The 57412-nt window shown below is 41.4% G+C and carries 60 protein-coding genes (2 of these 60 running past the window's edge); 26 read left to right on the top strand and 34 right to left on the bottom strand.

Going from position 1 to position 57412, the window contains the following annotated elements:
- From B9A91_RS16610 to B9A91_RS16600, 3 genes are all read right to left on the bottom strand, one after another.
- A protein-coding gene (locus B9A91_RS16610) for an ABC transporter ATP-binding protein (RefSeq protein WP_084240130.1) crosses the window boundary here: on the bottom strand, positions 1–759 show its 5' portion. It extends 189 nt beyond the left edge of the window; only the first 759 of its 948 coding nucleotides appear in the window; its start codon is at positions 757–759; its stop codon lies off the left edge, out of view.
- A 5-nt stretch (positions 760–764) separates the two neighbouring features.
- Positions 765–1595 carry a COG1470 family protein gene (locus tag B9A91_RS16605; RefSeq protein ID WP_084240129.1) on the bottom strand — a complete coding sequence of 277 codons (831 nt, stop codon included), beginning with the start codon at positions 1593–1595 and terminating at the stop codon, positions 765–767.
- A 136-nt stretch (positions 1596–1731) separates the two neighbouring features.
- On the bottom strand, positions 1732–3159 hold the full coding sequence (locus B9A91_RS16600) for a hypothetical protein (protein WP_084240128.1): 1428 nt from the start codon (positions 3157–3159) through the stop codon (positions 1732–1734).
- Positions 3160–3249: 90 nt separating this feature from the next.
- Between B9A91_RS16600 and B9A91_RS16595 the strand changes: the two genes are divergently transcribed.
- Positions 3250–3714, top strand: coding sequence for a hypothetical protein (locus tag B9A91_RS16595; RefSeq protein WP_084240127.1), 465 nt, complete (start codon positions 3250–3252; stop codon positions 3712–3714).
- A gap of 19 nt (positions 3715–3733) precedes the next feature.
- Here the strand turns inward: B9A91_RS16595 and B9A91_RS16590 are convergent, their stop codons facing one another.
- Positions 3734–4816: a DNA alkylation repair protein gene (locus tag B9A91_RS16590; protein ID WP_084240126.1), complete on the bottom strand. Its 1083-nt coding sequence runs from the start codon at positions 4814–4816 to the stop codon at positions 3734–3736.
- Between the two features lie 66 nt (positions 4817–4882).
- On the opposite strand from B9A91_RS16590, the gene B9A91_RS16585 reads away from it, so the two are divergent.
- The 3 genes from B9A91_RS16585 to B9A91_RS16575 all read left to right on the top strand — a co-directional run bounded on the left by B9A91_RS16585 (position 4883) and on the right by B9A91_RS16575 (position 6461).
- Positions 4883–5674: a class I SAM-dependent methyltransferase gene (locus B9A91_RS16585; protein ID WP_159451730.1), complete on the top strand. Its 792-nt coding sequence runs from the start codon at positions 4883–4885 to the stop codon at positions 5672–5674.
- Between the two features lie 80 nt (positions 5675–5754).
- The gene (locus B9A91_RS16580; RefSeq protein ID WP_084240124.1) at positions 5755–6129 is read left to right on the top strand and encodes a nuclear transport factor 2 family protein; all 375 of its coding nucleotides are present in this window, start codon (positions 5755–5757) and stop codon (positions 6127–6129) included.
- A 5-nt stretch (positions 6130–6134) separates the two neighbouring features.
- Positions 6135–6461, top strand: coding sequence for a nuclear transport factor 2 family protein (locus B9A91_RS16575; protein WP_084240123.1), 327 nt, complete (start codon positions 6135–6137; stop codon positions 6459–6461).
- 19 nt (positions 6462–6480) lie between these two features.
- Here B9A91_RS16575 and B9A91_RS16570 read toward each other — a convergent pair whose 3' ends face one another.
- From B9A91_RS16570 to B9A91_RS16555, 4 genes are all read right to left on the bottom strand, one after another.
- Positions 6481–6843, bottom strand: coding sequence for a response regulator (locus B9A91_RS16570; protein WP_084240122.1), 363 nt, complete (start codon positions 6841–6843; stop codon positions 6481–6483).
- 135 nt (positions 6844–6978) lie between these two features.
- The gene (locus B9A91_RS16565) at positions 6979–8961 is read right to left on the bottom strand and encodes an ATP-binding protein (RefSeq protein WP_084240121.1); all 1983 of its coding nucleotides are present in this window, start codon (positions 8959–8961) and stop codon (positions 6979–6981) included.
- A 115-nt stretch (positions 8962–9076) separates the two neighbouring features.
- The gene (locus B9A91_RS16560) at positions 9077–9778 is read right to left on the bottom strand and encodes a DUF421 domain-containing protein (RefSeq protein ID WP_084240120.1); all 702 of its coding nucleotides are present in this window, start codon (positions 9776–9778) and stop codon (positions 9077–9079) included.
- Between the two features lie 30 nt (positions 9779–9808).
- Complete coding sequence (locus tag B9A91_RS16555; protein WP_084240119.1) at positions 9809–10039, bottom strand: hypothetical protein; 231 nt, start codon at positions 10037–10039, stop codon at positions 9809–9811.
- Positions 10040–10273: 234 nt separating this feature from the next.
- Here B9A91_RS16555 and B9A91_RS16550 point away from each other — a divergent pair, with 234 nt between their 5' ends.
- The gene (locus B9A91_RS16550) at positions 10274–10681 is read left to right on the top strand and encodes a VOC family protein (RefSeq protein ID WP_084240118.1); all 408 of its coding nucleotides are present in this window, start codon (positions 10274–10276) and stop codon (positions 10679–10681) included.
- Between the two features lie 35 nt (positions 10682–10716).
- Here the strand turns inward: B9A91_RS16550 and B9A91_RS16545 are convergent, their stop codons facing one another.
- From B9A91_RS16545 to B9A91_RS16530, 4 genes are all read right to left on the bottom strand, one after another.
- Entirely contained in the window at positions 10717–10896 is a 180-nt protein-coding gene (locus tag B9A91_RS16545) for a hypothetical protein (RefSeq protein ID WP_084240117.1), read from the bottom strand.
- A gap of 98 nt (positions 10897–10994) precedes the next feature.
- Positions 10995–11639 (bottom strand): hypothetical protein, encoded by a 645-nt coding sequence (locus B9A91_RS16540; protein WP_084240116.1) that lies wholly within the window; start codon positions 11637–11639, stop codon positions 10995–10997.
- Between the two features lie 130 nt (positions 11640–11769).
- On the bottom strand, positions 11770–12195 hold the full coding sequence (locus B9A91_RS16535) for a hypothetical protein (RefSeq protein ID WP_144008971.1): 426 nt from the start codon (positions 12193–12195) through the stop codon (positions 11770–11772).
- 195 nt (positions 12196–12390) lie between these two features.
- Entirely contained in the window at positions 12391–12957 is a 567-nt protein-coding gene (locus B9A91_RS16530) for a DUF1572 family protein (protein WP_084240114.1), read from the bottom strand.
- Between the two features lie 335 nt (positions 12958–13292).
- Between B9A91_RS16530 and rsgA the strand changes: the two genes are divergently transcribed.
- The 3 genes from rsgA (at position 13293) to B9A91_RS16515 (ending at position 15351) form a co-directional block, all read left to right on the top strand.
- Complete coding sequence (rsgA, locus tag B9A91_RS16525) at positions 13293–14345, top strand: ribosome small subunit-dependent GTPase A (RefSeq protein WP_084240113.1); 1053 nt, start codon at positions 13293–13295, stop codon at positions 14343–14345.
- 319 nt (positions 14346–14664) lie between these two features.
- The gene (locus B9A91_RS16520; RefSeq protein ID WP_084240112.1) at positions 14665–15099 is read left to right on the top strand and encodes a cold-shock protein; all 435 of its coding nucleotides are present in this window, start codon (positions 14665–14667) and stop codon (positions 15097–15099) included.
- A gap of 9 nt (positions 15100–15108) precedes the next feature.
- Complete coding sequence (locus B9A91_RS16515) at positions 15109–15351, top strand: hypothetical protein (RefSeq protein ID WP_084240111.1); 243 nt, start codon at positions 15109–15111, stop codon at positions 15349–15351.
- A gap of 148 nt (positions 15352–15499) precedes the next feature.
- Here B9A91_RS16515 and B9A91_RS16510 read toward each other — a convergent pair whose 3' ends face one another.
- Positions 15500–17767, bottom strand: coding sequence for an ATP-binding cassette domain-containing protein (locus B9A91_RS16510; protein ID WP_084240110.1), 2268 nt, complete (start codon positions 17765–17767; stop codon positions 15500–15502).
- A gap of 47 nt (positions 17768–17814) precedes the next feature.
- On the opposite strand from B9A91_RS16510, the gene B9A91_RS16505 reads away from it, so the two are divergent.
- The 3 genes from B9A91_RS16505 (at position 17815) to B9A91_RS16495 (ending at position 19690) form a co-directional block, all read left to right on the top strand.
- Complete coding sequence (locus B9A91_RS16505; protein ID WP_084240109.1) at positions 17815–18231, top strand: MarR family winged helix-turn-helix transcriptional regulator; 417 nt, start codon at positions 17815–17817, stop codon at positions 18229–18231.
- A 276-nt stretch (positions 18232–18507) separates the two neighbouring features.
- On the top strand, positions 18508–19023 hold the full coding sequence (locus B9A91_RS16500) for a CinA family protein (RefSeq protein WP_084240108.1): 516 nt from the start codon (positions 18508–18510) through the stop codon (positions 19021–19023).
- A gap of 316 nt (positions 19024–19339) precedes the next feature.
- A complete protein-coding gene (locus B9A91_RS16495) occupies positions 19340–19690 on the top strand; it encodes a hypothetical protein (protein ID WP_084240107.1) in 351 nt (116 codons plus the stop codon).
- Between the two features lie 55 nt (positions 19691–19745).
- On the opposite strand, the gene B9A91_RS16490 is transcribed toward B9A91_RS16495, so the two are convergent.
- Positions 19746–22685: a DNA polymerase III subunit alpha gene (locus tag B9A91_RS16490; protein ID WP_084240106.1), complete on the bottom strand. Its 2940-nt coding sequence runs from the start codon at positions 22683–22685 to the stop codon at positions 19746–19748.
- A 3-nt stretch (positions 22686–22688) separates the two neighbouring features.
- Positions 22689–23846, bottom strand: a complete 1158-nt coding sequence (dinB, locus tag B9A91_RS16485; RefSeq protein WP_084240105.1) for a DNA polymerase IV — start codon at positions 23844–23846, stop codon at positions 22689–22691.
- Positions 23847–24019: 173 nt separating this feature from the next.
- Between dinB and B9A91_RS16480 the strand changes: the two genes are divergently transcribed.
- The 4 genes from B9A91_RS16480 (at position 24020) to B9A91_RS16470 (ending at position 28069) form a co-directional block, all read left to right on the top strand.
- A complete protein-coding gene (locus tag B9A91_RS16480; protein WP_084240104.1) occupies positions 24020–25093 on the top strand; it encodes a sensor histidine kinase in 1074 nt (357 codons plus the stop codon).
- Positions 25094–25161: 68 nt separating this feature from the next.
- Entirely contained in the window at positions 25162–27039 is a 1878-nt protein-coding gene (locus B9A91_RS16475) for a PAS domain S-box protein (RefSeq protein ID WP_084240103.1), read from the top strand.
- A 143-nt stretch (positions 27040–27182) separates the two neighbouring features.
- Entirely contained in the window at positions 27183–27356 is a 174-nt protein-coding gene (locus tag B9A91_RS24270; protein WP_200815680.1) for a hypothetical protein, read from the top strand.
- Between the two features lie 161 nt (positions 27357–27517).
- Positions 27518–28069 (top strand): dihydrofolate reductase family protein, encoded by a 552-nt coding sequence (locus B9A91_RS16470; protein WP_084240102.1) that lies wholly within the window; start codon positions 27518–27520, stop codon positions 28067–28069.
- Between the two features lie 65 nt (positions 28070–28134).
- Here B9A91_RS16470 and B9A91_RS16465 read toward each other — a convergent pair whose 3' ends face one another.
- Complete coding sequence (locus tag B9A91_RS16465) at positions 28135–28764, bottom strand: DUF4142 domain-containing protein (RefSeq protein WP_084240101.1); 630 nt, start codon at positions 28762–28764, stop codon at positions 28135–28137.
- A gap of 295 nt (positions 28765–29059) precedes the next feature.
- Between B9A91_RS16465 and B9A91_RS16460 the strand changes: the two genes are divergently transcribed.
- Positions 29060–29515: a MarR family winged helix-turn-helix transcriptional regulator gene (locus B9A91_RS16460; protein WP_084240100.1), complete on the top strand. Its 456-nt coding sequence runs from the start codon at positions 29060–29062 to the stop codon at positions 29513–29515.
- A 6-nt stretch (positions 29516–29521) separates the two neighbouring features.
- The gene (ppsA, locus tag B9A91_RS16455) at positions 29522–32152 is read left to right on the top strand and encodes a phosphoenolpyruvate synthase (RefSeq protein ID WP_084240099.1); all 2631 of its coding nucleotides are present in this window, start codon (positions 29522–29524) and stop codon (positions 32150–32152) included.
- A gap of 50 nt (positions 32153–32202) precedes the next feature.
- Here the strand turns inward: ppsA and B9A91_RS16450 are convergent, their stop codons facing one another.
- Complete coding sequence (locus tag B9A91_RS16450; protein ID WP_084240098.1) at positions 32203–33480, bottom strand: OmpA family protein; 1278 nt, start codon at positions 33478–33480, stop codon at positions 32203–32205.
- 312 nt (positions 33481–33792) lie between these two features.
- On the opposite strand from B9A91_RS16450, the gene B9A91_RS16445 reads away from it, so the two are divergent.
- Both B9A91_RS16445 and B9A91_RS16440 read left to right on the top strand, forming a co-directional pair.
- Positions 33793–34929, top strand: a complete 1137-nt coding sequence (locus B9A91_RS16445) for a sensor histidine kinase (RefSeq protein WP_084240097.1) — start codon at positions 33793–33795, stop codon at positions 34927–34929.
- Positions 34926–35645, top strand: a complete 720-nt coding sequence (locus B9A91_RS16440) for a LytR/AlgR family response regulator transcription factor (RefSeq protein WP_084240096.1) — start codon at positions 34926–34928, stop codon at positions 35643–35645. The genes B9A91_RS16445 and B9A91_RS16440 overlap by 4 nt, the downstream gene beginning before the upstream one ends.
- A gap of 90 nt (positions 35646–35735) precedes the next feature.
- Here B9A91_RS16440 and B9A91_RS16435 read toward each other — a convergent pair whose 3' ends face one another.
- Entirely contained in the window at positions 35736–36710 is a 975-nt protein-coding gene (locus B9A91_RS16435) for a c-type cytochrome (RefSeq protein ID WP_200815679.1), read from the bottom strand.
- A 249-nt stretch (positions 36711–36959) separates the two neighbouring features.
- Here B9A91_RS16435 and B9A91_RS16430 point away from each other — a divergent pair, with 249 nt between their 5' ends.
- Together B9A91_RS16430 and B9A91_RS16425 are read left to right on the top strand one after the other, a co-directional pair.
- Positions 36960–37400, top strand: coding sequence for a hypothetical protein (locus tag B9A91_RS16430; RefSeq protein ID WP_084240094.1), 441 nt, complete (start codon positions 36960–36962; stop codon positions 37398–37400).
- Positions 37363–38235 (top strand): hypothetical protein, encoded by an 873-nt coding sequence (locus B9A91_RS16425; protein ID WP_084240093.1) that lies wholly within the window; start codon positions 37363–37365, stop codon positions 38233–38235. The genes B9A91_RS16430 and B9A91_RS16425 overlap by 38 nt, the downstream gene beginning before the upstream one ends.
- Positions 38236–38313: 78 nt before the next feature.
- On the opposite strand, the gene B9A91_RS16420 is transcribed toward B9A91_RS16425, so the two are convergent.
- The 3 genes from B9A91_RS16420 to B9A91_RS16410 form a co-directional block, all read right to left on the bottom strand.
- Entirely contained in the window at positions 38314–38790 is a 477-nt protein-coding gene (locus tag B9A91_RS16420; RefSeq protein WP_084240092.1) for a hypothetical protein, read from the bottom strand.
- Between the two features lie 43 nt (positions 38791–38833).
- Positions 38834–39430, bottom strand: a complete 597-nt coding sequence (locus B9A91_RS16415; RefSeq protein ID WP_144008970.1) for a YceI family protein — start codon at positions 39428–39430, stop codon at positions 38834–38836.
- 82 nt (positions 39431–39512) lie between these two features.
- Positions 39513–41678 carry a tetratricopeptide repeat protein gene (locus B9A91_RS16410; RefSeq protein WP_144008969.1) on the bottom strand — a complete coding sequence of 722 codons (2166 nt, stop codon included), beginning with the start codon at positions 41676–41678 and terminating at the stop codon, positions 39513–39515.
- Between the two features lie 209 nt (positions 41679–41887).
- Between B9A91_RS16410 and B9A91_RS16405 the strand changes: the two genes are divergently transcribed.
- Positions 41888–42628, top strand: coding sequence for a carboxypeptidase-like regulatory domain-containing protein (locus B9A91_RS16405; RefSeq protein ID WP_084240089.1), 741 nt, complete (start codon positions 41888–41890; stop codon positions 42626–42628).
- Between the two features lie 88 nt (positions 42629–42716).
- Here the strand turns inward: B9A91_RS16405 and B9A91_RS16400 are convergent, their stop codons facing one another.
- Positions 42717–42845, bottom strand: coding sequence for an ester cyclase (locus tag B9A91_RS16400; protein ID WP_235012593.1), 129 nt, complete (start codon positions 42843–42845; stop codon positions 42717–42719).
- 411 nt (positions 42846–43256) lie between these two features.
- Here B9A91_RS16400 and B9A91_RS16395 point away from each other — a divergent pair, with 411 nt between their 5' ends.
- Positions 43257–44375, top strand: a complete 1119-nt coding sequence (locus B9A91_RS16395) for an alpha/beta hydrolase family protein (protein ID WP_084240088.1) — start codon at positions 43257–43259, stop codon at positions 44373–44375.
- Positions 44376–44416: 41 nt separating this feature from the next.
- Here the strand turns inward: B9A91_RS16395 and B9A91_RS16390 are convergent, their stop codons facing one another.
- Positions 44417–44947, bottom strand: a complete 531-nt coding sequence (locus B9A91_RS16390; RefSeq protein WP_084240087.1) for a dihydrofolate reductase family protein — start codon at positions 44945–44947, stop codon at positions 44417–44419.
- A 108-nt stretch (positions 44948–45055) separates the two neighbouring features.
- Here B9A91_RS16390 and B9A91_RS16385 point away from each other — a divergent pair, with 108 nt between their 5' ends.
- On the top strand, positions 45056–45424 hold the full coding sequence (locus B9A91_RS16385; RefSeq protein ID WP_084240086.1) for a winged helix-turn-helix transcriptional regulator: 369 nt from the start codon (positions 45056–45058) through the stop codon (positions 45422–45424).
- Positions 45425–45477: 53 nt separating this feature from the next.
- Here B9A91_RS16385 and B9A91_RS24015 read toward each other — a convergent pair whose 3' ends face one another.
- Entirely contained in the window at positions 45478–45639 is a 162-nt protein-coding gene (locus B9A91_RS24015; protein ID WP_144008968.1) for a bacteriocin, read from the bottom strand.
- The gene (locus tag B9A91_RS24610) at positions 45617–45928 is read right to left on the bottom strand and encodes a TlpA family protein disulfide reductase (protein WP_084240085.1); all 312 of its coding nucleotides are present in this window, start codon (positions 45926–45928) and stop codon (positions 45617–45619) included. The genes B9A91_RS24015 and B9A91_RS24610 overlap by 23 nt, the downstream gene beginning before the upstream one ends.
- Before the next feature lie 146 nt (positions 45929–46074).
- Here B9A91_RS24610 and B9A91_RS16375 point away from each other — a divergent pair, with 146 nt between their 5' ends.
- On the top strand, positions 46075–46533 hold the full coding sequence (locus B9A91_RS16375) for a MaoC family dehydratase (RefSeq protein ID WP_084240084.1): 459 nt from the start codon (positions 46075–46077) through the stop codon (positions 46531–46533).
- 133 nt (positions 46534–46666) lie between these two features.
- Here the strand turns inward: B9A91_RS16375 and B9A91_RS16370 are convergent, their stop codons facing one another.
- The 6 genes from B9A91_RS16370 to B9A91_RS16345 form a co-directional block, all read right to left on the bottom strand.
- Positions 46667–47785 (bottom strand): TlpA family protein disulfide reductase, encoded by a 1119-nt coding sequence (locus B9A91_RS16370; protein ID WP_159451729.1) that lies wholly within the window; start codon positions 47783–47785, stop codon positions 46667–46669.
- Between the two features lie 13 nt (positions 47786–47798).
- Positions 47799–49205 (bottom strand): RagB/SusD family nutrient uptake outer membrane protein, encoded by a 1407-nt coding sequence (locus tag B9A91_RS16365; protein ID WP_159451728.1) that lies wholly within the window; start codon positions 49203–49205, stop codon positions 47799–47801.
- Positions 49206–49217: 12 nt separating this feature from the next.
- Positions 49218–52823 carry a SusC/RagA family TonB-linked outer membrane protein gene (locus tag B9A91_RS16360; protein ID WP_159451727.1) on the bottom strand — a complete coding sequence of 1202 codons (3606 nt, stop codon included), beginning with the start codon at positions 52821–52823 and terminating at the stop codon, positions 49218–49220.
- A gap of 281 nt (positions 52824–53104) precedes the next feature.
- Positions 53105–54217: a FecR family protein gene (locus B9A91_RS16355; RefSeq protein ID WP_084240080.1), complete on the bottom strand. Its 1113-nt coding sequence runs from the start codon at positions 54215–54217 to the stop codon at positions 53105–53107.
- Positions 54218–54351: 134 nt separating this feature from the next.
- The gene (locus B9A91_RS16350; RefSeq protein ID WP_084240079.1) at positions 54352–54930 is read right to left on the bottom strand and encodes an RNA polymerase sigma factor; all 579 of its coding nucleotides are present in this window, start codon (positions 54928–54930) and stop codon (positions 54352–54354) included.
- 151 nt (positions 54931–55081) lie between these two features.
- A complete protein-coding gene (locus B9A91_RS16345; RefSeq protein WP_084240078.1) occupies positions 55082–55783 on the bottom strand; it encodes an energy transducer TonB in 702 nt (233 codons plus the stop codon).
- A gap of 257 nt (positions 55784–56040) precedes the next feature.
- On the opposite strand from B9A91_RS16345, the gene B9A91_RS16340 reads away from it, so the two are divergent.
- Positions 56041–56283 carry a DUF6364 family protein gene (locus tag B9A91_RS16340; RefSeq protein ID WP_084240077.1) on the top strand — a complete coding sequence of 81 codons (243 nt, stop codon included), beginning with the start codon at positions 56041–56043 and terminating at the stop codon, positions 56281–56283.
- A gap of 26 nt (positions 56284–56309) precedes the next feature.
- Here the strand turns inward: B9A91_RS16340 and B9A91_RS16335 are convergent, their stop codons facing one another.
- The 3 genes in view from B9A91_RS16335 to B9A91_RS16325 are tightly spaced (at most 43 nt apart) and all read right to left on the bottom strand, a layout consistent with a single transcriptional unit that may run on beyond the window.
- Entirely contained in the window at positions 56310–56909 is a 600-nt protein-coding gene (locus B9A91_RS16335) for a DNA alkylation repair protein (protein WP_084240076.1), read from the bottom strand.
- A 43-nt stretch (positions 56910–56952) separates the two neighbouring features.
- Positions 56953–57246, bottom strand: coding sequence for a hypothetical protein (locus B9A91_RS16330; protein WP_084240075.1), 294 nt, complete (start codon positions 57244–57246; stop codon positions 56953–56955).
- A gap of 12 nt (positions 57247–57258) precedes the next feature.
- A protein-coding gene (locus B9A91_RS16325) for a hypothetical protein (protein WP_084240074.1) crosses the window boundary here: on the bottom strand, positions 57259–57412 show its end. The gene runs 4442 nt beyond the window's last position; only the last 154 of its 4596 coding nucleotides appear in the window; its start codon lies off the right edge, out of view — the gene reads right to left on this strand; its stop codon occupies positions 57259–57261.

The following is a 57412-nucleotide window of genomic DNA, read 5'->3' as shown; positions in this document are numbered from 1 at the left end:
CTCCTGTTTAAACGGCCATATCTGGGGTATGTCAGCTGCCAATTGTATGGATACGATAAGCCCCTCACTATTAAAAAGACTACCCGATAGCGCATCGATATTGCCATGCGCCAATAGCTTGCCCCCCACAAAGATCCCTACTCTGTCACAGACCTGCTGTACATGGTGCAGGTGGTGCGAAGAAAGCAGAACGGTCAGTTCCTGTTCTTTGCTCAAGCGTTTGATAAGTGTCAGGAATTCTTTTACGCCGCTGGGATCAATACCAAGGGTTGGCTCATCCAGGATAATTACATCCGGTTGTTTAATCAGGACATCAGCCAAGCCTAAGCGTTGTTTCATGCCCCTGGAAAAGGTTGATGTTTTCTTATTCGATACCGAAGAAAGGCCCACAATTTCCATCAGTTCTGCAGTGCGTTTCCCGATCTCTTTTTCAGGAATCCCGTTTAGCCTGGCAATGTAGCTCAGGTTTTCCTGAGCCGTCATGTTATCATAAAAACCCAGGCTATCGGGCATATAACCTACTTTTCTCTTCACCGAAATTGGGTTGCTTGTGGCATTATACCCACACACAAAGGCAGAACCACTGGTTGGATCAGTGAGACCCAGCATCATCAGTATAGTGGTTGTTTTACCCGCTCCGTTTGGCCCAAGCAAACCAAAGATCTCTCCCTTATAGATGTCGAGGCTAAGCTGATCAACAGCTTTCTTAGAACCATAGCATTTGCTCAGGTCCTGGAGTTGTATGATAGGATCCATCATTTTTGCTATCTTCTGCCGTATTTTCGGATGAGATAATATACCAGCGAAACAGCAACAAGGATAACCAGTATGCCAATCCATCCAGAGAGCAGAGAGGTTGTTACCACCATCCTGAAAGCTGCCTGGGAATTCCCATTGCTATTTGTTGCAGTAAAAGTGGCTGCATAATCGCCTGCTATTGTCTTATCGGGCACTTTCAGTTTTGCGGTTACGGCCTGCACTTTACCGGGATCCAACTGCTTGACTTTTGAGGGTTCAAAAGTGGCTTCCCAATTGGTAGGCAATTGAGCAGAAAATTCAACGTCATTCAACGGCAGTGTACCTGAATTCTTCAACTCCAGGTGGATTTCCTTGTGACTCCCAGAGGTAAGTTCTTCGCTCAACTTTCCTGTTGGCGTGGTTAATGTGATGCCATAAGCCCCCTTTACAACGGCTTCCAGGTTCAGGGACAGGGTGTCGGCATTAAATATTGCTTTTACCGGCAATTTGTATTTGCCGGGTGCGGCAGTTGCCGAAGCATTAACCTCAATAGATAGGTCCCGGGTGGTTCCCGGATCCATATTAAGTGAAGTTACCTGGCTCCCATCAACTTTGTAGCTGATCATCCAGCCCACTGGCAGATTGGTTTTAAATTCGAAAACAGCCACTTTGCCAGCTCCATTATGCAGCGTCGCATTGTAACGAAAGGTTTCGTTGGTTGCAGCTTCAATGTTGACCAGCTTTGCAGTAAAAGCAGATCGGCCATCAACACCTGGAGCCAGACTTTGAGCATGCAGCACAAGGGCCGGTGTAAAAATAAATAAGAAGAGCGCGCTGAGTGAAAATTTACCTAACATGATCTATACACTAGAATTTATAATAATAGTCTAAAAAATGCCTGTTCAATAGGTTAGAATGATGAATACAAATCAAAAAAACAAATTAAAATTCTCAAATGGATTTAACATTTTTTAACAAATCATGGTTACATATCTAGTGTTTTGACTTTGCAGGCTTTACAGATGATACCCCTTTTGAGCTGATGCTTTTCCCCGAAGTTTCAGGTGCAGTAATTTGCAATTGGTATGCTCCCGGCTCATTAACCGTAAAAGTCACCTCTCCGTTGTCGTTACTAATTAAATTAAAAGCACCTCCACCGGGATTTTTTCCGCCTTTAACTATAATACCACCGATGGGGTTCCCCAGCCCGGCCATTATACCGGCATTGGGAGTTTCGTTCTTTCTGCCGGCAGTGTATGTCCTGCCTTTTCTCTGGCTCTTTGTTGAGTTCTCATCGCTTCCGGCTGTATCCGGACTTGTAATGCGAAGTGTATAGGTACCTACTTCGGTAACAGTAAAATTTATTTTACCATTTTGGTCGGTAATTAAACTGATCGCATTACCCCCGGGATTTTTCCCGCCTTTAACAATAATACCACCAATAGGATTGCCAGGTCTGGCAAGAGGATTAGTTCCTTCCAGTCCTTTATCATCGTAAAGCGGATTGGTTGGCCCGTCGGCCGTAATTGCGCTTGCTTTTTTTCCGAAGCTTGTATTTGGTGTTTGTCTGGCACTGGTTGGCGTCATGGATAAACGACCTGCGGCATAAGAGGATGAAGCTGCTCCTGGGCCTTTTGTTGCTTTTCGTTTACCTAATCCCAGCATTATACCCGCGTTAAAATTAACGGAGCGATACCTGCTTTCAGTAGTCTGGCTTTCCCAGGTCCCTTTGGACAGCTGACTGGTTTCATAGGTATTTTTGTCGTTAAACCCTCCCTGCGGAACCAGGTGTTCTGAAGTATGCTGTAATGCCGGGCCCGCGGTATAGGCAGAAGCTATAAACAGTGTGAAATTAGTCGTCAGCGCATACCCAAGTTTTAATTGTGGTTTCAATACCAGCCCTTCATTTTTTTGTTTTTCCGTTTTTACCAGTACCATCTCCCCGCTTTGTCCATTGTTCATCATAGCGGAGCCGGTTTGTGTATACCCTTGTTGATCAAAACGCAAATAACCAGCACTAACAGCGGGTAAGATGCTAAAATTTCCAGCTTTCAAAATCGCCTGTGCACCCAATAAGCCAGAAAAGCTGCCTGATGCTTTTCCAGCAGTTTCATTATTTACAGCTACAGAGCCGCCATATACCTGATACTTGCTGGCTACTGTGGCATTATCTGGCGAAAGATTGCGGATGCTGGTATAGCTTCCGTTCAAAACGCCCCCCAGCGAAAAACCCTTCTTATTATAAAAAGGAACAAAAGCTTCAGCTTCTATGTTATACCCGTTCCCCATCAGATTGTCCTTTCCGGTTTTGGAGGTATTAACGGCACCGGCTCCGAGCAATAACCATAGCCTGTTTTCTTGTGCAAAGCTTATGTTCACTGAGATCAGCAGGAGAGCAGTTATTGTAATTTTAGTTTTCATGGTTTTACATTGTTTAGTTTAGCTATATATCAATACTAGCCCTACAATGTTACCCCCTGTTGAGGATATTTATTTTATATTCGCGTAATTATGTACCAGATATTGCTTCCTTTACATTCTTTGGTCCGTTGGCTGGTAGTTGTTTCACTTCTTTTTGCCATCTTCAGGGCATACAGGGGCAAGTTCAGGAAACAGGATTTCTCTGCATTCGACAACACCCTTATGCTTATTGCTGTAAAAATTTTACAGGTTCAATTTTGCATTGGTGTTATTCTATATTTCATTAGTCCAATTGTCAGGTATTTTCTGAATAACTTTAAAACGGGGGTACACCTGAGGGAAATCAGGTTTTTCGGAATGGAGCACATTACCATGATGACGATTGCAGTTTTTATAATCAGCATCGCGTCTGAAAAAGTCAGTAAAACACAGGATGCCCGGCAAAAGTACCGCATCATGGCATTGTGGTTTACCATTGGCCTTATTGTTATACTTTCCTCAATTCCCTGGTCTTTTTCTCCCTTAACAAGCCGGCCAGCTTTCAGGCCTTTTTAAGCGCGGCAACTGACCTGTATTAGCAATGAAGCTCGAATTCCTTAGCCCCGAATACCTGGCCATTTACTATAATTTCAAGGATATGCGTTCCAGAGTAATGTTTACGGGTGGTCAGGTCTTTAAACAATTGCTTTTTGGTAATCTGCAGCACCTGATGCGGCTGTAGTGTAAGTTCCTTTAGCTTAAAAACCTTTTTCGATTGTTCTCCTGAAGCTTTTATGTAATGAACGGCATAATCTATAACCAGCTTTTGCGGCTGATCTTTTATACTCTTCAGTTCGAACCCGAACTGCAAATCTTGTCCCAGGTGAAGTTGATTGGAGCTCAGTTTAAAATTATCAATCTGTAATTTTACATCTTTCTCAAAGGCAAACAGCGATAGTGATTCCTGGTTACCCTTTTTGATGAGTGTCCGGCTTGCATGTTTAATGATCCAGCTGGTATGGAGATTACCGCTGTCCCAGCTTTTTACCAGCTGCAACATATAACTGGTGTTATCCTTAGAAATGTCATTTAGATGATTTGCCACCGACTTTCTTACGTAAGCTGACTCGTCAGCTTTCAATCGCTCAAGGATACTGGCAGTAAGTGCCGGATCTTTAATCAGCTGCTCCAGTTTAAACGACCATGGCAATCGTGGTCTGCTGCCTTCCGAAGCAAGTCGTCTCACATGTTCATCTTTATCTTCAGCCCACTGTTGCATTACTTTAAGGGTCCTGTCCAGATCCACCCTTAGAAATTCCCGGATCGCGAACTCTGAAGAGCCCAGCGAGGTGAAATCTTTGAGTGCTTCCATAGAACGCTGAAAATGTTCTTTACCATAAAGCCCCACAAAATCAGGCAATACCAATGCGGTATATCCTCTTTTTAAGGCCGGTGCTGCTTTGTACAGGATATCAACAGCCGCTTCAAAGCTTTTAGGCAAATGCTTTTGTAGAACCACAGCTGTATTTCTGAGCCGTCCATTTAGTTCAAGTTCGTCCAGATTAGCGGTAACATCTTTTAAGAATGCAGGAGCATTAAAATTTCTGTCCACATCAGAAAATACAGTCGCATAATGCTGGTAGAATTCAAGGTTAAACATCTCTTTTAGCGGTTCCATAGTGGCTTTTATCAAAATGCAATGATACCGTTATTTTCAGTATTTTTGAATATTACACAATCACCTATGGAAAAAGAAAGTGCCATTCATTACGATGAATTTCTGGGCCCTATGTTTTTTGAGCCTTATGCCATTGAAGTAGCAAAACGTGTTCAGCCTTCCTCAGTTTCCCTTGCGCTCGAAATTGCTGCCGGAACAGGCCGTGTTACACAACACCTGCGCAAACGAATTCCAGCTTCTGCCAGACTGATCGCTTCAGATATCAACGGGGATATGCTTGCCGTTGCCAAAGAAAAACCAGGCGAACTCGAAATTGAATGGCGAATTATAGATGCGCAGGAGCTTCCTTTTGACAACAATAGCATCGACCTGGTCGTATGTTGTTTTGGTTACATGTTTGTACCTGACAGGCAAAAAGCGTTTAACGAGGCTTATCGTGTATTGAAACCAGGAGGTATGATTTTGTTTAGCACCTGGGATAAATTAGAAAACAATGGGCCATCCTATATTTCCCGCCTGGTGGCAGAGCAATATATTGAAGGTGCACTACCCGACTCGTACAATCTGGCAACTTCCATGAATGATGAGGCCATCATCAGGCCATTATTAGAACAAGCGGGGTTTTCAAAAATAGCAGTAGAAAAGGTACAAAAGAGTTCCTTTTGCGTTACTGCCAGGGCAGCTGCAATTGGTCTTGTGTATAGTGGAGCTGTTTTTCAGGAAATAAAAAAACATAATCCCGCTTGGATAGATGAAATCATCATTAAGGTGGAAACGGAATTATCGGAAAAATTTGGAGCAGCTCCCATGATCGCCCCGATAAGCGCGGTAATCAGTCAGGCATGGAAAATTGAATAGTATAATAACAAACCATATGTGAGCTGGTTTGTTATTACACTGTTCAAAAATTAAGATTACAGAAAACAAATCCTATACCTATGAAAAACCAAATTCTTGATCTGGAAAAAAAGTATTGGAAAGCGATGGAAAACCATGATTTTGATACTGTAAGAAGCCTTACCCGCTTCCCTTGCATTGTGGCAGGCAAAAACGGGGTAAGAAGTGTGGATGAACCTTCTTTTAAAAAAATGTTTGATTCGGCTGAAGGGAATCAGCTGAAGGTACTGAGTATTTCCGAAACCGAAAGTGAAATTATCGGGGAAGACATTGCTGTTGTAGCCTATCTTGTTGAACTCGCATATTCCGCTAAGGGCCAGGGATCTACCGAAAAATGTGTCTGCACATCAACCTGGGTTAAACAGCAAGATAGTTGGGTTTGCGCCATGCATACCGAGTCAGAATTAAAAAAGTAGTACAGATGAAAAGCAAGGATATAGTACTCACGTTTATTCATGCATTAAATCGGGAAGATTTTGCTACTGCTAAAAAGTACCTGGATGATGACATGAGTTTTGAAGGTGTATTGGGATCTAGAAAAGGTGCCGGTGTTTACATCGAAGACATGAAGAAAATGAAGTTCAAATATGAGGTACAAAAAGCCGTTGCCGATGAAAATGATGTAGCCATGCTCTACAGCATAGACATGGGTGGCACAAGCATATTAACAGCAGGATGGTACGGCGTAAGCAACGGAAAAATCATGACCATCAAGGTCATATTTGACCCAAGGCCCGTGCTGAAATAAGCTTTAACCTTATCTTAAATCAACTGGCAACGTGATATTCGATGCGGTGGGCAAAATCGTTTAAGTCAAAAGGCTTATTGATAAACTCATCTGCAGCACAATGCGACTTGACTTTGCTCAGGTAGTTGTTGGCTGACATTACCATTACAGGAATGGTATAGGTTTTAATATTGCTTTTAAGTTCCCTGCAAATTTCAAGGCCGTTCCCGTCCGGCAATTTAATGTCCAACACAATCATATCAGGGATGCGAAGCCGCATATGCTCCCAAAAATCATGAACTGTTGAAGAAATTACCACATCGTAATCATCCTCTGTAAGCATAAATTCAATAACATCTCTGACTGCAGCGTTGTCTTCTACAACATAAATACACTTTTTCATACCTCAGCATTTTAGAATTATAACTATACAATTATATAGTTAACTGAATTGAAACGCAGAAGTTTAGGATATTTATCAACCTTTGATGGGTTTTCCACAACTACCATATCGGGGCACCCGGCCCGGCTATAGATTTCAATAGGTTGCGCTCGTTAAAGGGAGTATAAAATGAAAATCAGCACCTTTCCCTGGTTCGCTGGTTACGCCAATCGTTCCACCGTGCCGTTCAATGATTTCAGCACAGAGATAAAGTCCTATCCCAAATCCGGGAATAACTTTGGAACCGGAATCCTCCACCCTGTAAAACCGCTCAAAAAGTCTTTCGGTATCTGAAGGTCTGATGCCTGGTCCTTCATCGGTTACAATTACTTTGACAGTATTCCCTTTCATTTCGCAACGGACCTCAATGTTGCTGCCAGTTGGGGAATATTTAACCGCATTACTTAACAAGTTATTGATAACCGAAGCGATCTTATCTGCGTCCACATTTACAAGGACAGGCTTACACGAGATCATTGTGATTGGATGCGTGCTGGAAGTCGCAGTAAGGTCTTCAATCACATTTGCTATAAGTATGCTCAGATCAACCGGCCGTCTTTCCAGATTGATTTTTCCTGCCTCCAGCCTGGATACGTCCAGAAAACCGTTGATCAGGGTTGCCATTTTAGTGATTTGTGAATCAGCTCTGCCAAGAATATCTGAGCTTAACTTATCACCGTTTTTTCCAGCATGTTGGCCAAGGAACTGTATATAGCCCTTTAAAGAAGTCAGCGGAGTCTTCAGCTCATGGCTAACCATACCAATGAAATCGTTTTTACGGATCTCATCCGTTTTCTGCTCAGTAATGTCCAGCACCGAGCCAATGAAGCGAACAGGTTTATCTTCAGCATTAAAATAGGCTTTACCTTTTGCCCTGACCCACCTGATTACACCGTCATCTGCGCCAATTGTCCGGTATTCGACATCATAATTTCCATTGGTTTTGGTTTTATCAAGAACGCCTTCAATTGTTTTCAGAATTCTTTCCCGGTCCTCAGGATGCAGCCCGCCCACAAAGTCCTTTTCATAATAAACTTCCTGTTTGTGACTGATCCCAAATAAGATTCGGCAACGCTCATCCCATTCCATTGTTCCGTTCAGCAAATCCAGATCGAAAGTGCCAAGTTGCGCTGCTTTTTTTGCCAATAGTGACTGGTCTAATGACAGTTCTAGTCGCTGATGAGCAAGAATAAGCTTGTTTAGGGCATTGCGTTCGGTGGTGATATCCTGTAAAGTTCCGCTAAAGCGGATTGCTTCTTTTTGCGCATTGAATATCGCTTTCCCAACCGCTCTGACCAGACGTGGGATACCGTCAAGCCCGCCTACAATAGTGTATTCAATATCATAATGCCCTCCAGATTCATAGGTCATAGCTGTTTCAATTGCGCTTAACACCCTCTTCTTGTCGCTTTCGTGAATAACGTCTGTTGCACGATGCAACTCAATCTCTGCTTCTGGAGGTAGACCAAACCAGGTTTTCAGCCGTGTATTACCCATAAACTTATTGGTGAGCGGGTCAAGGTCCCAGGTACCCAGGTCTGCAGCATTGATGGCGAATTCCAATTCTGCTTTTGCTTTTTTGGTTTCGTTTAGCGTGATTACCTTATTGGTGGTTTCCGTACAGGTAACCAGAACACCAGCGATCTCACCATTTTCATCTGGCAATTTACTATAGCTAAAAGTCCAGTAGACTTCTTCCAGCCGGTTGTTGCGATAGATCGGGATCAGCTGGTCTTCGCTCCAGGTGCTCTCCCCTCCTGCCAGTACCTGATCAATAAGCGGTTTAATAACAGGCCAGATTTCCCGCCAGCAATCTGCACCCTGCTGACCAAGAGCAGCCGGATGCTTTCCCTCTCTTCCCAAACTGGGCCGGTAAGCATCGTTGTAAAACTGAATAAGTTGCGGTCCCCACCAGATGAACATAGGAAATTTGGAGTTAAGCACAATACTAACTGTAGTAAGCAGGGTTAAAGACCATTTATCAGGTGGCCCTAAAGAGGTGGCAGCCCAGTTAAAGTTCCGGGTAAGTTCGCCCATTTCCCCTCCACCACTCAAATATTTCTCATAGTTACTGTTCATGCAGAATGCCAATTTTCATTTCTGGATTATCGTCTAAAGCTAGTAATAAAATGTACGGTAATAAAACCGGCGATTCCTGCAGCTTTTGTAAAAGGCATAATATTCTGAGGCTGCGTCATTTAATTCTTAGCGTATTGATTGCTTTTACCCATTTATCGCGCTTGCATTTTTCGCAGGCATGTTGCTTTTTTAGTTTAAGATCTGCTATATTTCCGCAAAAACAGCAGGCATATTTTCCGCTGGCGGGGATCTCACAGCTACCTGCTTCAAAAAGCACAGGCATAATGGGCAGGCCATATTTCACGTCTTTATCAGCGTAAAAGTACACACTCAAAGATCCCGAAGTTTCCAGGATTGCAGTATCTACCTGTCCAAGGTGCGAAATGCTGTGCTGTCTCAATTCAGAAAAAAACTCGTCATGGGCGAGGCCTTCTTTTGAAAAATTGTCAATGGAAAACTCCCCGTTTTTGATCAGATACGTACATTTTCCCTCTACCAGATCATCTATCTTTGTACTTTTTGCAGTAAGATAGGTGGTAAACCTGTAGGCACCCACAATAATCGCAAATATTACCACCGGAACCATCAGTCCTACCTCTTTGTAAAACATCGGATCGCCTGCTGCAGAACCAAGGGAGATAATTACTACCAGCTCAAAAATAGACAGCTGCTTCACTCCTCTTTTTCCCAGCAGGCGCAGCCCCAAAAGGATGATAACGTACATAATCAATGTACGAAGCGCAATCTCGATAAGAAATTCCCAGTCCTCTTCCCCAATGAAAAAAGCAGACCAGTCAATAAATAATGTTGTTTGCATAACAGCAATAACCGATACCAGATATTGGACTTAAATATTTTCCGGGTTGTAAGCGCCGTGGTCCCGGTCGCTTTTATAGTTCATGGCATCATCATCAGGCCCATTTTCCTGTTCGCCAGCTTGATCCCTCAGCTTATCGTTTTTTTTATGCTCAACCTCTTCCCGCATCTGGGAAATACTTTTGGTTGCATCTATATTGTGCTCACGCTTATCATCCCTTGTTTTTAAAGGCCGACCGCTGGTACGATTTGGAGTTTCCATAATGATCTCATTTAATTGTATTCAGAACAATGTTAAAGAGATAATGTTTCAACTGCTTTATTCCCTTTCTTAGTGGAAAAAGTTTCCAGCATTGTTAAATCAGACATGGCTAAACCGTGAAACAATTCAGTGTATAAACAAATAATGCCGCAAGTCCCCCCTTAACTTGTCGTTTTTACACATTTTCTGGTACATGAACATACTTTACCTTTGAGTAAATTAAAATATAAAATTATGGCCACTCAAATTTTTGTAAACCTGTCGGTTAAAAACCTCGAAAAATCTAAAGCTTTCTTTAACAAACTTGGTTATACCTTTAACCCACAATTCAGCGATGAGAAAGCAGCTTGCATGGTCATTAGCGATACCATTTATGTAATGCTGCTCACTGTACCTTTCTTCCAAACCTTTACTAAAAAAGAAATTATAGATGCGCACAAATCAATAGAGTGCACAGTTTGTTTATCTGCCGACAGTAAAGATGCGGTTGATGAAATGGTTAATAAAGCACAGGCAGCGGGTGCAACCATACCTAATCCAGCCAGCAATTATGGCTTTATGTACCAGCATAGCTTTGAAGATCTTGATGGACACCATTGGGAATTTGTATGGATGGATCCAAATGGAGCACCGGAGCATTAATTCCGGTGCATCACTTCGAATATCGAATTGATTAATTATAAATATTTTTTCATGTTTGCTTTACCGCCCAGTAGTAAAGCAAACATCAGATCAAGGTTTATTTCAGCTAAATCCTCTACCAGCTGTGTTTCCATTTCGGCTACAAAAGTATATAAATTAAACCCGGCACATAGCTGTACAGTATAAGGATAGTCCCCAACATTTTCATCTATCATATTTACTTACCAGCTGGCCAAATTTCACCAAAACACTTCCAATAAACCAATAATTAATTTTGTTGCCAAATAAAACAAAACCCTGATTCCCTTGTAAATTACGCAGAGTAAGGGTTTTTATGGTTCAATAGTCCTTTAACCAATGCTTTCCATTGCGGATAGGAGAAGCCAGCCTTAGCGCCCCAGCCTACAAAAGTGTTGCGGATGTTATCCAGCGTATTTTCCGTATCTGTATTAGTTACTTCATTGCGGCCGTGTTCTTCCGCATAGATCGTATGGCCAATACGCTTCACCTGGAAAGTGGATGTTGCTTCATCAGTTAGAAAATGTGCTGTATCCTGGCTGTCGGCCAAAGGATTTGCAGATGGCCGGGCGGTCATGCTCAATACCTCCGTATCATCGGTTACCTGTGCTTTAATTTCTTCAATCGTTACCCAATCGTATCCGCCACCTGTTTGGGGGCCAGGTCCTGGTATATCAATCCTGATGTGATCGCCACCTGTTGCTTTTCGCTGCACCGGGTGCCCTTCCCCATCCGTAAGAAAAAAGTCAGACGAAGCTCCGCCTGCAATTTCCTTCCAGTGGTTCACATCCAGCAAACGTTCCTTCACCGTTTGAAAAAAATGGATTGCTTCTGCTTCGGAAGCCAGTTCTATTTTTTCTACTGCATCCATTTCTGATCCGGTGTACTGAGGCGGTACATGTGCCGCTCCGGGCTTGTTGTATTCCTTATTTGTTTCCATGTTTCTTATGTGTTAGTTTTTTATGAACTGTAATTGATCCGACCAACAATGAATCTGAGATAGGCTTTAACCAATAGCGTGATAAAAATGTTTCGCAAGATTGATAAATAAAAGCCCTAATGGAATAAAATTATTCAGGTAGCCTTTCCCAGGGACCTTTTTCATCAAGAATTTTTAAATAGCTGTTATCTTGCTCGTTAACGTGATAAAGTTGATGCAGCTGATTGGTTAGCGCTGTGATAAAATTAAAGAAAATTAAAAAGTCTTCTTTTGAATTATAAAGCCCACCCCATTCATTCAATATCCACTTTAACATTTTTCCATTCTGCGTGGTGATCGAAAATTCCAGGTAAGGAATGTCAGCATCTGTTTTTTTGTAATAGTCGTGCCGTAGTCCACCCAACAACCCTATTTCCCTTGCAGGAACCCGAATGGCCTGTATCTCTGAAAATAAAACAGAACCGAAACAGGAACTGATGAAACCATCGTTATTTAGTGAAACAATTTCTGTCGGCCGCTTTTCGGAGGTCACTTTAAACAGCCTGTAAATGGCCATTAACATTAATGGTAAATAGATAAGCAATAGCCAGGTCGGAAAAAGCGGGTGCGGATGTGCCAGTAAAACGATTGAAATGCTTGTTAGTGAAATAGTCAGCAACGTGGCAAAAAACCAAAACAAAATAGCTGAGATTTTTTGGCCATTATTAAAATGAAAGCGATAGGTGTTCATAAAATAACTTGTTTGTAAGCCTTAAACCTCTGGATCTAAGAATTCATCTGTAAAATGTCCGCGATGCTTTTCCTGCGAAAATTTACCCGCATTGAACTCCGCTGAATTGCCCTTGGGAATGGATAAAGATTGCCAGGTCGAAGCCAGCATTTTTCCGATATACACAATCTGCCCAACATGATATGGATAATGAGCAAGTTGCCGATTGATTGCTTCCATTACAGTATGGCCCTGGTTGCGGATATAAACGATCTGGCCCAGGTCGCCTGAAGATAGTGAGCCGAGTGTATCCAGCATTTCCTTCCAACCCTTTTCCCATAAACGGAGCATCTCCGCCTTAGACTCCAGGTCATTCTCAAATTCACCGTCCCGGTTGCGCCAGGACTTTTCGCCATCGGTTGTTAAAAAATCCGTCCAGCGGCTAAGCATATTGCCCGACAGGTGTTTTACAATCATTGCAATACTATTGCTATCCGGATTGTGCTGTAAAAATAATTGTGCTTCCGTGACCTGATCAAATGTTTTTTCGCCCAGCATTTTGTAATACAAAAACTGCTTGATGACGCTTTCTAAATACTCATTTTTCATAGCGGTGATTTGATAGCATTGAGCTGCGCTAATATAGGTGTTTATGAATTAAAGTGTATATTTGGCCGCAGGTAACAACCTAGCTTTTCAGGAACCGGCCAAGGATCTAACGGGCTTTAAAGCTATTTCCATAATATTTCTTATCTTTGTTGCTTATGCAACAACTATTCACATATTGCAATTTATCGGCTGAAATGATTGCCTGATTCCGGGTGCCTTGTTTCTAAGCCTTTCTGTTTGGTATCCCCATGTTACCAGGGGCAATCTATATGTAACAAGCCATTCGGATAAGAAAGAATTAAACGATCTTATTTCATCATTTTAAATTACAAAAAGTGAATAACTTATCATTATATGGTTGGAGCAACGAGCTGTTCCGGCTCAAGCAAAACTCTTTACATAAACATCTTTTTCATGGCCGTGTTTCTGCAGTAAACAAAACCAATTACGAGGTTGTCTCAGAACGTGGTTTGCTGCTATGCGAACTAACCGGCAATCTACTTTACGGAAGGCCGTCGTTCGAACTGCCCTGTACAGGAGATTGGATTATATTTCAGCCTTTTGACCAAGATAAAGGGCTGATAGTGGATATTTTACCCCGCGTTCATACTTTATACCGAAGAAAAAGCGGCACGGCATCAGATAAACAGGCTATAGCTGCTCATGTAGATAAGGCTTTTATCGTTCAAAGCCTTGATGCCAATTTCAACGTTCGCCGGATAGAACGTTTTATGGTTCAGGTGCTGGAAGAAAGTATTCAGCCTATAGTGGTACTAACCAAATCGGATCTCGAATTTAGCGGTCACTATGTAAATCAATCATTAGCGCACCTCTCTTTTCAAATGCCCGTGTTCTTCACCAGCATTCATTATCCGGAAACCCTGCTTCCCCTACGTAAATCTATTGTGCAAGGACAGACTATAGTATTTGTAGGCTCTTCGGGTGTAGGAAAAAGCTCTTTAATTAATTCTTTGTGCGATCGGGCTGTATTTGCCACTTCCGAAACAAGTAGCGCTAGTGGCAAAGGAAGGCATACTTCAACACGTAGAGAAATGGTATTGATGAATGGTTCCGGAGTTCTGATCGATACTCCTGGGGTCAGAGAATTTGGTTTAGCTACAGACGATCCAGGTATATTGACAGCTATGTTTGATGTCGCAGATTTTGCATCATCCTGCCGTTTTGCCGATTGCCGGCATGTAGATGAACCAGGCTGTGCAGTTATTGCAGCTGTAAACAATGGCCAGTTAGCACCTGAAGTGTACAATAGCTATCTCAAATTGCGCAAAGAATCCTGGCATTTTTCCGCTTCAGAACACGAAAAACGTAAAAGAGAAAGGTCCTTTTCAAAAATGACAGAAGAAGCCAAACAGGTCAAAAAACGATAGTTTTCTCCTGGATTCACGAAGGCCTCAATCCTAGGGGTGGGTACAAATCGCCCACCCTTTTTTTCCAAAACCTTTACGGCAGCTTCCATCTAACCGCAGTATCAATCTATAAATTAGTTATTGCGGTTATTTAAATGTATCTTTGTCAAAAATAACAAGGTTCTGTCTTTGCCTGATATAGTTGGAATAGTTTCTCCTCTTCAGTCTTTGCTTCTCTAGCCCCCATATTTTGAATAACATATTAAGGATGTGGTTAAGCACCATATTCCAAAATCAGATTTTTGCCATTTAAAAGGCTTTACAATAAAAAAGGAGTTCTATGGGTGAATCGTTCGCCAAAAAAGAAAGAAATAAGAAAAAATCAAAAAAGAAACAGGAAAAAGCCCAGAAAATGGAAAACCGTAAACAGGGTGCCGCTACTTCATTTGAAGACATGATCGCTTACGTTGACGAAAACGGTAACTTTACCGACAAGCCAGTTAAACCGACCGGAAGCGAAATAAAACTGGAAGACATCCAACTGGGAGCGGCTCCTGCTGATGAGTCCAAAAAAGAGAATGTAGGTATTGTAACAAATTACAGCGCTGAAAAGGGGTTCGGGTTCATTATAGAAAGCAAATTCGGCAACAAAATTTTTGTACATAAAAATGCGCTTTTGGAACCTATAAAAGATAATGACAAGGTAACATTTGACCTTGAAAAAGGCCCTAAGGGACCTAATGCCGTAAGGGTAAAGAAAACACAAAATAATTAATCGTAACATATGTTCGTATTCCCAAAAGGCGTTGCTGCCACTCCATTTCAGGCCTCGCTTTTCAATGAAAAGCTTGCCGAGATAGCCAAAGTCCATCAACTTTTTTTCCAGTCTGATAGTCAGCCTGGCGCTTTAACAAGCTATCTTAGGTGCTTTGCACAGGAAGGCAAAATCCACTTTCATATAAAAGAAGGATTGCCAATTGAAATTGCCAAAGATTGCAGAAGCGCATTTCATAGTATTTTCGGCTAAAGGGTGCCACTTTTAAACTCAGAAGCATTTTCCTGAACAGAATTATTACCCGTTTCTACCTCTATTTCTTTTGTTGTTACCGCATGATGCGACGGACTAATCTCTGAACCATATTTCAGATAAAAGGAATTGACATCATTAGGGCTTTTTAATCTCCAATTGGCGGCTTACCCAGATGCAGTCTCAGGTGTTTTGCCGTTAAAGAAACCTTATCTTTCAATAGCTCAGTAACTGTTCCCGAGAATAGAACCTTTCCTCCGTATTGCCCGGCTCCCGGACCAATATCAATAATCCAATCTGCATGGGCAATGACATCAAGATTATGTTCTATAACTATCAATGTATTTCCTTTTTCGGTCATGGCATCCATAAAATCCAGCAGCTTCTGGGTATCACTTGGGTGTAGACCGGTACTTGGTTCATCAAGAACAATCGTTTTATCGGATTGTGTAAGTTCCCTCGTTAATTTCAGGCGTTGCCTTTCCCCACCGGAAAAGCTGTCCAGTCGCTGCCCCAAAGTCAGGTAGCCCAACCCTAGCGTAGACAGGATGTTAAAAGACAGGTGATACAACTCATCAGGAAAAAAATCAATGGCTTCTTCAACGGTCATGTCCATTACCTCAATGATGTTTTTACCATTATAACTGTATTTTAAGACCTCTGGATTAAATCCAGATCCTCCGCAAACTTCGCAGGGCTGTTCTATATCTTCCATAAATGCCAGGTCAATTTTTTCTACTCCAATGCCTTTGCAATTTTTGCAGGCACCTTCGCTATTTTTGCTGAAAAGCTTCGGAGAAACATGGTTTGCCTTAGAAAACCGTTCCCTTAAATTATCTGAAAGGTGAAGGTAGGTAAGCAGGTTGGATCGTATACTGGCAGCAAAAAGAGATTGGTCAATAACCGTTATTTGCGGATAAAACTCAGGTAGTACCTTATTGATTAGCGTACTCTTGCCAGATCCCGCAACTCCTGTAACTACTGTAATTACATTTTTTGGGATTTTTATGCTGACGTTTTTAAGATTATGGAGATAGGCATTTTCAATTTCCAAATAATCTTGTGCCTTCCTTGGCTGGGTATTTGCCTTAGGTGCCTTTGCAAAATATAAACCTGTTTTTCCTTTAGATTTTTTTAAACCCTCAAAAGTTCCCTCATAAACAATCTTACCGCCGCTTTTTCCCGACTGTGGTCCCATATCAATAATCCAATCGGCTATTTTGATAAGATCGGGGTCATGCTCAACAATCAATACCGAATTTCCCTTATCCCTTATCTGTTTGATAATTGAAGCGATGTTCTGCAGATCTTGTGGGTGCAGTCCGATGCTTGGCTCGTCAAATACATAGAGCAGGTCTGTGAGGTTGTTCCCAAGATTCCTTACCATTTTTATCCTTTGGCTTTCTCCACCCGAAAGTGTGTTTGTAGCCCTGTCCAGGGTCAGGTACTGTAGCCCAATACCTATGATGTTCCTTAGCTTCTTTTTAAGTTCATCAAGTATAATTTCATAGGTATTCGAATCAAGCGAATCAACAAACTCCAAAAGCCCGTCTATGGAAAGCGCGGTGCAGTCCGCAATATTTTTATTGCGGATTTTGCAGGACAGGATCTTACCGTTTAGTCTTTTACCCCCGCAGGCCAGGCAGGGCTTGGTTACAATGATATTTTTTAAAGCCTCTTTTCGGGTGATGTTTTCCTTTGATTCCTTTTTTAGAAATGCCTTTTCGATCCGGGGGATTATACCCTCGTATTTCACGGTCTTCCCCCATTCCGGACTGGGCTTTTTAGGTCTATGTTCTGGGGCATTTAAAAGTCTGTCCATTTCTTTTTCACTATAATCGCCCAACTTTTTATCATTATCGAAATAGCCCGACAGCGTGTATCTCGTTAAGCGCCAGCCACCAGGCTGAAAAGTCGGAAACAGAATTGCACCTTCATTGAGCGACTTCTGCTTATCGATAAGGGCATTAACTTTTACTGTCTGCACAAAGCCAAGCCCCTCGCATTCGGGGCACATGCCTAATGGATTGTTGAAGGAAAACACATTGGAATACCCTACAAACGGCTTTCCCATTCTGGAAAACAGAAGCCTCAAAGATGCATAAACGTCTGTAGCTGTTCCTACAGTAGACCTGGCGCTTCCGCCAAGCCTTTTTTGGTTAATGATAATGGGTACGTTCAGGTTTTCGATCTTATCTACATCCGCTACTCCAATATGCTGGAGCCGGTTCCTGATAAAGCTATTTTGTGTTTCGTTAAACTGACGCTGCGCTTCTGCACCAATCGTTTCAAATACGAGCGATGATTTCCCCGAGCCTGAAACACCTGTAAAAACTACAATCTTGTTTTTGGGTATGGCAACAGAAACATTCTTCAGGTTATTTTGCCTGGCATTTGTAATGATAATCTCCGTCATTTTAATTAACTTTGATAATAGTTAACAAAGTTAACTATTATAATGGAATGGACAAAGAAGAAAAGCTTTTTTATGAAGTATTTACAGATCTGCAATGCTTCATATTGGCAAACATGAATAAAGGTGACATCAATGGTGTGACGGCAACGCACTACAATATAATAGAGTATGTATACCGGCATGATCAATGCACCGGTAAACAAATAGCAAGGGCTTTTAATATCAGTGCCCCTGCCATCTCCCGGCAACTTAAATTTCTTATCGAGAATGGTTTCATTGAACAGGAACAATCGGCTGCAGACCGCAGGATCTTCAATCTGAGCGTGGCCGATAAGGGGCGTTTTATCATTGACAATTCCGAAAATTTCCGGGAAACGGTTGTTCAGAACGCATCAAAAACGCTTACCAGGACAGAACTGAAAAGCCTTACCTCCTTATTGTCAAAAGTTATTAAAAATTTATAAGTATAAAACGCAATAAAGAATAAATACTTGATTTTACTAACGTAAACAATAATTCAGGAAATAAGGCGTAATATATCCGAGAGCGTTAATTTAGATGAAAGCGGAGAATGGTTGGATTATCATTCCCGCTTTTTTTAATGCCCGGCCATTCAAGCGCTTCTGTAACTCCTCCCTTAAAGGCATTCCATACATTTTTCATAGTGGTAAGCTTTTAAGCAGAACAATCCCAAAACCAAAATTGTTCTGAGCTCAACAAACCGACTCTATTGTGTTCCAATGAAAAAAGATATAGCTAATACAGACATACAACTATGTGGTAAATTATTGATCCGGCATAAATTGACTATCGCCTTTGCCGAAAGCGCAACTGCAGGCCGTATTTGCGCTGAGTTCGCGATGATACCTGATGCGGGAAAATTTCTGAAAGGCGGTATCGTCTGTTATGATGCCGATTTAAAATGCAGCCTGCTGGATGTACCTAAGCAACAGCTCAAAGAATTTACACCTGAATCCGAAACGGTCACCCGATCAATCACAAAAGGCCTCCAAAAACTCATTCCGGCTAACATCCACATCGGCTGCACCGGGCTCACCGCACCCGGTGGAAGCGAAACAGCAGGTAAACCGGTAGGCACTATGTTTCTTCATGGAATTCAGGGAAAGCAGCAAATACTCGACGAAAGAATGGTTTTCAAGGGTAATCCGGAAGATGTTGTGTCCCAAACAATCATCTGCCTCGCCAGGCATTTGTATCAATATTTGAACAACTTAAAAAAACCAATAACTGCTTAAGATCCTGGGTTTCATCATTCGCTCCTTTTCAATTTTAAGAAAGCTATCCTAATAATGCTGCAGAGGGTTATCCAACACTCTGCAGCCACAAATCTAAAAATAACGCTTTCCACTACATTACCGATCAGGAAAGCTAAATGTTTCATACATTTTAAAAACAGGTATTAATAACGCTTTTAACATTCAGACAAGGTAAAAACACGTGTTATCGCTTAATGACTTTTTTGGAGTCACAATAATTTCGGAAGTAAACCAAAATCCAGCATTTCAATTGAACAAAAAGAATAAATTTGCAGGCTAAAACAACTAAATGTAAATGCCGGTCGATTTTGAATGCCTCTATTTTCTGGATAATGAACTGTTCTGCATTGTAGAAATCAAACTCACAAAGCTGCCCATTTATGCGCCTAAAAAAGATCGCTTCAAATGGCTTATGATCAACAAAAACTCATCAGCTGTAAAGGAACTTCACTTCCAGTCTATGGATTCCTCGCATGCCATTGAAGAACGTTTTTTTGATATGGGCTATCTTAAATTCGATGCAGAAAAAGGTGTATTTATTTCCAAAGATCCTAAAGCCGAGCATACACTTGATAATACGGCTAACAATGATTTACCACTTCAAATCGAAACACTGATTATAAATTATCTTGAAGAGAAAGCATAGCAGGCCTCTTGCCACCATGGCGGAAAGATCTGGTTAGAAAGCTGTAATTGGAAAATCAATCCATAATCGGGTTCCCTACAATCTCCAACTTGGCAAATTTAACCACTTCAACGCTCGGAAAGCCAAAATCCTCAACTACTTTACCCATAATCAAATAACATCCCGCACCTCTAAACGGATACACCGGGGTGCTGTTTGAGAAATGCGTGGTATCAAAAAAATCACCGTCCGCATCCAGAAAAGTGCCGAACCACATTTTCTTATTGTTTTTGGTACGTACGGTTTTCTCACATACATACCGCCCCACCATTCTCACTGTTTGTCCAACATATTTCATCAGGTCTTTAGTACGGATATCTCCCCTGTACGGTGTTTTGAGCAAATCAAACATCGAAAGCGTGAGCGGAAAACCCAGTAATTCCAGCTCATGGTAGGCATCTTCAAGCCGGGTATCCTGTAGCTCCGGCATTTTATAATGCTTTACCGGGGTATGAAACAATTCCGAATGGGACGATGGTCTTGTTTTCTGGCCCAACATGGCATGCACATCCCACAACAAGGTTTTCTTACTTTTGCCGGTAAACCTGAGCGCACCGCAGCGGATCAAAATCACCACCTGTTCCAAACGGATTTCCGTACGCCTCACAAAATCTTCCAGGTCTGTATACCTGCCGTTTAATCTCCGCTCTTCAGGAATTAGTTCCGTAAACTTTGCCTCCAGGCCCTGAATGCCCACAAAGCCCAGGTAAGCATCCCTAGCCTGGATAGCTACCGTAGCACTGCTTTGGTTCACACAGGGAAGATGCACCTTGGCCCCTGCCCTGCGCAGTTCATGCACATACAACCAGCGCGTGTAAAAGCCTCCGTAATTGTTCAGTACGCCAACCATGAATTCCATCGGGTAATAGGTTTTCAGGTACAGGCTCTGGTAACTTTCAACCGCAAAGCTGGCCGAGTGTGCCTTAGAAAAACTATAACCTGCAAAGCTCGATACCTGGCGCCATACTTCCCGGGTAACGTCTTCGGGCCTACCCAGCATCAAGGTACCCTCATGAAACTTTTCTACCAAACGGTCAAACTCTACACGGGAACGGTATTTTCCGCTCATGCCCCTGCGCAGAATATCAGCATCTGTGCCATCCATACCGCCATAATGAATACACACCTTAATCACATCTTCCTGGTATACCATCACCCCAAAAGTTTCTTTTAATTGCTCCTGCATTACTGGATGCAGGTACCTTACCTTGTCGGGAGCATGAAAATTCTGAATATAGGTTTTCATCATACCTGACTGGGCCACACCCGGGCGTATAATGGAGCTTGCCGCAACTAGGGTCAGGTAATTGTCGCATACCAGCTTGGTCAGCAGCTGCCGCATGGCCGGAGATTCTATATAAAAACAGCCTATGGTATTGCCTGTTTTTAACCGTGCATTCAGGTTAGGGTCTTTCATAAAATCCTTTACCTGGTGTATATCGATATTTTTGCCCTGGTTCCGGGCCACCAGCTTAACCGCTTCCTTAATGTGGCCAATTCCCCGTTGCGAAAGGATATCATATTTATCATAACCAATATCTTCGGCCTCGTACATGTCCCATTGTACAGTTGGCATTCCCTTAGGCGGTAAATCCAGGGCAGTATAATAAGTTATCGGCTCTTCGGAAATCAGCACGCCGCCAGCATGAATACTCCTTTGGTTGGGCATTTTGCCCATGAGCTCATAGATGGCCGTGATCTTTTTAAAGGTATCATTGTCCCTGTTGGCAGCAGCACGGCTGGGATCAGTAAATCCGTCAATTTCTGATTTGGGCAAGCCCATAACCTTGCCAATTTCCCTGATCACAGAGCGGTCTTTAAAGGTAGACATGGTACCCAATAATGCGGTATGCTCCCTGCCGTAGCGTTTAAAGATGTAATCCTGCACATCTTCCCGCTCATCCCAACTGTAATCAATGTCAAAATCTGGCGGAGAAGTACGCTCAGCGTTTAAAAAACGCTCAAAATAAAGATCAAGCGTTATGGGGTCAACATCGGTAATGCGCAGGCAATAAGCCACCATACTGTTCGCACCCGAACCTCTGCCTACATGATAATAACCCCTGCGCATAGAATATTGAATAATATCGTTGGTAATCAGGAAATAAGCACAGAAATCCAGGTCTACAATTACCTTGAGTTCATTTTTAACCCGCTTTTGCGCCTCTTTGTTCTTGGGGCCATAACGGTACAACATGCCTTCCATCGCCAGCTTCTCCAGTAAAGCTTTATCGTCATGGGCATTTCCGGTAAATGTTTTTCTGTTCAGTTTAATTTTTCCTTCTGGATAATCCATTACGCAGCTGTCCATCAGCCTGCGGGTATTGTCTAGTATAAAAGCGTACTTGCTAAACTTCGCTTCCAGCTCGCCAGGTTTTAAGAACAGATCTGTTTCCTTGCATTTGTCTTCGTGTTCTACCATGGTAATGAGGGTATTCAGGTCTATGCCCCGCAAATATTCATGTAAGCGGTAGCCAATTCTGCTGGCCATAAATACAGGCTGAAGTACCAGCAGTTTATCCGCGTTTCCGGATTCCCTGTTGTAAAACTGGTGCAGCTCATCAAAACGCACCCCTATGTACTCATTGGCTTCGAGCTCGGCTTTGCCACCCAAAGGATAAACAACATAGGCATGCCGGAAGGGCCAGGGCTTATCGGGCAACACTTTCTGTTCCAGGTTATGGTAACTCAAAAAGTCATTGAGCTCTTTCATGCCTTCCCTGTTCCGGGCAATGCCAATGTACAAGAGTTTTTTGTCCCTGCGGAATTCCATTCCACCGATAGGCTTGATGCCATTGGCCCGGCATTCCCGCATAAACTCCATCACCCCGGTAGAATTGTTGATGTCTGTAAGCGCCATCTGGGTAATTCCGCGGGCCCTGGCTTCTTCAACCAGTTCTTTAATAGAGAGTGTGCCATACCGCAGGCTGTAATAAGAATGGACATTGAGGTACATGGCCTATAATTTAATGTCCATCACTGCAGCCCTGGTTACCGCATCCTGCCCAAACCTTCTGCGTATTTTATCCAGTGCCTGCACCAGGCTGTATTGCTCCTGCGATTCACTATACAAGTCAATCTGCTCAAATCCGCTCACCAGGTTAGACAGGCGCACCCCAACCAGTCTGAGCAACATTCTTCTATTGTACATCTTTTTAAAAAGGTCTTTTGCAGCAGCTATAAGCACCGTATCCAGTGAGGTATAGCCAATTGCCATTTGCCTGGTTTCCGTTTCAAAATTGGCATATCGAATGGTCACGGTAACGCAGGCGGTAAGTTTTTTCTTTTCCCTGAGCTGAAAAGCAACATCCATTACCTGCGCTACCAGCAGGTTGTTGATCATTTCTATATTAATGGAATCTGCATTAAAGGTACATTGGGTACCGATAGATTTCTGTTCAGAATAAGGGATTACCGGGCTGTTGTCTATCCCCCTGGCTTTCTGCAGCAAAGACAGGCCAGACTTTCCCAGCAAAAAATTCATTTGTTCGGGATGTACCTGCGCCAGGGTGTATATTTTTTTGATCCCCATGTCGCTCAGCTTAACAAAGGTTTTTTCTCCTAAGCCAGGAATTTTGCGGATAGACAAGGGATTTAAAAAATTCTGCACTTCCGGCTGAATAATGTTCAGTTCACCATTAGGCTTACACTCGTTGGTGGCCATTTTAGATACCGTTTTATTTACCGATAAGCCAAACGAAATGGGCAGTCCTGTTTCTCTCATCACCAGGGCCCGTAGCTCATGGGCATATTTTTCTGTACTGTGAAAACGGTCCATGCCTGTCATGTCAATGTAGTGCTCATCTATACTGGCCTTTTCAATCAGGGGCACACGGTCTTTAAGGATATCCGTAATCTCATGGGAAGCCTTGGAATATTCATCCATATTCCCTCTGATGAAAATAGCATGCGGGCAAAGCATTTTGGCCATACGCGAAGACATTGCCGAATGCACACCGAATTTACGGGCTTCATAACTACATGAGGCCACCACCCCTCTATCAGAGCTACCTCCAATAATCACAGGCTTTCCAACCAGTGACGAATCTTTTTTGACTTCTACAGACACAAAAAAGGCATCCTGATCCATATGTATGATCTGCTTTTCTGCTGACATGATTATAAAACTAGGTGATGCAAAGCTAGGCTAAAGAAATCCGTAATTCCAAATAAAATACTAAATATATTAGTATTTACACCTAGGTGTCTATAAATTTTAACATTAGGTAAACTATTAAACAAAAACCTAATTTCAATCGTTATTTAGTCAACTCCAAAGAACCAGAGTTAATGCTTATGAAAAACGGCCCTTACCAATTCAGCGATATCCAGTTTATAAACAACCTGCATTTCGCCTACGATATAAATGCGGAGACCCTGCTTTTTATTTCCCAGGAAATCAAACAACTATTAGGGATAGGCGATGGAGATATTTCATCTGCCGCATTAATTCAAAGGGTACATGAAGATGACCTTCCCCTGTTGCTGGAGCAGCTGAAACAATTAAAGGAAGGTAACTTCAATGGTCAGATCCAGTTCCGGGCAAGGGGCCCCGAAAACTACCGCTGGTTCAGAATGCTTCCCCTGTTGGCACGCAGCGGTGCTCAAACATTATTGCTGGGCAACATCAATGACATTACCGATGAAATAGCCCAGGTAGAAATGATTGCCAAGTATACCCATAAAAAAAACTCTATACTCCATATGCTGGGGCATGATCTGCGTGGCCCTATAAACATAGCGCAAACCGTATTGCAACTTATGAAGCACGATGCCTCCAGCGAACTGATGCAGCAAAGGGCGCAGCATGTAAGCGAAACACTAACAGAATCGCTAAAAATGATCAATAGCCTGCTGAGCCGCGAGTTTATGGAAACTACGGACATCACCCTGTATAAAAAACGGATCAATATTGTGAAAAAGATTGCAGAGTATATAGAGGAATACCGTCGTTCTACCACTACCAAACGCACTTTCACTTTCTTTAGCAATAAAGACGAGATTTATCTTATGCTCGATGAAGCCAAATTCATGCAGGTAATGAATAACCTGATGTCTAATGCACTTAAATTTACCCACCCGGGAGATACAGTTACAGTTACCATAACACAAGAACCAGAAATGGTGCGCTTTTCATTTACAGACACTGGCATTGGAATCCCCGAAGATCAGCTTCCCCGGATATTCGATAAATTCACTTCAGCAGGCCGAAATGGATTAAACGGCGAGCCAACCACAGGGCTTGGCCTTTCTGTAGTTAAGGATATTGTAAGCTGGCATGGCGGGAAAATATGGTGCCAAAGTGAAGTAAACAAAGGTACCACGTTTATAATAAATATACCAATCAATATATCAACTGCATAGACATGATGACCTCTATCAGAAAAATTAACTAACTTTCGTCTTCCATTCAAAAACTGATTCCCTCTCAGATGATGAAAGAACTAAAGCAGAGACAGGAAAATCCCGCCGTGCGTGAAGAAAAAATCCAGGCATTACAATCACGCGTTGATGAGCTCACAGATTTCATAGAAAATGCCGCCATTCCGCTACACCGGGTAGATAAAAACGGATACATAACCTGGGCCAACCAGGCCGAACTTGACGCATTGGGTTTTAGAAAAGAAGAATACATAGGCGCCCATATAACAGATTTTCATGCAGATCAGCATGTCATAGACGATATTCTGGCCAGGCTCAGCAACAATGAGACGCTACACAATTACCCGGCCAGGCTCAAATGTAAAGATGGCGCTATTAAGCATGTATTGATCAGTTCGAACGTATTGAGAAAAGACGAAGAATTTCTCCATACACGCTGCTTTACCAGAGATGTAACAGAACTGGTAACGGAAATGAACCGTAAGGAGCGTCTGCTGCTCGAACTGGAAGAAAGTGAGGCGCGGATGAAGATGGCGATCAGTTCCACACATATGGGCACCTGGGAATACACACCTGCCGAATCCAACTTATACCTCTCACCCGAGGCGCTCGGCATCCTGGGGTTTTCGCATGGACGGGCTATTGATTATGCCGGCTTTTTAAAAATACTTCATCCAGAGGAAAGAACACGTATCCATCAGGAGTTAAATGCGTCTGTAAAGGCGGTTAGTAATGAAATCTATAGCACAAAATTCAAAATTATAAGGCCCAGCGACCAAGCAGAACGCTGGCTGCACTTACAGGGAAAAATCACCCTAAAATCTGCCGGAGGAAGTACCAGATTTATCGGAACAGTACTGGACATCACCGAGGCAGTATTAGCAGAAGAAAAAAACGCACAGCTACTCGCCATCATAGAATCCAGCAATGATGCAATCATCAGCATCAATCTGGAAGGGCTCATCACCAGCTGGAATGCCGCCGCCGAAGAAATCTTCGGCTTCAGCCAGCATGAAGTATTAGGTACGCCGGCCCACCACATGATCCCTGCTGACAAACAGCAGGAGTTATCCGGATTGCTCAGCAGAGTTGCCGCGGGCGAAGATATACACCATCTGGAAACCAGGCTGCTCACTAAGGATAATAGGACTATCGATGTGGCCATAACGCTTAGCCAGCTTAAAAACCCCGCCGGACACCTCATTGGATTTTCTAAGATCATACGCGACATCACAGAGAAGAAACAAGAAGAACAGCGGAAAAACTCTTTTATTGCCATGGTGAGCCATGAAATCAAAACTCCCATCACTGCGGTAACCGCCTACTTGCAAATGGTTCTCCAAAAGGCCCAAAAAGATCAGGATAGCTTTTATATTAACTTGTTGTCAAGAGCTGATGTGAAGATTAAAAAGATGACAGCAATGGTCCAGGATTTTCTCAACGTCACCAGGCTGGAAGAAGGCAAACTCCAGATCATTAAAAAACAATTTGAGCTTTCATCAATGATCCATGAAGTAGCTGAAGAAGGTCAATTTCTTACCACCAAACACACCATAAATATCCTTGGCTGCGACGATTTGAAGGTGTACGGCGACAAGGAAAAACTAAGCCATGTACTGAGCAATCTGCTCAGCAATGCCATCAAATATTCTCCTAATGGTGGTTATATATTTATCAAATGTGAATCTTTGAATAACAAGGCCAGAATCTCGGTTACCGATCAGGGCGTAGGTATTAAAAAATCAGATCAGAAACGCATTTTCGAAAGGTTCTATCGCGTTAACAATGACCAGGCACAGGCTGCATCTGGCTTCGGTATAGGGCTATACCTGGCTTCAGAAATTCTTGCCCGCCACAATAGCCAACTCCAGATCAACAGCAAGGAAGGCGTTGGATCTACTTTTTTCTTTGATCTTGATATCAGTTAGTCACCCTCTACTGCTCCCGGTCCAAATTGAACAAAAAGAATGAGCCGAAAAATCTTCCAGCATAGTAAATTTAAGTAGCTGAAAAAGCTGGCGGAACCCGAAAAGCCTACACAGAGTAGGGAATCATCATAAATAACCAAAAAATGAAAAAAATTGAACTTAACCAGCTTGGCGTTCAGGAAATGAGCCAAACAGAAATGGCCAATACCCAGGGCGGTGGTCCATTAAACAACTTACTGGGTTTTCTCATCAATCCGGTAACAAATCTGGTTGGCGGATTGGTAAATACGGTTATCTCGCTGGTAAAATCACTTTAATAGGGTGAGCTGAAGCGGAAGGCAGAGTAGACTCACTCCCCTTCCGCTACCTTTGCTTACGGCATCTTTGGCTTAATAGCCCCCTGTTTTTGCCGCAGAATACCCTCAAAATATTTCCCATCCTGGCTTATTTTTGTCCTATAGTCTTAAAAAACAATAGAATGAGAACTGTATCATTTAGTATGAACATTAGCATAGATGGCTACTGTGACCACACTATGTTTAATCCGGCTGAGGATGTATTGGAATACTTCACTGGAACGATGGACGACGTAGACCTGTTATTTTTCGGCCGCGTCATCTACCAGCTTATGTTTCCGTATTGGAGCGATGTAGCGAAAGATCAATCTGGCACAGCCGCTGAAAACAGATTTGCGGAAAGGTTTAGCGCCATTGATCGCGTTGTGGTTTCACGAACCTTGAAAAGCGGCGATGAAAAAACACGTATTCTCCACAGTAACCCTGCAGAAGAGCTGTTGAAGCTAAAACAGCAGCCCGGTAAAAAAATATCGGTAGATAGCATCAGCATGCTTCCGGAATTGATAAAAGCAGAACTTATCGACGAATTTAACCTGGTTGTTCATCCAGGGATCGTGGGGAGAGGGCGGCGATTACTGGATCCGGGAAGCCTTCAGGAAAATCTTAATCTAAAGCTGGACAAGATCATCAATTTCAAATCAGGATGCGTGGCGCTTCATTATTTGAAACAGTGATGCAAATTTAGCTTGTCAATCCCATGCCAGATTAAAATAGAGCTTTCCAGTTGGGATTGATTATATTACTTTTTTTCGATTTTGGAAGGACTGATACCAAGTACATCATCCCCGTTATTCGCATTAGTGACATTAAGGTGTTTACCTATCTCTACCGCCTTTTCATTATGCTGCCGGATAACAGGAAGTGTTTTCGTGGCAAAAGCTTTCAATTCCGGATCAGCCAGATTAGCGCCCTCTGTAAATAACTGCACAGTCCTTTGGTGATCGCCAATCATCATGCGGATGTACTGTACATCAAATGCCCTGTCCTCCAAACCATTCAATTCAGTAATATGATGAGCCATCTCAGCAGGCAAAGTCTGCGGAAGATTAAGCCCCTTCGCTTCTGCAATTGTTTTCAATTCCTGATTTGCCGCGCCATGGTCCTTTAACATCAGGGAAGCAAAATCTTTAACCAATTTATTCCTGCTCTTTTTAATGGCTACACCTGCGGCCTCCACTTCCATCATTCCACCTGTTGCAGCACTCAATGCAAATACTTTACCATCACCGTCCAAATTTGTACCAGCTGTACGAGTTTCAACCCGGTTGATAGTGTCCTTTTCATCCCGCACGTTTCGGTCTGCATTGTTACATGCCTGCAAACCCATGACAAAAAAAAGCGCCCATAGGCCATTCCAATACTTTTTCATAGTTTTAAATTTCTGTCTTTAAATAATCATCAACAATATAGTTCCTTGTAAAACGTGTAAATCAACACACTGAAATCAATATTGTTTAGCTTATCTAAAATCCGATCTCATCCGGATGTGGCTTGCCGTTGTCCTGATCTTCAGGATGCGCTTCAAAATATTCCCGCGCTTTTTTCAGGCCAGTTAGGTTTGTAATATGGCGGATGGTTTTCATTGTACAAATGAAAATTTATTCGCACAAAACATCAGCAAATATTATCTTTGTAACTAAGATAATAAAAACAACTAAGATATTATGAGTAGCGAAGCAGTCAGCCGGATAAGAAAACTAAGCCAGCATTACGCCTATACTTCCATCGAGATGCATGAGCACATTGCCAGAAAGGCAGGCCTTTCAGGTACCGATCAGAAATACCTGGGCTTTTTCCTTACTAAAGGGGCCATGACTGCCGGAGAGCTTGCCGAGGTGACCGGGCTCACCACCGGTGCCGTTACAGGGCTGATTGACCGGTTTGAAAAAAGAAAACTTGTCAAAAGACAGTTCGCAAAAGAGGACAGGCGTAAAGTGCTGGTTGTGCCTGAAACCGACAAAATTATGAAGCTTTTGGCTCCGCTATATAAGAGTTACCGTAGCCGATCAGAAGAATTGATCGCTTCATTTACCGAAGAAGAGCTGGAGATCATTGAAAAGTATTTGCAAAGTTCTATCGGCATCATGAATGAAACAGTTAACCAGATAAAAAATAAATGACGCGACATGAAAAGCAGGAGTGTATATATTGTTGATTTTGAAAATACCGGTAAAACCGCAGTAGATCTGATAGGCGGCAAGGGTGCGAATCTTGCTGAATTGTATCACATTAAAACGCTCCATGTGCCTGAAGGGTTTTGCATAACTACGGAAGCATATAAATCGGTTACCGAAAATAACCCTGCCCTCGATGATTTGCTTGCCCGTTTAGGCCAGCTAAAAGCAACACAGGGCAAAGAGATCAGAGAAACCAGTGAACAGATCCGATGGATGATTGAAACAGCACCCATTCCAGGGCAGATTGAAACTGAAATTACCAGGCAGATTGAGCGATTTGGAAAAGAACAGGCTTTTGCAGTCCGCTCAAGTGCAACAGCAGAGGATTTGCCGGCAGCATCTTTTGCCGGCCAGCAAGACACCTACCTGAACGTCATCGGAAACCATGCTATTTTGGCATCTATCAGTAAATGCTGGGCATCATTTTTCACCGATCGCGCGGTAAGCTATCGGATTCAAAACGGATTTGACCATCGGCAGGCCAGTCTTTCGGTAATTGTGCAAAAGATGGTTTTTGCAGAGGTTGCCGGTGTGTTATTTACTGCCCATCCGGTTAACGGTAACAGAAAAGTTTCCTCAATCGACGCGAGTTTTGGTTTAGGGGAAGCGTTGGTATCGGGCCTGGTTACCGCAGACAATTATCAGGTTATTAATTCGGGCATAATTGACAAACGCATTTCTCAGAAGCGCGTGGCAATGGTGCGTTTGGAAAATGGCGGCACCATACGCAGGGAAATCGATCCAAAGCAACAGGAAGACCAGGCGCTGAGTGATGAGGAGATAATAAAGCTAGAGCAAATCGGCCGAATGATCGAAGCGCATTTCGGCGCACCTCAGGACATCGAATGGTGTTTGGCAAAGGGCCTCTTTCATATTGTACAAAGCCGCCCCATTACAACATTATATCCCGCCCCCCAAGCAGATGATCAGGAAAACCATGTATACGTTTCTGTAGGCCATCAGCAGATGATGACCGATCCCATCAAACCGCTGGGCATGTCGGTATGGTCATTAACGGGCGGGCGTCCCATCTTCAGGTCAGCAGGCGGAAGACTGTTTGTCGATGTTACTGCGAACCTGAGCTCTCCAGAGGGCAGACAAAACTTACTCGACGTTTTAGGGCACTCCGATCCGCTGATTGGAGACGCCCTGAGCGCTATCATTGAAAGGGAGGGTTTTATTAAAAGTCAGGAAAATGACCAATCCAAACACAATCCTGTAAAAAGTCATAGAGGCATGTCTGTAGCAGACATCCTGGCTGAAGCTGGCAATGACCCCAATATTGTTGCAACACTAATCAAAATTAGCGAGCAGTCCTTGTCAGTGTTAAAGCACGAAATGGGACCCCTATCGGGAACGGATGTATTTGACCGAATTCAGGAAGACATGCGGCAACGTAGGCAACTGGCATTCGACCAAAAAAACCTGAGCGTTATTATGGCAGCTATACATGCTTCTGCCTGGATAAATGAAAAGTTGGACGAATGGTTAGGTCAAAAAAACACCGCAGACATTATATCTCTTTCTGTACCGAATAACATCACTTCACAAATGGGAATGGACCTGCTTAACGTTTGTGATGTGATCAGGGCCTATCCGGACATTATCAGATTTCTGGAACAGGCTGATAAGGACGGAAACTTTCTGGATAAACTGGCCCGCTTTGAAGGCGGGGTGAAGGTTCAGCAAGCGATTTCCCTGTTCCTGGCTAAATATGGGATGCGGTGTACAGGTGAGATCGACATCACCAGAACGCGCTGGAGCGAGAAGCCGGGTTTACTCCTTCCGATGCTCCTGAGTAGCATCAGGAACCTGGAACCAGGCGAGAGCAAGCGGAAATTTGAGGAAGGGCGACAGAAAGCCAGCGAAAAAGCACAGGAGTTGTTGAGCCTGCTGAAAGCGCTGCCTGATGGTGAGCAAAAAGCCGGGGAGACAAGGCAAATGATTGAGCTGATCCGTAACTATATTGGTTACAGGGAATATCCGAAGTACGATATTGTTAGCCGTTATTTCGTTTACAGGCAGGCTCTGTTAAGGGAGGCCAATCGATTGGTACAGGATGGTTTACTTCAGGAAAAAGAAGATGCTTTTTATCTCACATTTGAGGAATTCCGCGATGCAGTGCATTCCCATGCCCTTGATTACCAATTGATAGCTAAACGCAAGGCAGAATACCTGCTATACGAGAAATTAACACCACCCCGCGTTATTACTTCGGATGGTGAGATCGTTACCGGGAAGTACAAGCGTGGGGATTTCCCGGCAAAGGCCATTCCGGGTCTCGCGGTTTCTTCCGGAATCGTGGAAGGCCGCGCCCGGGTGGTACTCAAGGTCGAAGATGCCAGTCTTGAAGATGGCGACATCCTGGTCACGGCATTTACCGACCCAAGCTGGACACCACTGTTTTTATCAATTAAAGGCTTGGTTACTGAAGTGGGCGGACTCATGACACATGGCGCAGTGGTTGCACGGGAATATGGATTACCCGCCGTGGTGGGTGTGGAAAACGCGACAAAACTGATCCCAGATAAGGCCATGATCCGCCTGAACGGTTCAGCCGGGTTTGTTGAAATCTTATAACAACACATATTGAAACGTATCCACTTCCGGGCCACAACCAAAACCACTCGTTAGATTTTAACGAACTCTACTCTTCTATTTTCCGCTTTTCCTGATGCGGTTGAATTGTTACCAACGGGTTCGCTTGCACCTTTTCCATCCGTAACAATCTGGTTGTCATCTATACCAAATTCCTCTGCCAAGACTTTTTTTACAGCTACAGAACGTTTTTTAGAAAGCGCAAGGTTTGTTTCTGCTGAGCCATCATTATCAGTATGTCCGACAATTTTAATTTTAATGCCAGGCGATTCTTTAATCGCAGCAGCAATTTCTTTAATAAGACCAAACGATTCAGGTTTGATTTTATCAGAATTGGTATCGAACAAAATGCCATTTGTAACAAAACGCCCCTGTTCTAATAATTTAGATCGTGTATCCGGCTCACCGGCACCGATACGCAGGTTACTTAGATAAAAGGCTGGATAGCCTTCTCTGGTTTTAGCCCCACTAAAAAGTAGTTGATTAAAATTGGCTGGTGTTGCCGCTGCTGTTGGTACGTCAAGCACCTTCTCAGCGTTATACCAAAGCCTTAGCCGCTCCTTTTGTACAGCAATCGCAACATGAATCACTGAGCCATAATTACTTTGAAAGCCTGTCAGGAATATTTTATCTGACTTAAATTTCTGTTTCGCGTTCTCCCTGGAATCAAGAGAAACTACCGCCTTATCATGGCTAAAGGAAGTAGAAAAATAAAGAATATTTTTCAGCGTATAGTTATAAACATCCAGTCGTTTGGCCTTGTCGCCGCGATCGAAAATCTGAAACTGAAGGCCAGGTAGAACTGAGGAAGAATTTAAAGAAAGATTAAGAAAAACATCGAATTCAACAGTAAAATTCTCTGGTAATTTAATTGTAGGCGAAAGGAATTGCCCGGAATTAAACTGAAGCCATTTACCCTGCTGCGCATCTAATTTCACGACCTCGGCCGATCCTGATGTAAACCATTTCAGCGGAAATTCACCGATGACGTCCTGCTCGAAATTATCATAAAGCAGCGTTTTTTCACCGGGTATAAAATCAAATTTGGTATAAGAGGCTGCTAATTTTCCGGACTTGGAACTCTCCGAAACTTTCTCCCCTTTTGGCTCGTCCTGGGCAGCATTCTTTTTTGCCTTTGCAGATGGGTTGCCATCAATTGCTTTTTCAGCTTTCTGCGTACTTTTCTTAATCAACAAATCACTACCGGCATTTGCAGCCTTTTCAGCAAGTCGCTTAAGAAATCCCTGACTGTGAGCGGTCATGGTCATTGCCTGAATCACAAGCACTAATAAAAATAATCGTTTAAACATTTTCTAAGGAAATTAATTACGACTCAAAGAGCGGAAACATGCAAATCAGTTAAAATCTTTACATGCTCACTAACACGAAACAGGGGTCAGAAAATCGCAAACATACCTTATAGTCCATAAAGCGTTCATATACTGAATTTCGTCTGCCTAATCTCTGATCTCCCTGCGTTATCGGTTATTCGTCGTCAAACATCAGTTGTCTATCGACATCAAGCGTTGATAACAGGCAAGTCATTCTAGAAATGACTTGCTATGATTATCTTTATAGCATAATGAATGCTATAGTAAATAAAGGACAAATTATATTTGTCAATGGGTCATAAAAAAGTTTGGCATTTACGCGAGCAGATTCTTCCGCATTTGCTTTTTTGGATAAGCTGTACAGCATGTCTTACTGTCCTATTTACCGTAGGCCTTCCAAGCTATACCATCGGTTTTTCTTTGGTAATGATGCTTTTGCCTGTGCATATCTTATACTTTTATACAGTCCGCAATATTTTGATCCCCAAATTTCTATTTAAACGACGTTGTGTGCTTTTGGGGATTTCTTTAGTATTGATCATGAGCCTTTGTGCTTTACTGTATCGGCTAATTGAAATCATATTCGCTGATCCATATTTATATGAAAAACTCAGGCGGTTCAACCCTACGTTTAAGTGGAAGAAGATCGAAGGAAGCTTTTCCCAACAGCTTTTCAACAAGCAATATATGATACATGCGCTTGAGCAATCTAATTCGGTCGTTTGGATAGGATTGGTTATTAAGTTCGTAGGAATGTGGTTCGAAAGAAAACAGGTTGCATTATCCTCAGAACTCAACTTTCTCAAAGCTCAGATTCACCCCCATTTTCTCTTTAACACACTAAATAATCTATATTCATTGACGCTCAACAATTCTCCGAATTCCCCTGCTGTTGTCCTCGGTCTTTCCGAGATTCTTCGTTATATGCTCTATGAGTGCAATAGCGATTTGGTACCGTTAAAAAGAGACATTGAGATTATTAAAAGCTATGTCACACTGGAAAAAATAAGGTACGAAGACCGGTTGGATCTGAACCTGAACATCAGCGGTGATATTTTAAACAAGTCAATCGCACCGCTCCTGATGATACCGCTGATAGAAAATGCTTTCAAACATGGAGCCAGTGAAATGACAGAAGACGCATGGATCAATATTGATCTGGACGTTCAAGGAAACAGGCTGAAATTCAAAGTATCAAATGGACAGCCAGCTAAGAAAGCCAATGATTCCAGAAGCCATTTTGAAAAAATCGGAGTAAGTAATGTAAGAAAGCGGCTTGAACTGATATATCCAGGCTCCTATACTTTTACCATTTACGATGAAGAAGACATTTATGTAGCTATCCTGGAGATAATCTTAGATAGCCAGCTTTTACCTACGGTTAACAAAAGGGATAAGCATAATGACCAAATTAACAAGGTATCATGAAGATAAAAACACTTATAGTGGATGATGAACCACACGCCATTGAGGTAATTGAAAAATACATTGAGGACTTTGCAGAAATTGATCTTATAGCAAAATGTAATACCGCTATACAGGCATTTCAGATTCTTCAAAAAATCAAAATAGATCTTATATTTTTGGATGTAAAAATGCCGGGCCTTTTAGGCACGGATTTGGTTAGGTCACTCAAAAATCCCCCTAAGATTATTTTTACTACGGCTTACCAGGACTATGCCTTAGAAGGTTTTGACCTGAACGCTGTTGACTATTTATTGAAACCTATACCATTTGATAGATTTCTAAAAGCTATGGACAAGGTTTTTGACGCTTATAAAGTTAACCATCACAGAGTCGGTATGGAGCAGGTGCCTGAACCGAAAGGCGACAACTTCCTTTACTTAAGGGTTGAACGAAAAATGGTTAAAATCAATGTTAATGAAATATTCTGGATGGAAAGTCTTAAGGATTACATCAAAGTTGTATTAAAAGATAAAGCCCTGGTTAGCAAGCAGAAAATCAGTGTGCTTGAAGAGTTGCTCCCTGAAGATAAATTTGTGCGAATTCACCGCTCATTTATTGTAGCAATCGATAAGGTCGATAGTTATCATGCTTATGCTATTGAGATTCTGGGTAAAGAACTGCCTATAGGCCGTAACTATAAGGCAGAATGCCGTAAAAAACTAATGTCAATCAGTTGATATTTCTTTCTATTGCGGGTTGACCTCTCTTCATATCCTAACATTAATTTGATATCGAACATCTGCACTTATCGTATCATTTTTTTCTTATTATTTGGTATAGGTCCTGACAATTACTTTGTTGTTTTGTTTTTTTAGTGTTTTTAAGTAGGCAAAAACAGCACCCAGATCAGTTTCGGTCATGCCACCGTACATTGTCCATGGCATAGGAGAATTTAATTCTCCTTCAGCTAGTTTTGGTGCTTTAGAATCAGCATTGGCATGTGCTTTGAACCTGCTAACAAACATGTCTTTGGACCAGGTTCCTATTCCGGTAGCTTTATCCGATGTAATATTGGGTGCGCGTATCACACCAGCGGGTTGGATAAATTCCATTCCACCTCCAAATTCGCTGCCCGCTACTATCATGCCTTTTTCCTGCTTGCTATGGCAATCTACGCATCCTGCAGCATTAACCAGGTAAGCTCCATAACGTATTGTATCGGAAATTGCCGGTATATCTGAGTGTTCCGGCTTCGTTGGCCCGAGTTTATTTAAGAGATTAACCGGAAAATCCAGTTCGGGCAATGGCGTTTCGTTTTTAATTGGTTTAAGTGTTCTTAAATAAGCGATAATGCTGAGCACATCGTCTTCACTCATCTTTCCAAAGCGCTGGTAGCCCATTATAGGAAAAAGAGCATGCCCATCTTTACCTACGCCTGAGGTGATGGCACGATAAATTTCGCCATCAGTCCAGGAAGAGAGTTTGTATGGCGTAAGGTTCGTTGAATAGATATCGCCCGGAAACCCTGCCTTTTTATCAAAGTGTTCTCCTCCACGTCCTTCACTGCCCGGCACTATAGGGCCACCAAATGCACTCCAGTCACGAGTGCTATGACAATCCATACATACTGTCACATGGTTCGCAAGATACCTTCCGCGTTCAATTCTTTGAGTGGTTTTCTCCACTTTAAGTTCAGGTGCAACACCGACATTCGGAAGGGCAAAATTTAGATATAGACCAGATGTAAGCCCGAGCAAAATAACAAAGGCAAGGGTTATGCCCAGTACTTTTAAAATTTTCATAATGAGTTGTTTTTAAGAAATCAAAATTCAGCAAAAGCTAGCTGTTCCACACTGTTCATCGATAAAAGGCACATTAATGTAGATAGAAGTCTTTCTTTGCTTGATGAACGGTTTTTTATAGGTCCTCCAGAAAACAAGCCCACTCTTCCGTGCAGGAATATGTTATTCATGTTCACCTCAAATGTGTTCATCGACAAAAGTTCTTGGTAAATAGGAATGTATTGACTTTTGCATAAAAATATAAGTCATATGAGAAATTACATTAAAGTAATCCTGATGTTTTTATTGGGATTAGGGCTCGCTTGTAAAAAGAAAGATAACCCGGCACCCGATGAAAAAGCCAACAAGCCGATGCCTACTGAACATGGAACTACAATCGGTAATGCTGTCCAAAAAACAATCGGGCCCGAAGGTGGGAGCATTGAATCTGCTGAAGGGGATATTAAGCTAGTTATTCCACCACGTGCTGTAGATGCCAATATTAACTTTAGCGTTCAGCAAGTAAACAAAACCTTGGCCATGGGAGTTGGTAATTCTTATCGGCTTACACCAGAAAACATGCAGTTTAAAAAAGACATCGAACTATCCTTTAAATATGCAGAAAACCAATTAGTTGGCACAAGTCCAGAATTTTTATATCTAGCTTACCAGGATGAGAAAAGGATATTGGCACGCTGCATTGGATTCTGAATTGCTGCCGTATAATAATATTGTCAAAGTTAAAACCAGGCATTTCAGCGACTGGACAATCTCCACACGACTGGTAATGACATCATCGAAGGATAGCCTTAAGATGGGTGAGGTAGCAATATTAAAAGTTAGCTATCAAACAATTTCAGAGCCATTAAAGGACAATGATGACCTTTTAGCACCTGAATTGGTAATAAATCCTGAAAAGGTAGTTGCATGGGACTTAACGGGAGAAGGTAAACTAACTAGCGCTAAGAACGAGACCGCCGTATACAAAGCGCCAGTAAATATACAGAAAAGAAGCGTCGTTACCGTCAGCGTCACCTTAAAAGACATCTGGAAAGAATTTTGGAAGCCGAAAGCCGGCCAGCCTACTGAATCTTACGTTTTCAAGGATTTAGTACTGGTTCCAGATGAATATTTTTATTGGGATATAAACGGATTTACTTTCGAGAGTGAGCCTGAAAATCTTTCGGCTCAATTCGATGGCAATGCCAACTATTCTATATCCGGAAGAACAGGAAATGAGACCTACAAACAATATCTATGGGCTGCAATAGTCGGAAAGGACAAAGGCATTCGAAATTTCCGAAATCCTGAGATAAACGATGATAACTATGTCTACGTGGAACTATTGTACACCGGGCTCCCTCTTTTTTCAAGGTATCAGTGTAATAATATCAAAACGAGCACCATCGGAAACATGATTATTAAATCGATTGGAGGCAAAGGAGATTATCTGGAGGGCACCATTAAAGGAGAGCTGGCTACCGAAGACAAATGTAATCCAGTCAAACGACCTTTAACAGCAAGGTTCAGACTTAAAATAAAATAGGGCCTTTCAGAAGCCTCTGTTTTTCTGAAGAATTCTGTCACTAATTTTAATGTACAATTGTGACAATGCCAGTCCCCGTTATGGACTGGCATTGTCTATTCTGACACTTTTTATCCAGCGCTCCGCCACTGCAGGGTCTGTAAAAAACTTTTCATTGGCATTTTCATTTACGCTATTATATAAAGTCATCTTACTCTCATCATGGTGGCAATGGGCTACAGCTACACAAAAAGCATTTTTTCGGTTTTTAAAATCCTCGTTTTGAATCTCATCGGCAAACAAACTTAGATAACTGACTTTCCATCCGTATTCTTTCAGCAAGAGCGGAATTATGACCCTGAATTCCTTGTGTGCTTCAAGGTCATCCGCCTTAAAACCATTCATATTAACAAACACCTTAAATTGCGATCCCTGTGGAATCATGTTAAAGGCAGCCATTAGCTCCTTTTTCCAGTTCAAAATCTCATGTGTAAATATAGCTTCGCCACTTATTTCACTGATTAAGAGTTTCTCTTTCGGAAGCCAGGTTGACTTTATTACTTTATCCTTATTCATATTACCAAAATATGGCCAGATCTCTTCAAAAAGTTCGTGTTGATTAGTTAGATATATGGATATCTATACTCACCTGGATATCGTTTTTTATTTTTTGGTCAGGAGGTAAGGCATTATCTGATGCATATAACATCCCCCATTTGGTCCTGTCAAATTTGAACTCTGATTTCACATGGATAGCGCCTTTAGAATTTTCGATTTTCGCCAGGATATCCAAAGGAAGGATTTTTCCGAGCAGGCTCATTTCACCCTTAATCAAATAATTATTTCCTTCCGCATCTGCTGTTGATAGCTTTTGAGTGGTATGCACCGTATAAATAACACTTGGATGCACAAGCATATTAAAAAAAGCATCGGATTTAAGATGATTTATAAGTTCAACCTTTTTGTCATCAGGAAGTTGATTAGTGATTAAGATAGAGGATACAGGTATTTCTATCTTACCTCCGACAATCTGCCCATTTGACACAGAAATACCAGATGCGTTAAGTGCGATGGTCCCCGAATTAAAATATCCGGTTTCCAGAAAACCTTTCCATGAGGCAACCGAACCACTGTCAAGCTTAAATGCGTTCTCTTTTTTACATGCAGAAAATAACAATGCACTGCAGAGTGCGGTAATTAAATGTATTTTTTTCATTGTTGTTTTTTTTCCAAAATTCTTTGAACCAGCTGGCAGAGCCAAATTATGTCGACGAACGGCACACAATGATGGATAGATTTCACTTTTTCCCAGACGGACTATACTGATATTCAGGCAGGGGCTGAGACGGTGTTGAAAAAATGCCGTTCAAGCCTTTTACTGCTCCGTTCCAGCCAGCTTGGTATGACCAGGAAACTTCACCGCTGCCTTCAATGCTTTCTCCAACGCCGGAAATGGTATCAAAAGCCCATCCCGATGCTGAACCCATTAGTTTTGATCCTGCGTCCCAGGTATTATTTTTGGAAGAAGTTATGAAGCCCTGTACTGTGATCTCAGCTTTTACTCCTGCTTTAATGCGGACCGCATTTTCGAGTGGTTTCATCAATTCTTTCTTAAATTCCTTTATCACGTAAATTACCGCGAATGTACTTTGCCCCAAAGCGTAATTTTCTTTTTGCTGAAGCCTCAATTTTTCAGCCCAGGTACCCACCGGCCCCTTAATTGTTGTTGTAGTTTCTTTGCAGTTTGCCTTGATATTGAGTAAACCTATTTCAACTGTGAGGTTTACCGGACATCGTGGTGCCATGATATCCGCAAAACTCATAGTTTTAAGTTGCTGTTCAAGTGAAGCACAAGCGGGGCCTTTAGATTTATAGTTTGTCATTATCTTGCTGATGTTTTTCAGATACTCGTCTGCGTATTTATAGTAGTTGACATTACCAAGATGCTCATTTGGCCCCACCAGATATCCCCATTTCGATTGAAAACAAAAGCGTTCAGCAGCCCAATGCAATTGCTTTTCATCATAAGCTTCGGCAGCAGTAGCGCAGGCCACCAAAAACCTGTCTCTAAGTCCGTTTATGGCCTTACACTCTTCTTTAGTTAGTCTTTCAATATTTACGCAACCGAAACTCGTACCTTCTCCGTCGCATTTGTACTGAGCTTTCTTTTCTGCATAATCCTGATAAATTTTCGTTTCGTTAATATCGTATTCCTTTTCCAGGTCTTCTATGTGATTATTAAAGCGCTCTTCTTCCTTCATCATGGCTAACAAAACGTCTTGTTGAATGTACTTATTTGTAAATATTTTGGCTGCTTTTTCAAACCAAGGGTTGCCAACATTAACGGATATCTGTTCGCCGGCGGATAACCTTTTCTGCAGGTTCTGAATTCTATCATTAAGCTGTTTAGTGCCCAACTCCTGTTCCCGAGCTATAATTTCAGAAAGAACACCTCTCATGCGGTCAATCTCAGCTCTAAATGCTGCACGCTCGGCCTTAACCAGCTGCTCATCCTCTACACGTTTCTGGTGCATGGGTTTTTTAATCTTATATAAATTAAAGTAATCGGGCAAATCTTTTGGCTTGGCCAGAAAATCATAGGCAGTGCGAGATTTATCCAGTTCGTCTATGATCTCCATTGCACCATCATTAAGACCAGCCTCAACGGATTTCTTTGCAAATTCCAGCGCTTTCTCTTTCTGCCCCTGCTGCTTAAAAATTTGAGCCGCAGAGTTGTTTGCCTGCGGATGTGCAGGTTGTTGTTTAAGACATTTACGCAAATAGACCATGGCACTGTCCCGCTCTCCTATTCCCATAAAGGCCTGTGCCAGGTTATTCAATATTAGTGCATGCTCCGGATATTGAGAAACCAAACCCCTGCAAATCGGCATGGCCTGGGCAGCTGCATTTGCATTGATGAGCATTGCCGCGTAGCTGTTGGTGTTTAAATCATTCCCAATATCGGCTGTTAGCGCAGTACCTGCCAAAAATGCGCCTTCCTGAAGCTCACCGTTAAGATAAGCTGTCATTCCCAGATCAAACAAATTGGGGCTTACTTTCGCATCAGAAAGGATTTCCTGAACAAGTTTTCTGCTGTTGCTATTCATCTTTGTAAGTAGCTCAGTATTTAACCCCTGAATGTATTTCTTCAAGTCCTCGCCTTTTAATTTTTTTCGCTGAATGGACGTAAGCGTTATCTTCTGAAAATTTTTTGATGCAGTAGCTTGTCTTGGAATACTCATTACAGTTTTCATCATTGGCTTAAGGATTTTCTTAGCCTCTTCAGCCATTGCTTCAGGATCATCTCCTTTTAAACCGCGGGCTTTTAGTTTTTTTGCAGCTTCCAGAGCCTGTCTAATCTGCTCCGGGCTTGGCCTACCGCCCTGTGCCATTACTGTGGTGCTGCATGAAAGCAATACTAAAATTACGGGCAGCAATAGTTTTGGAAAAAATTGTATTTGCATTAGAAATGAATTTGAATAACCAAAGTTGCTTTTCGCTTAAAGTTCAATCAAATTCTGTCGACAGACTCAAGGTCTTTGTAGACAGTAAACTGAGAATGCTTTAAAGTTCTATTTCTAACCGTATGACATCATAAATCGGTTATTAATCGACGTTGGTTTAATCAAGCACTTTAACAAAATAACTTTATCGTTATAAAATCAATATTCATATGAAAAAATATCTTTTGCCCACACTTATTGGGTTTATTATTGTAGTAACAGCATGTAAAAAATCAGGCACGCAAGGTGAACCTGGAGTGGTAGCAAATGCGGTTACAGGAAAAGTTACTGACAGCAAAGGAAATCCTTTAGCAAATGTTGAAGTTACTGTTGAAAATCAGATGACTGGAAATCATAATACCCGAACCGTTTTAACCAGCCAGAACGGCACGTATAAAATAGAATTAACTTCAGTTGGGATATTTCAAGCATCAGCATATATTAAAAAAAATTATAATGGCGTAGAATATCATATGCCCCTACACCCAGATAATAACGAGCTTTTCAATAAAGAGGGGGCTGTGCGAAACTTCGTGTGGAAGCTATCTGGCGCAATGCCCGATAATACCGGGTTTTATGGAGGCACTTGTGAATTAAGTCCAGATATCTATATAGTGCCAATTGAAGACTTTGAGAAGGTCGAGTTTACGCTTACCCCTGTAGGACCAATTATTGATGGCTCAAATGGTACAGTAATTAAAATTAATCCCGTTAGGGTTTCCTCATATTTCGTAATCCGCGATATCCCGATCGGAAGGTATTTTGCAACTGCTGCTTACGGTCAGGGCACTAATAAAATTAGTTTACAGCTTAAAAAACGAGATTCAAATGACCCATATGCGCTAAGTGCAATTATTAACTTCCCGGGAAGTATATCCGACCCAATTGCTGCGCTGAGTTATAAAAAATAATATTCTTTCCCCTATATATATACAACAAGCCAACTATTCGGTTGGCTTGTTGTATTAATTCATCATTTTCAGTCGTCCTTAACAAGTTCTATTTTACCAGGCATCCATGAGCGACGCCGGCAATAGTTTCTTCTATTTGATTTCCGTCAATCAAAGCCCAATGTTCCGCAATTTTGCCATTTTCCAGTCGGAAGAATCTGTAACCATTAGTCTTGATATGCTTGGCGGTTGGCAGATGACCTCTCCAGTTACCAATCCTCTGTTAAGAAGTTTTCCAGTTTATCCATTTGCTTTCCATTCCATACAGTTTCAATAAATTCTTTAATTACTGCCTTATGTATTTCCATATAAATTTAAATAAGTTGTTTCCCTCAATATTTTAGCTCTTTTTTCTAGTTAACATCCAAATCTGTTGAAATTCTACTAAATTTAGAATCCAGGTCGACGGATACAAGATTTTTGTCGACATACTCATCCAATCAAACAATCTATACCCGATTTACGCTATTGTTATTATATCAAAATCCGGAAGGTTTCGGGGGGGTTGGTCTACCAATAGTTGCTTTATGTCTACTGATTGGGTTTTAAAATTGAACGGGATATAACTTTGTTTAAACTTTAATTAAAAATGAACCAATTGAAAATTTTTACGTTCGGAGCCAGCGTGTTACTTAGTTTCATAATTACCAGAACATTGGGACAAGAGCGACCGCAAACCCCTAAAGCGCCTCTTCCATATCAAGTTCTGGAGGTAAATTATCAGGTTAAGGAAGACACTTCAGTGCATCTGTCGGCAACGCTAACTTTACCCAAAGGTAAAGGACCTTTCAAAGCAATTTTAATAATTGGTGGCTCAGGGCAAACCTCACGTAATCAACCTGTATATAACCATCAAATGATGTTTGTATTGTCAGATTTCCTGACCAGAAAAGGCTTTGCAACCTTAAGGTTTGATGACAGAGGTGCGGGTAAATCAACCATAGGGTCAAAAAAAATTAGTGAAATGACAGAAAGTGATTATCTTAATGATGCTCGTGCTGGCCTGGAGTTCCTAAAGAGACATACAATGATTAATCATAATAAAATCGGAATCATTGGGCATAGTGCAGGAGCATCCCAAGGTATCGTGCTATCAACTGAGCCGCGGAATAACGTCTGGTTTTCTATTCTGCTCGGCGGTGCAGTTAATAATTATCCACATATGATTGTTGCTCAGCAAAGTAAACTGATGGCGAAAGCTAGTGGTAAATCGGCGCGCTTACAGCAAGCTGATAGTGCATTTGTTGCGAAAAGCATTTATTATACTATCAATGAGCCCAGCTATGATAAACGAATGCATGCCATTCGCAAAATTGCGGATGAAGAACTTCAAAAGCTCTCTGCCCAGGAACAAGAAGAGCTTAGAAAAGGCTTTTATACGAGGGTTAATATTTTATCAAGTGAACAGTTCTACGTCGCAGCCAATCAAAATCAGCATGATCATTTGCTTGAAGTAAAATGTCCGGTTCTCATCATACTTGGCGAGAACGATCTAAATGTCGACCCGAAATATTACGGACCAAAGATGCTTGCCTCGATGGCAGCAAACTTTAACCCTAAATCAAAATTAGTGATCTTACCGGGTATAAGCCATATGATGCAGTTCTCGAAAACGGGTTTGTTCGCAGAAGCAAAAGAAATAGATGAAACCATTAGCACAAAAGTGCTTGATGTGATCTCTGCTTGGATTGATACGCTTCTAAAATAACCAAAAAGCGTATTGAATTCGCATCCAGATAAAAACAGTATTCAACCTCCCGCCACTACCGAAAGCAGCTGGTAATGAAGTTGAACCGTATTGGCATTCAACTTTGCTACATCTACTAAATTCAATTTCAAATCTCTGGCTACATCTTTTAATAGCGGTAATCCACCATCAAACAATACCGGCTCTACGATCAGATAGATATCGTCAACAAGCCCGGCTTTAATAAATTGACTAATGGTCATTGTTCCGCCAATAATTACAGCCTGTTCATAACCTTCATCTGCCAGGCGTTGTATAATTTCAGCCGGTTCTGCCTTAGTGAAATTTACAGTTGGATTTGCAGGCTTTTCGTCTTCATGCGTAGTTAAGACGATCGTTATGCCGTCGTCTTTAAGCGGTAAGTAATCAGGTGCAATGATATCATATGTAGTCTTACCCATAATTACCGCCTTGAACTGTTGGCAAATACTGTACATGCCTTGACCATACTCGGGCGAAAGCCAATCCGGCACATTTCTTGAATTAGAAATAAGTCCGTTCGTGGAAATTGCAATATAAATGCTGGTTTTCATATCAGAAATTTTAATAGTTTTATCAGGATATTAATTAATAGTGAAATTGTTAAAATCTATTGCAGTGCACAATAACTAACAAAATTGTTAGGAACAATATTTTTTAAGATGAGAAAAAAAGAGTCTACAGATTATGCAAATGAACAATCTTTATTCCAACTGTGTGAACGCAATTCCGCTATAAGTATGATTAGTGGCCGCTGGAAAGGCCAGATAGTTTATTATATCTTCCAGGGAAATGATCGTTTCCACCTTCTGCAACAGAAATTACCAAATATATCTGAAACTGTCTTGGCAAGACAGCTAAAGGAGTTGGAAGGCCATGCCATCCTTGTAAAAAAGGAAATACCGAATACCGTGCCTACGGGTATAAAATATATTTTAACCAATAAGGGCATTGACCTTGTTCCAATTCTGGATAGTTTATGTAAATGGGGGAAATTATATGCAGACGGAAAAAAGATTCTGATTCCTTAAAATACTACCTGTTACTAACTGGTAACAGGTAGATTTGCATTAGAAATAGAACTTTAGAAACTTGCGTCCCATTCAAAGTTCAATTGATCCAGTTCTTCCTTTAACTGGGCATCCAGCAGATAGCCTCTTAATTGTTCATCAGTAAATTTAGGAAATGGAGGACATTGAGCCCCTCCAATAATTTGTGCCATTTCAGCTTGAGATAATGTTTCCATAGGTTTTTGTTTTATTTATTAAAAATAGAAATTTTTTAAATACTTTAGCTTTTAGCTTTTTAGAAACGTTGATCCAATCCAGCTTGTTTTTAAGCACATACGCTTTCCATAATTCTACTCTATTATCCAGGTTAAAATATACTACCTTCAGCCCTTTAACTTTGTATTGATCATATATTTCTTTTAACCTGGGCAATTCTTGTTGACAGGGGTCACACCAGGTAGCACAAAAAACAATTAAATAATTTTGCCCCGCCAGGCTGCTGTTTGTAAATGTTTTATCATTTATATCGCTAACACAACAGTAAAACTATTTTACGTAATATCCTCCTTCTGCCACAAGTTAAAATCAACATTAAATTTTATTTCACGGGCAGGTTTATTATCATTGTTACTTGATCTCAAAGATAAGATCAGCTTAATCGTCTACATACTATGTTAATCATCAACAATTACGAAGAATATAAATCTCACTTAGGCAGAGAATTAGGTGTTTCCGAATGGCATCAAATTACACAGCAGCAGATTGACAGATTTGCCGATGCAACCCTGGATCACCAATGGATACACATTGACAAACAGAGAGCCGAAGCCGAAGGCCCATTTAAGGCTACTATAGCCCATGGCTATTTAACCTTATCATTAATTCCCTATTTATGGAAACAGATTGCAGAGGTCCGCAACATTAAAATGGAAATCAATTACGGGATAGAACGCTTTAAATTTGGGCAGCCTGTTCTGTCGGATGACGAAGTACAGTTAAAAGCCAAACTTCTTTCTATTGCAAATTTAAGGGGCGTTACAAAAGTTGTCATCGAAGCCACTCTTGTCATCAAAGATCAACCGAAACCTGCATACAACGGCGATGTAGTATTCCTATATCATTTTTTATAAAAGATGATGTAGTGTGAAGGCGATTCTCTGGTTAGGGCTAGGGCGAGAATGTAAAATAAATTGTGTCAATTGGTTAATCATTAACTTAGAGACACAATTTATTTTACATTCTCGTCTATAAACTTTTTTAAAATTAGTTTACCATTCCCTGGTATTTTTTCAATTTTTCCTGATACTCAGTCACAGTATAGTCCATAATACTTCCTACCATAGTACCATCCTTTAACGCCCTTTTAGCCAATTCTAATGCCTTTTCCTGGGAAATTAAAGCATTTTGATAATCACCCCCTTTTGAAAAACAAGTAGCCAGTGCATCAAGTAGCACAGGGTTTGTTAAGGTTTCAATATTTCCGAAACTCCCGGCTGTCCACAGGTAAGTATCTTTTGACAATCCATCCCTATTGTATACATCACCCAATACCACTGAGGAAGCCGATTTTGTCTCTTTCAGCCATTCTTTGGCAAAATCCATGGCTTTTTTTTCATCCATATCCAGCAATATTTTGAATTTCATACCGTCCATCATAGTTTTATAACCCGGCTGCTTTACCTTTAGCTGTTCAATCAACTCCAGCGCCTTTGCATATTCCTTAGCTTTTACAGCATCCTGTAAAGGAGTAAATACTGCCATTAATTCGGCATTCTGCTTTCTGGCTGCCACCGCGCTTTTCGAAAATTTAGCTTTAAAGGCTTCCATGTCGTACTTCCCATCCAGCATTTCAGGTAAAATACTGTCCAGGGAATTTGGGTGGCCAATCCATATGATTTTGTTATCTTTTACTACAAATGTAGATGGGATCCCATTCTCACCCGCTGCTTTCATCCATTTGTTTCCCATAAACTGCTTATTGTTGTCAGCTATAACAGCATAGCCCATATTGGCGTCATTACCTTTTACAAATTTCTCAACCGATGGCAGTGAGGATTCATAGGGCTTACCCTCCGGCACCTTTTCCCAGATTCCTACACCAATAAAAGTAACCTTATCCTTATATTGCTGCTGTAACTGAGTCAGATGTGGCATTGCAGCCTTACAAGGCCCGCACCAGGTGGCCCAGAATTCAAGTACATATAACCGGCTTCCTGCAAACGAACTAATGGGCTCACCTTTAATCCATTTCGAATACTTTAGCGGAGGTGCCTGATCTCCGATATTTAATATGGCGTTTTGCTGCCCTGTTGCATTCCCGAAAATGAAGAGTGTACAAATCAAAATGATCAGCATGCCAGCTGAATTATTGTTCTTTTTCATAGTCATTTAAAAATTAGTAGTTCTGTGTTAAGGTCTCATTAAACTGTGTGGCACTTTGAGGAAATGGGAATATGTATAACTTAGAGTCAGGTTCCAAAGTATAGGTCTTGCCATTAACTGTTCTTGTAATCGTTTGCTGGTATTTGACCTCCCTATTCCACCTTTTGATGTTGATAAAATTCCTGATCGTAAAAATAAATTCTATTCGCGACGTTTTCTGTAGATAACCCATTGCCTGTTCTTCGGTTGTAGCGGAAAGTGCAGCATAATTGGCCGGATCGATGCGGCGAACTCTAATTCTATTTACCTCATCCATTCCTTCGTTAATTTTATTCGTGCGGATAAGGCATTCGGCTTTGATCAAAATCAAATCTGAAGTAGTCATTCCTGCAGAATTCCCCTGGTAATTAATAGCCAGCCAGGCCGGACTGTTGGTTAAACCCACATACAACTGGCCATAAAGGTAGTTATAGGTTTCTGTCCGGTCTTTGATGATATTTCCGGCTTCATAGTTTGCCAATACCTCAGGAGATGCAGTCAGGATAGATGGGTCGAAACTATTACCAAATGCATAAAATATATTATCAGCGGCGCTAATTCCAACCCGGTTGAGTGTACGTGCAGAAATGGGATTGATGGCTAGCAAAGGGCGATGGTCTTCCAGCGTACTGTTGTATTTCAACGCTTCATTCGCGGCCTCCAGCGCAGCCGGATAGTTCCTCATAGACAGTAACACCTGGGCTTTAACTCCATAAGCAAAGCCTTTTCCAATACGCATGCTATTTTTAGGCTGGTTCGGTAAAGCCCCGGAAGATATTCCTGCATCCAGATCTGCTAATAAATTGTCGTAAACCTCTTTCACAGTCTTCTTGTCATTAACTTTATCAAAAGCAAGATCCTTTACATAAGGAATACCACCATCAGTTGCAGCCGTTGCCGGGTCATAAGCTTTAGCATAAATATTTACCAACCGGTAATGTAAAAATGCCCTTAAAATGTAAGCTTCCGCTTTTAGCTGTTTAATCAGTTGGGCATCCCCACTCGCCTGATCGCCCATAGTAATCACAATATTTGCCACTTTAGAAATGGTTGCATAAAGCCCTTCATATCTCGAATCAGTAGCAGTCAGACCTGCCCTATCACCTGTCTGGTCATAAGTCAGCAAGATCTTATTTATACTCTGAACCCCGGAAATTACGTTTGGTACATTCTCCGCAAGGAGATAATTATCGTTAATCAGCATAGTCTGCCTCAAGTGATCGTAGACCGATCCGGAAAAATTGACGTTCAATAATAAATCCAGATCACTTGCTTTATTAAGGAGATTTTGCCCTTTTGGAGTAATGTCGGTATATTTTTTGCAACCTGCCATTAGCATCATTGAAACAATGATGGCTAGAAAGGAAAATATTTTTTTCATCTTCGTTATCATTTAAAAATTAGCGTTGAGCCCAAAAATAATTGAAGTCGGGATTCGCATTCCGCTTGTCTCAGCATCTATACGAACGTCTTTTTGTTTGTACCAAACAATGTTTGGGTTGTTAACCTGAAGGTTCATTCTTAAATTAGAAGCCTTCACCTTAGCAGCCAGCTCGCGAGGTATCAAATAGCCCAGCACAATATTTCTTACTTTAAAAAAATCTGCTCTGCGGATAAGATTATCCGAATAATTGTATTGGCCATTTAGTGGAACCTGGTAAAACTGTCCACTCCCCGGAATATCGGTGTTCGTATTTGTCGGTGTCCAACGGTTGAGCAAATAGGAAGGTGTCTGATTATAACTAGGACTTGGAAAGGCTGTAGGAACTTGTCTGGCCCTAAAATAATTTCCACCCTGATATACAGCAAATATACTCAGGGAAATTCCTTTATAAGAAAGATCATTATTGAGGGAGAGGTTATATTTTGGATCCTCATTACCCATGTAGACTAATGCATCAACATCAGTTGGACCCAAAGTAGCTGTAGTGGGAGCGCCAGTAGCATTATACCATTGGGGAACACCCGTTGCGTTTAATCCGGCAAATTTATATGCCCATATAGAGGCTACCGGATAACCCACCCTAAAAGAACTACTCTGAACTATTTGAGATGGTGTTTTAGTAAGTTCATCAACGCTGGTTACTTTGTTATTATTTAAAGAACCAGTCATATTTGTAGACCATGAGAAATCATTCCGTGATGAAGCCCTAAACCAATCATAGGCTAAGCTCAATTCCACTCCTTTGTTGATCATACTTGCATTATTAACGGTCATAGAAGTAAAACCTTCAGACGGATCCAAACGCTTACTTGCAAATAAATCTGTTCCTACTCGCCTATACCAATCCAATGAACCTCTTAGCCGGTCTGTAAATAGACTGAAGTCGATCCCAATATTTGTTGTAGCAGTTTTTTCCCAGCGTAATTGCGGATTAGGCGGGTTAGATACGCTTGCATTTGGCAATTGGGTTATTGAATTAGTTCCTGTTGTTGCAGCAAGAAATGCCGTTACATTCTTGATATTGCCGGTAAGACCATAAGAACTGCGCAGTTTCAGATAGTTTATAGCCTCAATGTCTTTTATAAAACGCTCCCTTGAGACTATCCATGATGCCCCGACTGACCATAAAGGTCTCCCTCTATATTTTTCATCACCACCAAAAAGATCCGCATAATCCTTCCTTGCAGATGCAAATAGATTATATTTTTTATTATAGGTATAAGTAATATTTGCATACCCCGAAGCATATCGATGCATCGTTTCCCTCGGATCAATGGACAGCCCTGGTAAAGCAGACGTTGTCTGGTTATCAAAAGAAATCTGGTTGAAATGGTACTGACGTGTTGCGTAGTTCGCATCCCAGGGAGCACCATTATTAATATTGTATAAGGTTCCATAATTTACCAGATTGGACCCTACCTGAAGCTGATCATCATAACCCAATAAGATTGCTTTTGTCCCGGTATTGATCAATGTCTGACGGAACTCGCTACCAATCAGCGCTAAAATCTCATGCTTCCCGAAGTCTTTGTTATAATTTGCCTGCATACGGGCAGTGTAATTTGTACTGCCAGAATTTCCGGTAGCCAATTTACCACCTTTTGGTAATAAATTGGTATAGGTATAGTTTCCGGCGGTACCTGTCCGGGTTGTGTATGCATTCTGAATGATTCGCATCGTATAGCTATCCGATTCCGAGTAGGTTGAAGAGGTGTTCCGGCCATCTTCCACCTGGAACATTGGGTTTATCGTTAGTCCTTGAACCGGTTTGATGTTCATGTTCAGAAAGTATCGGGTATTAATGGTTGAATTATCATTGAAATCGCGTTCCAGTTCATCCAAATGGTTGAATTTAAAAGATGCCAATGCCGAAGAGTTTTCATTATTGATCGGATTATATCCATTGAAACGGCTCGTATAGTAGTATGCCCTGGAACCATCGTCATTCAACAGCTTGTAATAGGCTGGCACATTACTGGGGTTGTTCGCCCATTCACTATTGTGTGTCCTTATTTTGCCAATTACGCTGTTCACCCCATAATCCAGATCGATCCACTTAGTCAGGCTATAGCTACCTTTATAGAACAGATTAAGTGTTTTGGTATAGGAGTTAATAAGGGCCAGGTTAGTTCCGGTTGGTACGCCACCTGTTGAATTATTATTACCCCCATTATTATCAGTTGTGTAATTGACGATTAAGCTATTCTGCGCTTTTCCACTATTCGTCCTTAACGCAACGTTATATTGTTCAATTATGCCTTTTTGGATTGCATTATCCTTGTACTGGGCCAGGAAATCATTCTTTTTCAGATCAGACAACACTCCTTCAAGTTGAGGCTGACTGATAAGGCCCTTCTTCTGCTGATAATAGGCATAGGCGATTGGGCTAATAAAATTAGAGGAGTTAATCCTGCTGTCAAAATCTCCAATAGGATTTGCCACAACCGGACCTCCGTTGCCCCCGCCGTTAAACCACCATTTGTAATAATCGCTTTCATAGTCTACCTGTTGGGCAGGGCTCATCCAATTTTGATAACTATAATCTGGCTTATCTGTTACCGTCAAATTGCCTGTTACTTCTACCACTGTCTTCCCTATTTCCTTGGCCCGTTTGGTGGTGATTACAATAACGCCATTAGAGGCGCGCGCCCCATAGATAGCTGCTGCAGCAGCGTCTTTAAGCACACTAACACTTTCAACATCATAAGGGTTAATTTGCTCAATTCCTCCTTCAATTGGCAAACCATCAACAACATACAAAATGCCGCGCATGGTATTATCTAGGGTACTTAAGCCTCTTATCGTTGTCCTAAGACGGGTTTGCACAAGCCCTGGAACCAAGCCCTCAAGATTTTGCAAAATGTTGGTAACATTTCTTTTTTCAAGCTGTTCCCTCCCCACTGTAGTTACAGACCCCGTCATTTTAGTTTGCTGTATTTTTTGATAGCCGGTGTTTACTATATTTACTTCTGCTAAACTTGAATAAGTGAGTTTTAAATTGATACCTATATTACCTTTGCTTAGCAACTCTGATGTAAGTGTCATCTCGCGGGTTTCATAACCGATATAAGATATCAGCAACACATCCCCAGCAACAACATCTTTAAGGATAAATCCGCCGTTTTCATTTGTACTAACACTTTTGTTACTACCTTTTACCCTCACAGTTGCTCCAGGTAAGGGTACATTGTTCTCATCTAACACAAAGCCTCTTATATCCTGTGCAGTGATTCCGATGATTATTTTATTTAGCAATGAGGGTGATTTCTTAGATAAAACAATGACCTTATCCTTAATTTCGAAAGCAAGTCCTTGTCCATCCAGAATCTTGGATAGGGCATTTTCCAGGTCAACATTTCTTACATTCAGGCTAACCTTTTTGTCAGCATCAATTAATTTTGAATCGTAAACGAAGTCGTACCCGGTCTGAGTTCGTATTTTTTTGAAAACAGCTTCCAGTGAGGCGCTCTTTTCGTTCAATGATACCCGCTGTGCAAACCCGGTAGCAGAAACCTGCATTAGGGAAGCGATGAACATAATTATGACTAGTTTCATAATTAACAATAATTTTTGTGGCAGCCACAGGCGTGACATACCTTGGTTAAAAGCATATATTTGCATACTTTTGATTGGTTTGAGTTGATATTTGTTGTTGACTACATCATTTGTTTTCCCGACTTATCGGGACGGTCGCTCAAACTCGCCGGAAAGTGTTGACAGCACTTTTCGGCTCTTTTTTAACGGCCTTAATTTGCTTTTTAACTTTTCTGTCGTAAATGTCTTCTCATTTTAGTTTGGTTTAGGTTTATTTATATAATTCTCGGGTTGATTTATTTTTATTGCGGCATCGCAATAACATTACGCTCATTTATTTTAAAACGCATCTGTCCGGCAGCTCCAAGTCTTCCCAATACAACTGAAAGCGGCTTTGAACGGGATATAAGGCCATTTATAGAGACTAACTTTAGCCGCGGGTCTGTATATTCGACCTTGATGTTATACCATCTCGCAATTTGCTTCATCACACTCTCCATAGATGTTTCCCTGAAATAAAAATCATTATTTTTCCATGCCAGCTCCAAATCTATGTCTGCTGGCATAACATTCAATTTCCCATCGCTATTAACAGCGAGTTCTCCTGGTTTAAGCACGTACTTCCGGTCAATCAACACACTACCTTCTAACAAAGTAGTTTTTGTTGCCTGCTCATTGGTATAACTGTTTACATTAAAATGAGTACCTAAAACTTTAATGCCCTGATTCCTGGTTTTTACAATAAACGGGTGTTTTTTGTCCTTCGAAATTTCGAAGTAAGCCTCTCCCGAGAGCTCCACCTGTCTTTCATTTAAATGAGAGAACGAAGAAGGGTACTTTAATGAAGATGCTGCATTTAAAAAGACAACTGAATTATCTGGCAGAACTATTTTGCTCTGTTGTCCATTGTCCGTTTCCAGCATATTATAATCCGTACCTTCATTTTCAGAAGACTTCACTTTGTAAACAATCATTCCATTACTGGTTTTGGTAATGGAGATATCCTTGTCATCAACCAGGATTCCGGCAGATGCCTCCGAGATCATTATCTTTTTCCCATTTCCTAACGTTAACGTGGCACCGTCTTTACCTGCAGGAATATCTTTTGTATAGGAAACAAAATGAGTTGTTTCTGACTCTGAACCAGTATAGTAATAAAGACCAATTGTACATATAATGACAGCAACTGCAGCAGCAGCAAAATTTCTAAATAACCTGAAGTGATTTGGCCTGGATTTCCTGTCAATCACATTCCACATTTCAAATTCAGCACTAAAAAACTGCTCATCCGTTAACCCGGTAGGCCCATCTGAATTAAATTTATGAATATAATTAAGTGCCTGTTGCTCCTCAACCGGACTAAAGCTGCCTGTGTTCAGTTTATCCAGTAAATCATTAATCTGGCTTTTATCCATGGGGCGTGTCAGTTGTTAATATTTTATGATTTTATACCGCATAGACAACTCAGCACAATGAATCAACCACAAGCATTTAAATTTTTTTTCAAGAAAAATTAAATATTAAAAAAAAGATGAAGAAAGGCTTAAAATCACCTCTGTAGCATATAAATTGCAAAAACTACAACACCCAGTTTATTTTTCAAATGTGCAGACGCACGCTGGAGTTGAGTAGCCACTGTATTTTCAGATATGTTGAGGTCATTTGCGATCTGTTTTACAGACATATACTGCCTATACTTCAGCTCATAAACCTCACGCATCCTGGGCGGCATAGCAGCTATTTCCTTTTCCACCAAAGCAGCAATGTCTTTTTCCCGAATCAGAAAATCAGTTTCTTCCGAGTCTACGTCCACTTCTAACGACAAACTAAGTACATGATGCCGGATTACACGTTTGTGCTTCCATATATTCAATATTTTGTTCAGAACAGATTTGTACAAAAAACCAGATAGATAAGTTTTTAGAATAAAATTAGCGCGATTTTCCCAGAGCCCGATAAAAACTTCCTGTATCACATCTTTTGCTTCTTCTTCTACCTGTAGTCTCTTATAAGCATATGCAAACAAAAGCCCGTTATAGCGGTTGTAGATTTCCTTAAAAGCATTATGATTATTATCTTTCAATAATACAATCAGCTCTTTATCAGTTTTTTCGCTATAGTTCGGCATCCGTATTTCCTGCTGGACAAAAATAATTAAACTCAATTAGCAAATTCCGTTTCATCGAAAAGTTTGCCATAAAGCTACGAAAAAAGCAGTCAGGAATAGCTTCCTCTACACTGATGTAGCCTGCTGTCCAGTACCATGGCACGGCCGCATTTTAATTAATTGCTATAGGAATGTTGTATTTAACCCTAACATTTTTGCCATCCTGTATTCCTGGCTCCCAATTTGGGCATGCACTAATCACCTTCAGCACAATTTTGTCGATTTGTGGATGTACCCCCTCAATTAAGGTCACATCAGTTACACTCCCATCTTTATCTATTACAAAACTCAAGAGTACTGTACCTGAGGTATACCTCAGTCTTGCCGGTATAACCAGGTTCTTTCTTAAATATTTGTAAAAATTCGCTATTCCACCCGGGTACACAGGAGGTTTTTCTATCGAAACGAAGTCGTACGCCTTATCGGCCGCCAAGGGATGCCCGCCTTTAATTTCGGGCATTTTTTGCTCAGTGCCCTTTTCATCGAAATTGGTTTCCGACAGCAATTCATTTTTTGCATAGCGCTGCAAGCGTTTTTTTGTGCCATTTTTATGAAACCAGCTGAACTCCCCTTCCCTGATTTCCGGATTCAGTGAAGAATACAGACCGATCATATACGGCTCACCTGTTTTATAATAATCGGCAATCTCATATTGCTTGCCTTTGGCAATAGTTTTAACGATCCTGAAATAAGAACTTGATTCCCGATCTGCCAAAGCAAAATCTGAATTCAGGAATATCGTATCTACTTTTTGTCCATAAGAAAAAGCACTGGGGCAAATAAAGAGTATAAAAATGGTAAGGCGTAAAATCATAGCGGGCACAATTTAATGATTAATCAGGAGAAAAAGCTAGCCAGATCAGCAATCCATAGCGATCATCGCAGGTTGGTCTTTAATCGTAGAAATAACGCAAGTTTGCAATTCGTTCAACCAATCTCAGGGTTTGGTCCTGGCAAAATATATATCCTTGTAAACGGATTTTTCTAAGAAAGAAAAATAAGGGATTTCTATATTTTAGAAATTACGATCCATTATGCGCATACATAGAAATACATACGCATATTTGTTTTATGAAAGCAAGATTAAATTTAACTATCGACGAAACACTGCTGTCTCATATCAAGGCTTATTCGAAAAGTAAAAAAGTCAGTATTTCAGAACTGGTGGAGCAATATGTCCTCAGTATTTCAAAACCCGCCAAACAGCAAAACATTATTGATATGGTAGAAAAATTAAAATCTGCAAAATTTAATGTCAATGCAGACTTAAAGAAGGATTTTTATGAAGAACAGACGAGCAAGTATGGCTGTTAATAAAAATCAATTTATCATTACTCTTATCACCTTCCTTTCACAAGTTTATAGGTAAACGCGATTTTTTTATCTGCCAGATCCCAGGTTGCAGTTTCCTCGGCCACTTTGTCTGCGTATTTCCTGCTGATATCTCGCAGCGCATTGCCCACCGATTTCCGAAGGTACTCGCTGAGATCTGATTTATGTGTGCTGATCAATTGTATCGCTACATCCGGGTGGTCTTTGAAATACGGCCTGTTGGTCCAAATACGTAAGCCCTCTATCACCGCCCTTCTTACATTCGGATGTTTGGCCGTTAGCCAGTTTTTAATGTCGGGTAAACCTTTCTCATAGCCGATGGTCTTGCAATAATAGTCGAATGCTTTCGCCAGCATTTCCTGTACACGCCAATTTTCATCAGTTGCCACCTTTGTTTCCAGCAGTTGTAGTGCGGCAGGATGCTCTGGCGAAAGCAGCCCCAGCAAATAAGTCGCCAGCATCCTGACCTGGTAGCTGTCATCCATCAGTAGTTCCTCAGCAAGTTCAGTATGGTATTTTGTTTTGTCGGCAAAAATAACATCACCGGCTTCAATGATGTGCTTGAAACCGTGTTCTATCTTCTTTATGCTGTTAAGGATCTCCTTCATATTGTGCGTGAATTATCTTATAATTTATTTTGGAATCATTATCTTACTGAGTGTTGCAGGCATCCTCAGGAACGGTTTCCCAGCATTTTTTTTGATCTGTCATTGTCGGATCAATATCTTTACACATGGCCCGCCTCGCTTCTTCTTTTGTATTAAATGGACCTAAATGTTTTTCTCCATATTTGGGCACTTCGCCAACAAGCTGAACCCTACACATACAGGAAGTGGTTGTTTTATTAACAACATAACTGGCTCTGTTGTTATTACTTTGCTGATTGCAGGAAATCAGTAAAATAAGCCCTGCAATGATCAAAAAAAAGGTATTTTTAGTTTTCATGGTTTTATTTGTTTACTTGTAAAAAATATAATTGTTAATTATCCGGAGTCCATCGATATTCTGGGGATCATGCAGCTTAGTTTTCTCCAGCACAACCGGAAGGGTCAAATCGTTATGGCACTCCAATTCATAAATAACGATCCTGTGATGCCCAAAAAGAATCCGG

The sequence above is a fragment of the Pedobacter africanus genome, assembly GCF_900176535.1.
GTDB classification, from domain to species: Bacteria; Bacteroidota; Bacteroidia; order Sphingobacteriales; family Sphingobacteriaceae; genus Pedobacter; species Pedobacter africanus.
This window is presented reverse-complemented; position numbering and strand designations above follow the sequence as displayed.

Bases quoted from the DNA above. Each gene is read 5' to 3' on its own strand.
- B9A91_RS16605 (WP_084240129.1), bottom strand. From the start codon at position 1,595: ATGTTAGGTAAATTTTCACTCAGCGCGCTCTTCTTATTTATTTTTACA.
- B9A91_RS16600 (WP_084240128.1), bottom strand. From the start codon at position 3,159: ATGAAAACTAAAATTACAATAACTGCTCTCCTGCTGATCTCAGTGAAC.
- B9A91_RS16595 (WP_084240127.1), top strand. From the start codon at position 3,250: ATGTACCAGATATTGCTTCCTTTACATTCTTTGGTCCGTTGGCTGGTA.
- B9A91_RS16590 (WP_084240126.1), bottom strand. From the start codon at position 4,816: ATGGAACCGCTAAAAGAGATGTTTAACCTTGAATTCTACCAGCATTAT.
- B9A91_RS16585 (WP_159451730.1), top strand. From the start codon at position 4,883: ATGGAAAAAGAAAGTGCCATTCATTACGATGAATTTCTGGGCCCTATG.
- B9A91_RS16580 (WP_084240124.1), top strand. From the start codon at position 5,755: ATGAAAAACCAAATTCTTGATCTGGAAAAAAAGTATTGGAAAGCGATG.
- B9A91_RS16575 (WP_084240123.1), top strand. From the start codon at position 6,135: ATGAAAAGCAAGGATATAGTACTCACGTTTATTCATGCATTAAATCGG.
- B9A91_RS16570 (WP_084240122.1), bottom strand. From the start codon at position 6,843: ATGAAAAAGTGTATTTATGTTGTAGAAGACAACGCTGCAGTCAGAGAT.
- B9A91_RS16565 (WP_084240121.1), bottom strand. From the start codon at position 8,961: ATGAACAGTAACTATGAGAAATATTTGAGTGGTGGAGGGGAAATGGGC.
- B9A91_RS16560 (WP_084240120.1), bottom strand. From the start codon at position 9,778: ATGCAAACAACATTATTTATTGACTGGTCTGCTTTTTTCATTGGGGAA.
- B9A91_RS16555 (WP_084240119.1), bottom strand. From the start codon at position 10,039: ATGGAAACTCCAAATCGTACCAGCGGTCGGCCTTTAAAAACAAGGGAT.
- B9A91_RS16550 (WP_084240118.1), top strand. From the start codon at position 10,274: ATGGCCACTCAAATTTTTGTAAACCTGTCGGTTAAAAACCTCGAAAAA.
- B9A91_RS16545 (WP_084240117.1), bottom strand. From the start codon at position 10,896: ATGATAGATGAAAATGTTGGGGACTATCCTTATACTGTACAGCTATGT.
- B9A91_RS16540 (WP_084240116.1), bottom strand. From the start codon at position 11,639: ATGGAAACAAATAAGGAATACAACAAGCCCGGAGCGGCACATGTACCG.
- B9A91_RS16535 (WP_144008971.1), bottom strand. From the start codon at position 12,195: ATGGCCATTTACAGGCTGTTTAAAGTGACCTCCGAAAAGCGGCCGACA.
- B9A91_RS16530 (WP_084240114.1), bottom strand. From the start codon at position 12,957: ATGAAAAATGAGTATTTAGAAAGCGTCATCAAGCAGTTTTTGTATTAC.
- B9A91_RS16520 (WP_084240112.1), top strand. From the start codon at position 14,665: ATGGGTGAATCGTTCGCCAAAAAAGAAAGAAATAAGAAAAAATCAAAA.
- B9A91_RS16515 (WP_084240111.1), top strand. From the start codon at position 15,109: ATGTTCGTATTCCCAAAAGGCGTTGCTGCCACTCCATTTCAGGCCTCG.
- B9A91_RS16510 (WP_084240110.1), bottom strand. From the start codon at position 17,767: ATGACGGAGATTATCATTACAAATGCCAGGCAAAATAACCTGAAGAAT.
- B9A91_RS16505 (WP_084240109.1), top strand. From the start codon at position 17,815: ATGGACAAAGAAGAAAAGCTTTTTTATGAAGTATTTACAGATCTGCAA.
- B9A91_RS16500 (WP_084240108.1), top strand. From the start codon at position 18,508: ATGAAAAAAGATATAGCTAATACAGACATACAACTATGTGGTAAATTA.
- B9A91_RS16495 (WP_084240107.1), top strand. From the start codon at position 19,340: ATGCCGGTCGATTTTGAATGCCTCTATTTTCTGGATAATGAACTGTTC.
- B9A91_RS16490 (WP_084240106.1), bottom strand. From the start codon at position 22,685: ATGTACCTCAATGTCCATTCTTATTACAGCCTGCGGTATGGCACACTC.
- dinB (WP_084240105.1), bottom strand. From the start codon at position 23,846: ATGTCAGCAGAAAAGCAGATCATACATATGGATCAGGATGCCTTTTTT.
- B9A91_RS16480 (WP_084240104.1), top strand. From the start codon at position 24,020: ATGCTTATGAAAAACGGCCCTTACCAATTCAGCGATATCCAGTTTATA.
- B9A91_RS16475 (WP_084240103.1), top strand. From the start codon at position 25,162: ATGATGAAAGAACTAAAGCAGAGACAGGAAAATCCCGCCGTGCGTGAA.
- B9A91_RS24270 (WP_200815680.1), top strand. From the start codon at position 27,183: ATGAAAAAAATTGAACTTAACCAGCTTGGCGTTCAGGAAATGAGCCAA.
- B9A91_RS16470 (WP_084240102.1), top strand. From the start codon at position 27,518: ATGAGAACTGTATCATTTAGTATGAACATTAGCATAGATGGCTACTGT.
- B9A91_RS16465 (WP_084240101.1), bottom strand. From the start codon at position 28,764: ATGAAAAAGTATTGGAATGGCCTATGGGCGCTTTTTTTTGTCATGGGT.
- B9A91_RS16460 (WP_084240100.1), top strand. From the start codon at position 29,060: ATGAGTAGCGAAGCAGTCAGCCGGATAAGAAAACTAAGCCAGCATTAC.
- ppsA (WP_084240099.1), top strand. From the start codon at position 29,522: ATGAAAAGCAGGAGTGTATATATTGTTGATTTTGAAAATACCGGTAAA.
- B9A91_RS16450 (WP_084240098.1), bottom strand. From the start codon at position 33,480: ATGTTTAAACGATTATTTTTATTAGTGCTTGTGATTCAGGCAATGACC.
- B9A91_RS16445 (WP_084240097.1), top strand. From the start codon at position 33,793: ATGGGTCATAAAAAAGTTTGGCATTTACGCGAGCAGATTCTTCCGCAT.
- B9A91_RS16440 (WP_084240096.1), top strand. From the start codon at position 34,926: ATGAAGATAAAAACACTTATAGTGGATGATGAACCACACGCCATTGAG.
- B9A91_RS16435 (WP_200815679.1), bottom strand. From the start codon at position 36,710: ATGAAAATTTTAAAAGTACTGGGCATAACCCTTGCCTTTGTTATTTTG.
- B9A91_RS16430 (WP_084240094.1), top strand. From the start codon at position 36,960: ATGAGAAATTACATTAAAGTAATCCTGATGTTTTTATTGGGATTAGGG.
- B9A91_RS16425 (WP_084240093.1), top strand. From the start codon at position 37,363: ATGAGAAAAGGATATTGGCACGCTGCATTGGATTCTGAATTGCTGCCG.
- B9A91_RS16420 (WP_084240092.1), bottom strand. From the start codon at position 38,790: ATGAATAAGGATAAAGTAATAAAGTCAACCTGGCTTCCGAAAGAGAAA.
- B9A91_RS16415 (WP_144008970.1), bottom strand. From the start codon at position 39,430: ATGAAAAAAATACATTTAATTACCGCACTCTGCAGTGCATTGTTATTT.
- B9A91_RS16410 (WP_144008969.1), bottom strand. From the start codon at position 41,678: ATGCAAATACAATTTTTTCCAAAACTATTGCTGCCCGTAATTTTAGTA.
- B9A91_RS16405 (WP_084240089.1), top strand. From the start codon at position 41,888: ATGAAAAAATATCTTTTGCCCACACTTATTGGGTTTATTATTGTAGTA.
- B9A91_RS16395 (WP_084240088.1), top strand. From the start codon at position 43,257: ATGAACCAATTGAAAATTTTTACGTTCGGAGCCAGCGTGTTACTTAGT.
- B9A91_RS16390 (WP_084240087.1), bottom strand. From the start codon at position 44,947: ATGAAAACCAGCATTTATATTGCAATTTCCACGAACGGACTTATTTCT.
- B9A91_RS16385 (WP_084240086.1), top strand. From the start codon at position 45,056: ATGAGAAAAAAAGAGTCTACAGATTATGCAAATGAACAATCTTTATTC.
- B9A91_RS24015 (WP_144008968.1), bottom strand. From the start codon at position 45,639: ATGGAAACATTATCTCAAGCTGAAATGGCACAAATTATTGGAGGGGCT.
- B9A91_RS16375 (WP_084240084.1), top strand. From the start codon at position 46,075: ATGTTAATCATCAACAATTACGAAGAATATAAATCTCACTTAGGCAGA.
- B9A91_RS16370 (WP_159451729.1), bottom strand. From the start codon at position 47,785: ATGAAAAAGAACAATAATTCAGCTGGCATGCTGATCATTTTGATTTGT.
- B9A91_RS16365 (WP_159451728.1), bottom strand. From the start codon at position 49,205: ATGAAAAAAATATTTTCCTTTCTAGCCATCATTGTTTCAATGATGCTA.
- B9A91_RS16360 (WP_159451727.1), bottom strand. From the start codon at position 52,823: ATGAAACTAGTCATAATTATGTTCATCGCTTCCCTAATGCAGGTTTCT.
- B9A91_RS16355 (WP_084240080.1), bottom strand. From the start codon at position 54,217: ATGGATAAAAGCCAGATTAATGATTTACTGGATAAACTGAACACAGGC.
- B9A91_RS16350 (WP_084240079.1), bottom strand. From the start codon at position 54,930: ATGCCGAACTATAGCGAAAAAACTGATAAAGAGCTGATTGTATTATTG.
- B9A91_RS16345 (WP_084240078.1), bottom strand. From the start codon at position 55,783: ATGATTTTACGCCTTACCATTTTTATACTCTTTATTTGCCCCAGTGCT.
- B9A91_RS16340 (WP_084240077.1), top strand. From the start codon at position 56,041: ATGAAAGCAAGATTAAATTTAACTATCGACGAAACACTGCTGTCTCAT.
- B9A91_RS16335 (WP_084240076.1), bottom strand. From the start codon at position 56,909: ATGAAGGAGATCCTTAACAGCATAAAGAAGATAGAACACGGTTTCAAG.
- B9A91_RS16330 (WP_084240075.1), bottom strand. From the start codon at position 57,246: ATGAAAACTAAAAATACCTTTTTTTTGATCATTGCAGGGCTTATTTTA.